Here is a 57013-nt window from a genome sequence, read left to right on the forward strand (position 1 = left end):
ACATGCAGTGCGGCCGGCGACTCGGCCACCCGCACGATGGTGGCGCCGCGGTCGCCCCACACCGCGAGGGCGGTGGTGTGGCCGATCTCCTGCGCCAGCACGGCCAGCAGCGGTGTGGCGACGTGCACCGGATCGGCCTGCTGCAGGCTGATCAGCCCCAGTTGCAAGGCCAGCGGGCCGAGCAGATAGTGTCCGCTGGAGCGGTCCTGCTCGATCAGCCCCAGCCGGCTGAAACTGACCAGGTAGGGATGCGCCTTGGCGGGCGACATCTCGGCCTCGCGCGCGAGGTCCTTCAACGCCATCGGCCGGCCGTGGTGCACCAGGGCGCGCAACAGCTGGCCGCCCACTTCGATGCTCTGGATGCCGCGCTGCGCGCGATCGCCGTTGTCGATGTCTGTCGCCATGAATGCATTCCCTCGTTCGTTCATGTGGAAAGCATTAGACATTAACTGAATCCCGCACTACACTGCGCGGCGTTTGTTCAATGCAAACCTATTCGGTTTAGTCAAATTCCAAAAGGAGACCCCGATGAGCCAGACCAAGACCTTTGCCAGCCAGGCCGACCTGGAAGAGAAGAAGGTCACCTTCAGTCAGATCTCCGAGCACGCCTGGGCCTACACCGCCGAGGGCGACCCGAACACCGGCATCGTCATCGGCGACGACTGCGTCCTGGTGGCCGACACCCAGGCCACCCCGGCAATGGCCGCCGACGTGATCCGCCGCATCCGGGAGGTGACCGACAAGCCCATCCGGTACGTGGTGCTCACGCATTACCATGCGGTGCGCGTGCTGGGCGCCAGCGCCTATGGGGCTCAGCACATCCTGGCCAGCCAGGACACGCGCGACCTGATCGTCGAGCGCGGCGAGCAGGACAAGGCGAGCGAGATCGGCCGCTTCCCGCGGCTGTTCCAGAACGTCGAGTCCGTTCCTGCGGGCCTGACCTGGCCGACCCTGACCTTCACCGGCAAGATGACGCTCTGGCTGGGCAAGCTGGAAGTGCAGTTGCTGCAGCTCGGCCGCGGCCACACCAAGGGCGACACGGTGGTCTGGCTGCCCGAAGAGCGAACCCTGCTGTCGGGTGACCTGGTCGAGTTCGACGCCACGCCCTATGCCGGCGACGCCTACTTCAAGGACTGGCCCAAGACGCTGGACAACCTCGCCGCGCTGCAACCCAAGGCGCTGGTGCCGGGCCGCGGCGCCGCGTTGACCACCCCTGAACAGGTGGCAAAGGGCCTTGCGGGCACGCGCGACTTCATCGCCGACGTGTACGCCAGCGTGCAGAAGGGCGTGGCCGCCGGCAAGGACCTGAACGCTGTCTACAAGGACACCTTCGCCGCGCTCAAGCCCAAGTACGGGCACTGGGTGATCTTCGACCACTGCATGCCCTTCGACGTGACGCGCTGCTATGACGAGGTCACCCAGCATGCCGATCCGCGCATCTGGACCGCCGAGCGCGACGTCGAGATGTGGAAGACGCTGGAAGGCTGACGGCAAAGGAAAAAGCCGGCATGGAGACATGAACGTGAATGCCATCGCTGCATCCGCCGCGTCGCAGATCGACTACCAGAATCTGCGCTACGACTATCGCCACCACCCCGACCAGGACGCGCCCACGCCCGCCCGCCACCCGGTCGTGGTGGTCGGTGCAGGCCCGGTCGGGCTCGCGCTGGCCATCGACCTCGCGCAGCGACAGATCCCCGTCGTGCTGCTGGACAACGACAACAAGCTGTCCAGCGGCTCGCGCGCCATCTGCTTCGCCAAGCGCACGCTGGAGATCTTCGACCGGCTCGGCTGCGGCGAGCGCATGGCAGCCAAGGGGGTGTCGTGGAAGCTGGGCCGCGTGTTCCTTCGGGACGCGCAGATCTACGAGTTCGACCTGTTGCCCGAGGAGGGCCACCAGCGCCCCGCGTTCGTGAACCTGCAGCAGTACTACGTCGAGGGCTTCCTGGCCGAGCGCGCGGCGGAGCTGCCGCTGCTGGACATCCGCTGGAGCAACAAGGTGGTCGGTGTCGAGCAGCACGAGGACCATGCGCTCGTGACCATCGAGACGCCGGACGGCCCCTATCGGTTGAAGGCCGACTGGCTCGCCGCCTGCGACGGCTCGCGCTCCTCGGTGCGCCAGCTGATCGGCCAGGAAAGCACGGGCCGCATCTTCAAGGACCGCTTCCTGATCGCCGACGTGAAGATGAAGGTCGATTTCCCCGCCGAGCGCTGGTTCTGGTTCGATCCCGATTTCCACCGCCACCAGAGCGTGCTGCTGCACATGCAGCCCGATAACGTGTGGCGCGTCGACTTCCAGCTCGGCTGGGACGCCGACCCCGAAGCCGAGAAGAAGCCCGAGAACATCATCCCGCGCGTCAAGGCCCTGCTGGCCGCCTCGCCCTTCAAGAACGCGGAATTCGAGCTCGAGTGGGCCAGCGTCTACACCTTCGCCTGCCTGCGGATGAACACCTTCCGCCACGGCCGCGTGCTGTTTGCCGGCGACTCGGCGCATGGCGTGTCGCCCTTCGGTGCGCGCGGCGCCAACTCGGGCGTACAGGACGCGGACAACCTGGCGTGGAAGCTGGCGGCGGTGCTGCGCGGCGAGGCGCCGGACGCGCTGCTGGACAGCTACGCCCGCGAGCGCGAGTACGCGGCCGACGAGAACATCCGCAACTCCACCCGCTCCACCGACTTCATCACGCCCAAAAGCGAAGTCAGCCGGCTGTTCCGCGACGCCGTCCTGCAGCTGGCCAGCCGGCACGCCTTTGCGCGCACGCTGGTCAACAGCGGGCGGCTGTCGGTGCCGGCCACGCTGCACGGTTCGATGCTCTGCACGCCGGACAGCGACCCCTTCGAAGGCCGCATGGTGCCCGGTGCAGTCGCGGCCGATGCTCCGGTCGCCGCGGCGAACGGCGGCTGGCTGATGCGCTCGATCGGCGCCGATGGACGCTTCACCGCGCTGGTGTTCGGCGAAGGCGCCGCCGCCGAGGCCAGCAGCCGCGCGCTCGCCGAGGCCGAGCTGCCGCTCGGCGTGCTGCGCATCCCGCTCGACGACGCCCATGCCTTGGCTGCGCAGCGCTACGACGCACGTCCCGGTACCACCTACCTTCTGCGTCCCGACCAGCACGTGTGCGCGCGCTGGCGGGCGCCCACGGCCGCCGCCGTCCGCGCCGCTCATGCGCGTGCGCTCGGCAAGGCCTGACATCCGATTCGAGGAGACCCCGACCATGTCGAACGAAGCCCTGATCCTCGCGCCCCACCTGGATGCCCCCGATGATTTCTACGAGGCTCTGCTCGATGCGCACCAGGGCCTGTCGACCGAAGAGAGCCATGCCTTCAATGCCCGCCTGGTGCTGGTGCTGGCCAACCACATCGGTTCGCTGGCGGTGCTGCGCGAGGCCTTCGAGGCGGCGCGCGCCTGAAGACCCTTTCAATCCACAGGAGACAAGACCCATGATCCTCAAGACCCTGGCCGGCCTCGGCCTGGCCGCCCTGACCCTCGTCGCCGCCGCCCAGGATGGCAAGCCCATCGAGTGGGTGGTGGGCTACGCCGCCGGCGGCGGCTCCGATTCGGTGGCGCGCGCCACCGCCGAGACCATGGCCAAGAGCCTTGGCGCGCCCATCCTCATCAACAACAAGCCGGGCGCGGCCACCAACATCGCGGCCGAGTACGCGGTGCGTGCCAGGGACGTGGAGCACACCCTGCTGACCGCCGACTTCGCCACGCTGGCGGCCAATCCCTTCCTCTTTTCCAAGCTGAACTACGACGCCGAGAAGAACCTCAAGCCGATTGGCCTGCTGGCCCGCTTCCCGCTCGTGCTGGTGGTCGGTCCGCAGGTGCCGGCGAGCAACTGGAAGGAGTTCTTGGCCTGGGCCAAGGCGCAGCCGAGCGGCGTCAACTACGGCTCGGCCGGCGTCGGCAGCCCTCACCACCTGGCGGGTGAGCTGCTGCGCGAGAAGGCCGAGCTCAAGCTCACCCACGTCGCGTATCGCGGCGCGGCGCCGGCCATGCAGGACGTGCTGGGCGGGCAGGTGCCTTTCATGCTGGTCGACACCGCCACCGGCAACCAGTTCGTGCAGGCCGGCAAGGTCAAGGCGATCGGCGTCGCGAGCGCCAGCCGCATTGCCTCCCTGCCCAACGTACCCACGCTGATGGAGCAGGGCCTGGCCGGGTACGAGGCTTACGCCTGGCAGGGCCTCACCGTGCCCGCCGGCACGGCCGATGCCACGGTGGCGCGCTACGCCAAGGCGCTGCAGGAGGCGCTGGCCTCGCCCGCGGTCAAGGCGCGCTTCGACGCGCTCGGCGTGGAGGGCCTGCCCGGCTCGCCAGCCGACATGGCGAGCTACGTGAAGGCCGAGCGCGAGCGCTGGGGGCGCCTGATCAAGGCCAACAACATTCGCGTGGATTGAAAGGATTTCTATGAGCACCGACGCATTGCGCTACCAGAGCGGCTTCGGCAACGAATACGCCACCGAGGCCGTGGCCGGCGCCCTGCCGCAGGGCCGCAACAGCCCGCAGCGTGCGCCCCTCGATCTCTATCCCGAGCTGCTCTCGGGGACCGCCTTCACCGCGCCACGCCACGAGAACCGCCGAAGCTGGCTGTATCGGCGCCAGCCCTCGGTGGTCTCGGGGCGCTACGAGGCCTACGCGCAGCCGGGCTGGCAGACCGGCGCCGACCGCAGCCTCGCGCTCGCACCCGAGCCGATGCGCTGGCACCCGATTCCCTTCAGCGGCGCCGAGGCCGATTTCGTCGACGGCATGCACACCCTGGTCGCCAATGGCGACGCCGAGGCGCAGTGCGGCCTGGCCGCGCATGTCTACCTCGCGAGCAAGTCGATGACGCGCCGCGCCTTCGTCAATGCCGACGGCGAGCTGCTGGTCGTGCCGCAGCAGGGCCGGCTGGTGATCACCACCGAGATGGGCGTGCTCGAGGTGAAGCCCGGCGAGATCGCGCTGCTGCCGCGCGGCGTGGTGTTCAAGGTCGCGCTGCCGGATTCGGGCCAGGGTGCCGCGCGCGGCTACGTCTGCGAGAACTACGGCGCCCAGTTCCGCCTGCCCGAGCTGGGCCCGATCGGCTCCAACGGCCTGGCCAACCCGCGCGACTTCCAAGCGCCCGTGGCGGCCTTCGAGACTGAAGCCGGCGGCTACGAGCTGGTCAAGAAGTCGGGCGGCCGTCTGTGGCGCGCGCCCATGAAGCAGTCGCCCTTCAACGTGGTCGCCTGGCACGGCAACCTCGCGCCCGTGAAGTACGACACCGCGAACTTCATGACCATCGGCTCGATCAGCTTCGACCATCCGGACCCGTCGATCTTCACCGTGCTGACCTCGCCCTCCGACACGCCCGGCACCGCCAACTGCGACTTCGTGATCTTCCCACCGCGCTGGCTGGTGATGGAGGACACCTTCCGTCCGCCCTGGTACCACCGCAACCTCATGAGCGAGTTCATGGGCCTGGTCTACGGCGAATACGACGCCAAGCCCGGCGGCTTCAAGCCCGGCGGTGCCAGCCTGCACAACGCCATGGTGCCGCACGGCCCCGACCAGGAGGCCTTCGAAAAAGCCAGCGGCGCCGACCTCAAGCCGCAGAAGCTGGACAACACGCTGGCCTTCATGTTCGAAAGCCGCTACCGCTTCATTCCCACCGCCTGGGCCCTGCAGAGCCCGGCGCTCGACACCGACTATGCCGACTGCTGGGCCGGCCTGCAGGACAAGTTCAAGCCATGACCACACCGAACGCCACCCACGACCCCCAGCTGCGCAGCTGGGTCGCGTCGGCCAACCAGGCCGGCTGCGACTTCCCGATCCAGAACCTGCCTTTCGGCCGCTACCGGCCCGCCGGCAGCGGCGAACCCTTCCGCATCGGCGTCGCGATCGGCGACCAGGTGCTGGACCTGAAGGCCACCGGCCTGGTCCACACCGACGACATGAACGTGCTGATGTCGAAAAGCCCGGCGGAGCGCCAGGCCTTGCGGGCCGCCATCTCCGCCGGCCTCGCCGAAGGCAGCGGCCAGGCGGCGGCGTGGGCCAAGGCGGTCGTGGCCCAGTCGGCGGTCGAGATGACGGTGCCCTGCCGCATCGGCGACTACACCGACTTCTACACCGGCATCCACCACGCCCGCACCGTGGGCAGCCTGTTCCGCCCGGACGCGCCGCTGCTGCCCAACTACCAGTGGGTGCCCATCGGCTACCACGGCCGCGCCTCCTCCATCGGTGTGAGCGGCCAGCGCTTCCGGCGGCCGCAGGGCCAGACCAAGGCGGCCGATGCCGCGGCGCCGAGCTTCGGTCCCTCGAAGCGGCTCGACTACGAGCTTGAACTCGGCTTCTTCGTGGCGCAGGGCAATGCGCTGGGCGAGCCGATCGCCGTCGCCGAGGCCGAGGCGCACCTGTTCGGCGTCACCCTGCTGAACGATTGGTCCGCGCGCGACATCCAGGCCTGGGAGTACCAGCCGCTGGGCCCTTTCCTGTCGAAGAACTTCGCCACCACCCTGTCGCCCTGGATCGTGACCGCGGAGGCGCTCGCCCCCTTCCGCGCGCCCTTCGAGCGCCCGGCCGGCGATCCCCAGCCGCTGCCCTACCTGGATGCGCCAGGGAACCGCGAGCGGGGCGCGCTCGACATCGTGCTGGAGACCTGGCTCCAGACCGCCAGCATGCGCGAAGCCGGCGAGGCGCCCGTGCGTCTCACGCACGGCAACGCCCGCGAGGCCGCCTACTGGACGCCGGCGCAGCTCATCGCACATCACACCGTGAACGGCTGCAACCTGCAGCCCGGCGACCTGCTCGGTTCGGGCACGCTCTCGGGCCCGAAGCCCGCAGAGGCCGGCTCGCTGCTCGAGCTCACCCTGAGCGGCAAGCAGCCGCTCACGCTGCCCAACGGCGAGCGCCGCAGCTTCCTCGAGGACGGCGACACGCTGATCCTGCGCGGCTACTGCGAGCGCGAAGGGGCAGTGCGCATCGGGCTGGGGGAGGTCAGCGGAACGGTCGAGCCGGCGCGCGGCTGAGCTCAGGCCCCGCGCGCCCGGCCTCCGGCGCCAAGGCGGGGCGCCCTCCTACGCGCATCCCCCTGCCCGCTGCCCATACTGGGGCGCTCGGTTTTTGGGGAGCTTCCAGTGAATGTGCTCATCGTCGACGACAACAAGCCCGCAGCCGACCTGCTGCGCGAACTGCTGACGCTGGAGGACCATGAGGTGCAATGCAGCTATTGCGCGCGGGAGGCGATGGACGCCGCCGCTGCCACCGCCTTCGATGCGGCGCTGGTCGACCTGGTCCTGCCCGATTTCTCGGGCGCCGAACTGGCGCGGCGCATGCGCGCCAGCGCGGGCGGCAAGTCCATGCTCCTGGTGGCCGTGTCCGGCTACGGCAAGGAAGATTCCGGCGACGCTGCGGCGCCGGGCCTGTTCGACCATCATCTGCAAAAGCCCATCGACTTCGAGGCGCTCGACCGCATCCTGGCGACCTCCATCGCCCGATAGGGCCCGCTACGAGGCGTTGACGGTGGGCCGCCGCTCGCCGGCGCCGCCGGGCGCCTGCTGCCGCGACCATTGCCGGATGCAGGCCAGCAGCAGCTGCGGATCCGCGGGCTTGACGAAATGGTGGTCGAAGCCCGCCTCCATGGCGGCCTGGCGATCCTCGCTCTGCCCATAGCCGGTCAGCGCGATCAGCAAGGCGCCGGCCAGCAGGGGCTGGGCGCGCATCCGGCGGGCCACCTCGTAGCCGTCCAGCAGCGGCAAGCCGATGTCCAGCACCACGACAACGGCGCGGTGAGTGGTCGCGGCGCTGAGCGCCTGCTCGCCGTCATGGGCCGTGCAGACCGCGTGACCTTCCAGTTCGAGCATCGCGGCAATGCCGGTCGCCGCATCGTGGTTGTCGTCGACGACCAGGATGCGCAGCGCTTCGCGCCAGGGCGCCATCGCGGTCTCCTGCGGCAGCGCCTGCCCCGTGGCCGGCGCCACCCTGCCGACGCGCGGCAGCCGCAGCCGGAACTCGGACCCTCGGTCCGGGCCTTCGCTGAAGGCCTCGATCCGGCCGCCGTGCATCTCGGTCAGCCGCCGCGCCAGCGTCAGCCCGACGCCCAGTCCGCCCTGCGCGCGGTCGAGCCCGCGCTCGCCCTGCTCGAAGAGGTCGAAGATGCGCGGCAGCAGCGCGGCATCGATGCCGATGCCGTGGTCGCGCACCGAGAGCACGGCTTCGTCCTCCTCCAGCCAGCAGAGCAGCTCGATGCCGGTGCCCTCGGGGCTGTACTTGGCGGCGTTGTGCAGCAGATTGGCGATGACCTGCGTGAGCCGGGCCACGTCGCCGAGCAGCCACGCCGGCTGCTGCGGCACCACCACCTTCAAGGCCTGACGGCGGCCGTCGACGAAGGGCTGCACCGTCTCCACGCTCTGGGCGATCACGGCGTTGAGGTCGAGGGTTTCGTGCTTCAGCACGATCTTGCCCTGGCTGATGCGCGCCACGTCCAGCAGCTCCTCGATCAGGCGCGTGAGCTGCTTGAGCTGCCGCTCGGCGATGTCCAGCGCCCACGCGACCTTGGGGTGCGGCGCGGCCACGCGGCGGATCACCTGCACCGCGGTCTGGATGGGCGCCAGCGGGTTGCGCAGCTCGTGCGACATCATGGCCAGGAACTCGTCCTTGCGCCGGTTGGTGCGCTGCAGCTCCTCCTGCGCGGCCTGCCGCTCGAGCATCTCCCGCTGAAGCACGAGGTAGAGGCGCGCGTTCTCGAAGGCGGTCGCGGCCCGCGCGGCCAGCTCCTCGAGCAGGCCCGCATCGGCCGCGCCGCTCTCGCCCACGTCGCTGCAGGCGATGAGCACCGCGCCCAGGACGCGCTCGCCGAAGACCAGCGGCACCGCTTGCGCCCGGCGCAGCGGCGGGAAGGTCTCGCCCGCGGCCGAGAGACCGAAGGCGGCGGGGGTGAGCACGGCCAGCGCCTCGGGGTCGAGCCGGACCGGCTGCCGCGTGTGCGCCGCGTCGTGCAGCGCGCCGCGCACCTGCTCGTGCAGGCGGGCCTCGCGCCCGGTCGACAGCTGCAGCGCCGCGCCGCCGGCCTGCCCGCTGGCGGCCAGCATCTCGCCCGCGCCGAGGTCGGCATCGCACAGCAGCACCACGGCCAGCGTCGCCAGCTCGGGCACCAACAGCCCGGCCAGCGCGTTCATCGCGACGGTGATCTGCAGCGAGCCGCTGAGCATGCGGCTGGCGTGGGCCAGGAAGGCCGAGCGCCGGTCGTTCGCCTCGGCGACGCGGCGCGCCGCCTGCGCCGCCATCACCGCCGCGCGGGCATCGGCCTGGCGGCGGACCTGACGCCGCATCTGGTAGAGCGCGACGAAGACCGCGACCTTGCTGCGCAGGATCTCCGGCACCACCGGCGACAGGATGTAGTCCACCGCGCCCAGCGAGTAGCCGCGCGCTGTCTGCATCTCGTCGGCATAGGAGGTGATGAAGATGATCGGCGTGTGCCTGCAGCGCCGGTGCTGGCGGATCAGCGTGGCGGTCTCGAAGCCGTCGATGCCGGGCATGTTGACGTCCAGCAGGATGACCGCGAACTCGCGCTGCAGGATCTCGCGCAGCGCATCGGCGCCCGAGCGCACCAGCACCAGGTTCTGGCCCAGCTCCTCGAGCACGGTGCGGAACACCAGCAGCTTCTCGGGCAGGTCGTCGACCACCAGGATGTCGGCCTTCTCCGCGTCGGCCGCGCCGTCGGGGTCTGGCTCGGGCTCGTCGGGCGGCAGGGGGAGGTCGTCTACTTGCACAGCCATCCCCGCAGGACCATCAGCAGGTAGGCGGTGTCGACCGGCTTCGACAGATAGTCCCAGGCGCCGGCCTCGATGCATTTCTCGCGGTCGCCCTTCATGGCCTTGGCCGTCACCGCCACCAGCGGCAGCTGCTTGCCGCGCGGCAGCCGGCGCAGCTCGCGCATGGTCTGCATGCCGTCCATCTCCGGCATCATGATGTCCATCAGCACGATGTCGATGGTGTCGTCCTGCTGCACCAGGCGGATCGCATCGCGGCCGTTCTCCGCCGACACGATGAGCATGCCCTGTGCGTCCAGTACCGCCGCGAGCGCGAAGATGTTGCGCATGTCGTCATCGACGATCAGCACCTTCCTGCCCGCCAGCGAGCCGGAGGCCTGGTGCATCGCCTCGACCGAGCGGCGTTCGGCCTCCGACATCCTGGCCATGCCGCGATGCAGGCAGAAGGCGGTGGCGTCGATCAGCGCGTCCAGCGACTCGGTGACCCGCAGCACGGCGCCGCCCGGGCCGCGCTCCCAGCCGGGCAGCGGGCCGTCGGGCCCATAGAGCAGCACCGGCAGCTGCCGCGTGAACGGGGGACGGCCCTCCACGAACTCGGCCACGTCGCGCCGGCCGAGGCCGGCCACGCGGCCATCGGTGGCGAGGGCGTCGATGTCGCTGCGCGCCAGCGCGCCGCGCACCGCATCGGCGCTCTCCGCGATCACGATCTCGACCTGCTCGGCCGGCAAGACCTCGAGATAACGGTCGCGCAGGTCCGAGGGCGGCATCGCGACCAGCAGCTTGCGCTTCGGCGCCTCCACGAAGCGATGCAGGTCGCCCAGGGCGGCATCCACCTCGTCGATCGATTGCAGCGGCTTGGCCAGGAAGCCGATGGCGCCCGAGGCCAGGGCCCGCTCGCGCGAGTCGTCGGTCGAGACCACGCAGATCGGGATGTGCCGCGTCGCCAGGTCGGCCTTCAGGCGTTCCAGGATGCGCCAGCCTTCCATGTCGGGCAGGAAGATGTCCAGGGTGATGAGCATCGGCCGGTGGTCGCGCGCCAGCGCCAGGGCGCCCGCGCCGCTGGCGCTCACCAGGCCCTTGAAGCCGGCGCGGCGCGCCGCCTGCAGCAGCATCCTGGCAAAGCCGAGGTCGTTCTCCACGACCAGCAGCACCTTCTCGCCCGGCAGGATGCTGTCGCGGTCGTCGTCGGCGATGTTGAGCGAGGACAGCAGCTCGGCCGTGGCCTCGGCCTCGGCCGGCGGCGCGGCCACCGGCTCGGCGCCCGGGGACACGCGTCGCGCCGGCTGGCGCGCTTCGGCACCGGATTCGGCGGGCTGGCCCGGCCCGGCCGCGGCCGGGCGGCCCAGGCGGGCGCTGCGCGGCGAGTTGTAGCTTTGCGGCAGGTACAGCGTGAAGGTGCTGCCCTGCGCCGGCGCACTCACCAGCCGGATCTCGCCGCCCAGCAGCCGCGCCAGTTCGCGGCTGATCGCCAGGCCCAGGCCGGTGCCGCCGTACTTGCGGGAGGTCGAGCCGTCCGCCTGCTGGAAGGCTTCGAACACGATCTGCTGCTTGTCGGCGGAGATGCCGATGCCGGTGTCGGTGACCGAGAAGGCCATCACCCGGCCGGCGCGGTTGAGGCTTTCGTTGTCGGCCGACCAGCCGCTGTCCACCGCGGAGACCGCCATGGCCACCGACCCCTGATGCGTGAACTTGAAGGCGTTCGACAGCAGGTTCTTGATGATCTGCTGCAGCCGCTTGACGTCGGTCACGATGGTCTCGGGCAGCGGCCCCGCGGCGCGGATGTCGAAGCCCACGTGCTTGGCCTCGGCCACATGGCGGAAGCTGCGCTCCACCGAGCGCTGCAGGTCGTCGAGCCGGAGCTCGCTGAGCTCCACTGCCACCGTGCCCGACTCGATCTTGGAGAGGTCCAGGATGTCGTTGATCAGCATCAGCAGGTCGTTGCCCGAGAGGTGGATGGTCTTGGCGAACTCCACCTGCCGCGCCGTGAGATTGCCGTCGCTGTTCTTGCACAGCTGGTCCGACAGGATCAGCAGGCTGTTGAGCGGCGTGCGCAGCTCGTGCGACATGTTGGCCAGGAACTCGGACTTGTACTTGGAGGTGAGCGCGAGCTGCTCGGCCTTTTCCTCCAGGGCCTGGCGGGCCTGCTCCACCTCCTGGTTCTTGCGCTCGACCTCCTGGTTCTGGTGCACCAGCAGGCGCGCCTTCTCCTGCAGCGCCTCGTTGGTCTGCTGCAGCTCCTGCTGCCGGCTCTGCAGTTCTTCGGCCAGCGACTGCGACTGGGTCAGCAGGTCCTCGGTGCGCATGTTGGCCGAGATGGTGTTGATCACGATGCCGATGGACTCGGTCAACTGGTCCAGGAAGGCCTGGTGCGAGGGGTTGAAGCGCTCCAGCGAGGCCAGCTCCAGCACGCCGCGCACCTCGCCCTCGAAGATCACCGGCAGCACGATGACGTCCATGGCCGCGCCCTCGGACAGGCCGGTCGCGATGCGGAAGGCCGTGCTCGGCACGTTGGTCAGCAGGATCTTGCTTTTCTCGACCGCGCACTGGCCGACCAGCCCCTGACCCAGCTCGATCTCTTTGCCGTGCGCATGCTGGCCGCCGGAGGCGTAGCTGGCGAAGAGCTTCAGCCGCGGGGTGCTGCCGGTGGTGGTCAGCAGGTAGAACTCGGCCTGCTGCGCGCCCACCACCGGCGCCAGCTCGGACAGGATCAGCTGGCCCACGGTGAGCAGGTCCTTCTGGCCCTGCAGCATGCGGCTGAACTTCGCGAGGTTGGTCTTGAGCCAGTCCTGCTCGGTGTTCTTCTGCGTGGTGTCCTTCAGGTTGCGGATCATCTCGTTGATCGTGTCCTTCAGGGCCGCGACCTCGCCGCGCGCCTCCACCGTGATGGAGCGCGTCAGGTCGCCCTGCGTCACGGCGGTCGCCACCTCCGCGATGGCGCGCACCTGCGTGGTCAGGTTGGCGGCGAGCTGGTTCACGTTCTCGGTCAGGCCCTTCCAGGTGCCGGCGGCGCCGGGCACCTTGGCCTGGCCGCCCAGCTTGCCTTCCACGCCCACCTCGCGCGCCACCGTCGTCACCTGGTCGGCGAAGGTGGCCAGGGTGTCGGTCATGCTGTTGATGGTCTCGGCCAGGGCGGCGATCTCGCCCTTGGCCTCCACCGTCAGCTTCTGCTGCAGGTCGCCGTTGGCCACGGCGGTCACCACCTTGGCGATGCCGCGCACCTGGCCGGTCAGGTTGCCGGCCATGAAGTTGACGTTGTCGGTCAGGTCCTTCCAGGTGCCCGAGACGTCGCGCACCTGGGCCTGGCCGCCCAGCCTGCCCTCGGTGCCCACTTCGCGCGCCACGCGCGTCACTTCGGCGGCAAAGGAGGAGAGCTGGTCCACCATGGTGTTGATGGTGGCCTTGAGCTCCAGGATCTCGCCCTTCACGTCCACCGTGATCTTCTTCGACAGGTTGCCGGCCGCCACCGCCTTGGTCACGTCGGCGATGTTGCGCACCTGGCTGGTGAGGTTCGACGCCATCAGGTTCACCGAGTCGGTGAGGTCCTTCCAGGTGCCGGCCACGCCCTGCACCTCGGCCTGGCCGCCCAGCTTGCCCTCGGTGCCGACCTCGCGCGCCACCCGCGTTACCTCGGCGGCGAAGGAGTTGAGCTGGTCGACCATGGTGTTGACGGTGTTCTTCAGCTCGAGGATCTCGCCCTTCACGTCCACCGTGATCTTCTTGGAGAGGTCGCCCGCCGCCACCGCCTTGGTCACGTCGGCGATGTTGCGCACCTGCGAGGTCAGGTTGCCGGCCATGGAGTTGACCGAGTCGGTCAGGTCCTTCCAGGTGCCAGCCACGCCCTGCACGTCGGCCTGGCCGCCCAGCTTGCCTTCGGTGCCCACCTCGCGCGCCACGCGCGTCACCTCGGCGGCGAAGGAGCGCAGCTGGTCCACCATCGTGTTGATGGTGGCCTTGAGCTCCAGGATCTCGCCTTTCACGTCCACCGTGATCTTCTTGGAGAGGTCGCCCGCCGCCACCGCCTTGGTCACGTCGGCGATGTTGCGCACCTGGCTGGTCAGGTTGCCGGCCATGAAGTTGACCGACTCGGTCAAGTCCTTCCAGGTGCCGGCCACGCCCTGCACGTCGGCCTGGCCGCCCAGCTTGCCCTCGGTGCCCACTTCACGCGCCACCCGCGTCACCTCGGCAGCGAAGGAAGAGAGCTGGTCCACCATGGTGTTGATGGTGTTCTTCAGCTCCGAGATCTCGCCCTTCACGTCCACCGTGATCTTCTTGGAGAGGTCGCCCGCCGCCACCGCGGTCGTCACCTCCGCGATGTTGCGCACCTGCGAGGTCAGGTTGCCGGCCATGAAGTTGACCGACTCGGTCAAATCTTTCCAGGTGCCGGCCACGCCCTGCACGTCGGCCTGGCCGCCCAGCTTGCCCTCGGTGCCCACCTCGCGCGCCACCCGCGTCACCTCGGCGGCGAAGGAGCGCAGCTGGTCCACCATCGTGTTGACGGTGTTCTTCAGTTCGAGGATCTCGCCCTTCACGTCCACCGTGATCTTCTTGGAGAGGTCGCCCGCCGCCACCGCCTTGGTCACGTCGGCGATGTTGCGCACCTGGCTGGTCAGGTTGCCGGCCATGAAGTTGACCGACTCGGTCAAGTCCTTCCAGGTGCCGGCCACGCCCTGCACGTCGGCTTGGCCGCCCAGCTTGCCCTCGGTGCCCACCTCGCGCGCCACCCGCGTCACCTCGGCGGCGAAGGAGTTGAGCTGGTCGACCATGGTGTTGACGGTGTTCTTCAGCTCCAGGATCTCGCCCTTCACGTCCACCGTGATCTTCTTGGAAAGGTCGCCCGCCGCCACCGCCTTGGTCACGTCGGCGATGTTGCGCACCTGCGAGGTCAGGTTGCCGGCCATGGAGTTCACGGAATCGGTCAAGTCCTTCCAGGTGCCCGAGACGCCTTCGACCCGCGCCTGCCCGCCCAGCGAGCCCTCGGTGCCCACCTCGCGCGCCACCCGCGTCACCTCGGAGGCGAAGGAGCGCAGCTGGTCGACCATGGTGTTGATCGTGTTGCGCAGCGTCAGGAACTCGCCCTTCACGTCCACATCGATCTTCTTCGACAGGTCGCCCTTGGCCACGGCGGTGGTCACATCGGCGATGTTGCGCACCTGGTCGGTCAGGTTGCCGGCCATGGAGTTGACGGAGTCCGTCAGGTCCTTCCAGGTGCCGGCCACGCCCTTGACCTTGGCCTGCCCGCCCAGCTTGCCTTCCGTGCCGACCTCGCGCGCCACCCGCGTCACCTCGGCCGAGAAGTCGCCCAGCTGCTCGACCATCTTGTTGATGGTCCTGGCCGTCCGCAGGAACTCGCCTTCCAGCCGGCGCCCGTCGACCTCCAGTGCCATGCTCTTGGACAGGTCGCCCTGGGCCACGGCGCCGATCACGCGGGCGACCTCCGTGGTGGGATGGACCAGGTCGTCGATCAGCGCGTTGACGCACTCGACCGACTCGCCCCAGAAGCCCCGCGTCTCGGGCAGCACGGCGCGCTGCTTGAGCTTGCCCTCCTTGCCCACCACCTGGCGCAGCCGCACCAGCTCGGCGGCCAGCGCCGCGTTCTGCTCGACCACGTCGTTGAAGACGTCGGCCACCTTGCCCGACAGGCCGGTCCAGTGCACGGGCAGGCGGACCTTGGCGTCGCCCTTGCGCAGGCGCGTCAGCGCGTCCAGCAGGATGGCCATCTCCTCCAGCGACCCCGTCGCGATGGATTTGTCCAGCACGTTCATCTCTCGCCTCCGGTTGTTATCGGTATGGGGTCGCTGCGGTGCGGCCGAGCAGGGCTCGCCGGGGCAGTGTATCGACCGCCGTCCCGAAACGGCGTCAGACGAGACGTACAAGATCCCCCCGCCGGCGGCGCGGGAGGCGGCGCGTCAGACGCCGGAGGCGGCCCGCGAGGCCTCGAGGTGCGCCTTGGCCCGCGCTGCCAGCGACTTGGCCTCTTCCGTGCCGGGGACGTAGGGCGCCACCGGCAGCGGGCGCCCGTGCGAGTCGACCGACACGAAGACGATCAGGCACTCGGCGGTCTTCTGCATCTCGCCGCCCTTCATGTCTCCGCTGCGCACCTCGACCGCGATGTTGATGCTGCTGTTGCCGGTGTACGCGAGCTTCGCCTCGACCTCGACCAGGTCGCCGATCATGATCGGGTGATGGAAGCGGATGCTGCCGATGAAGACGGTCACGCAGTAGCGCTTGGACCAGCTGGTCGCGCAGGCGTAGCCGGCCTCGTCGATCCACTTCATGACGGTGCCGCCGTGGACCTTGCCGCCGAAGTTGACTGTGCTGGGTTCGGCGAGGAAGCGCAGGGTGATGGAGCTCATGAGACGGCCTGGAGGTTGGAGATGGGGGGGTGGGGAAAGGCCCGCGGCGATGGATTATGCGGCGCCCGCGGCCGCCTCCTTGCCGCCGAACAGGCCCGCCACCGTGCGCCGCAGCCAGGCGTTGCCGGGGTCGGCGTGGAAGCGCTCGTGCCAGTGCTGCTTGACCGCGTAGGGCGGCAGCGCGAAGGGCGGCTCCAGCAGCTTCACCGGTTCCTGCGTGACCAGCACCTCGCCCAGGATGCGCGGCACGATCACGATCAGCTCGGTGTGGGCCACGATGCGCGCCACGCTCAGGAAGCTGGACAGCGCCACCACCACCTCGCGCTTCAGGCCCAGCCGCGCGATGGTCTTGTCCACGATCGCGTGGCCGGTGCCGGACGACGAGATCACCGCATGCGCCTCGGCCTCGAAGCGCTTGCGGGTGAGCCGCTCGCCGATGCGCGGATGGTTGCGCGCCGCCAGGCAGACGAAGTTCTGCATGAAGAGCGTCTGCTGGTAGAAGCCCGCGTCCAGCTGCGGCATGAAGCCCACCGCCAGGTCCACCTCGCCGTCGGCCAGACGCCGGCCGCTGTCGGTCGAGATGATCTCGGTCTCGATGTGCACGCCCGGCGCGTTGCGTCGCAGGTGGTCGAGCAGGCCCGGCAGCAGTACCACCTCGCTGATGTCCGTCATGCAGATGCGGAAGTTCCGCTGCGCATGGGCCGGGTCGAAGCCGCTGCGGCTGCCGCGCGCCTGCTCGATCTGCGAGAGGGCCTCCCGCACGTGCGGGAGCATGCGCTGGGCATAGGGCGTGGGCTGCATGCCCTGCGCGGTGCGGGCGAACAGCCGGTCGTCGAAATGCGCGCGCAGCTTGTTGAGCATGGTGCTGGCGGCGGCCTGTGCCAGGCCAAGGCGGTCCGCAGCCTTCGAGACGCTGCCGGTCTTGTAGATCTCGTCGAACACGGCGAGCCATTCGAGGTCGAGCTTGGCCACGGGGTTTCCTTTTCGGATTCACCATCATTATCAAAAAACGAGATGCGAAGTATTGCCTGCAGCGCTTGAAGAAATAGTGGTCGCGGCCAACAATCAACGGCGAGGCACCGAACGCCCCGGAGACGACCCCGACCATGAACACCGCCCCCCAGGCCGCGGCCGGCAACGCCGCCGAGCGCCGCGACTACTACGAACGCATCCGCCCGCTGAACCTCACGCCCCTGTGGGAATCGCTGCACGCCCTGGTGCCGCGCGAGCCGCAGACGCCCTGCGTGCCCGCGCTCTGGCGCTACGACGAGATCCGCCCGCTGCTGATGGAATCGGCCGCGCTCATCACCGCCGAGGAAGCGGTGCGGCGCGTGCTGGTGCTGGAGAACCCGGCGATGCCGGGCCGCTCCTCGATCACGCAGTCCCTCTATGCCGGCCTGCAGCTGATCATGCCGGGCGAGGTCGCGCCCTCGCACCGCCACGTGCAGTCGGCGCTGCGCTTCATCGTCGATGGCAAGGGCGCCTACACCACGGTCGGCGGCGAGCGCACCACGATGTTCCCGGGCGACTTCATCATCACGCCCTCCTGGGCCTGGCACGACCATGGCAACGAGGGCATCGAAGGGATGGCGGAGCCGGTGGTCTGGCTCGATGGCCTGGACATCCCCATGCTGCGTTTCTTCGACGCGGGCTTTGCCGAGAACGACGACGCCAGGATGCAGCACGTGGCCAGGCCCGAAGGCAACAGCCTGGCACGCTTCGGCCACAACATGGTGCCGGTGCGCCATGACCACGTGGCGCCCACGTCGCCGATCTTCAACTACCCCTATGCGCGCAGCCGCGAGGCGCTGGCCCAGCTGCAGAAGCAGGAGGCGCCGGATGCCTGGCTCGGGCACAAGCTGCGCTATGTCAATCCGCTGACGGGCGGCGCGCCGATGCCCACCATCGGGACGAATCTGCAGCTGCTGCCCAAGGGCTTTGCCGGCAAGACGCACCGCTCGACCGACGGCACCGTCTACAGCGTCGTCGAAGGCCGCGGCACCGCCGAGATCGGCGGGCAGCGCTTCGACTTCGGTCCGCGCGACACCTTCGTCGTGCCTTCGTGGGCGCCCCTGCGCCTCTCGGCCGCCGAGGACGTCGTGCTGTTCAGCTTCTCCGATCGTCCGGTGCAGCAGGCGATGGGCGTGCTGCGCGAGGCGTTTCTGCAGGACGCCTGACGAAGGCGCTGCCGCCGCAGCGCCGCTTCCTTCTTTTTCTCGAACCAACGTGCCGCCTCGCGGCAGGAGCTTTCCATGTCCTACGTCGTCACGCCGCCGGCCACCGTCGGCCTTCCCATCGTCGGCTCGTCCGGCCTGTTCCCGGTGCGCCGCGTCTACTGCGTGGGCCGCAACTACGCGGCGCATGCGCGCGAGATGGGCTTCGACCCCGACCGCGAACCCCCCTTCTTCTTCTGCAAGCCCAACGATGACGCCTCCGTCGTCCCGGTGCCGGCGGGCGAGACGGTGGGCATCCCCTACCCGGGCCAGACCGCCAACTACCACTACGAGGCCGAGCTGGTGGTGCTGATCGGCCAGGGCGGCCGCGACATCGCGGTGGAAGACGCCGCGAAGCACATCTACGGCTACGCCGTCGGGCTGGACATGACGCGCCGCGACCTGCAGATGAAGATGCGCGAGCAGGGCCGGCCTTGGGAGATCGGCAAGGCCTTCGACTTTTCCGCGCCGATCGGACCGGTGCGCAGGCTCGCGGATGCGGGCGAGATCGCCAGCGGCGCGATCACGCTCGAAGTGAACGGCGAGACGCGCCAGAAGAGCGACATCCGCAACCTCATCTGGTCGGTCAACGAGGTGATCGCCAATCTGTCGACGCTGTTCGCGCTGCAGCCCGGCGACCTGATCTTCACCGGCACCCCCGAGGGCGTCGGCCAGGTGCAGCGCGGGCAGACCCTGCGCGTGCGCATCGACGGCCTCGATCCCATCTCTGTCCGCATCGATTGAAGCCACCATGAACACCCCACGACAAGGCAAGCCCTCGGTGCTGCTGGTCGGCGGCGGCATCGGCGGCCTGGCCGCGGCCCTGGCACTGGCGCGCTTGGGCATGAGCGTCGACCTGCTGGAGCAGAGTGCGGCCATCGGCGAGATCGGGGCCGGGCTCCAGCTGGGGCCCAACGCCTTCGCCGCGCTGGACGCGCTGGGCGTCGGCGAGGCGGTGCGGCGTGGCGCCGTGTTCACCGACCGGCTCGTGATGATGGACGCGGTGGACTGCAGCGAAGTGGCCTCGGTCCCGGTGGGCGAGGCCTTCCGCGCGCGCTTTCGCAACCCCTACGCGGTGAGCCACCGCGCCGACCTGCACGGCGCGATCCACGAGGCGGTGAAGCAGCATCCGCTGATCCGCTTCCACACTTCGGCGCAGGTCCGGCAGCTCGACATCGGCGAACGCAGCGTGACGGCAGTGACGCGCGACGGCCGGCGCTTCCAGGCGGACGCCATCGTCGGCTGCGACGGCGTCAAGTCGGTGGTGCGCGCAAAGCTCATCGGCGATGCGCCGCGGGTCTCGGGCCACGTGGTCTACCGCGCGGTCGTGCCGGCCGCCGACATGCCCGAGGACCTGCGCTGGAACGCGCCCGTGGTCTGGGCCGGCCCCAACTGTCATCTCGTGCACTACCCGCTGCGCCGTGGCGAGCAGTACAACCTGGTCGTGACCTTCCACAGCCGCTACGACGAGGAGTGGGGCGTGACGGAGGGCAGCAAGGAGGAGGTGCTCTCGTACTTCGAGGGCGTGCATGCGCGCCCGCGCCAGCTGCTGGACCGCCCCAGCTCGTGGCGCCGCTGGAGCACCGCCGACCGCGAGCCGGTCGCCAACTGGAGCCACGGCCCGGCCACGCTGCTGGGGGACGCGGCCCATCCGATGATGCAGTACCTCGCCCAGGGCGCCTGCATGGCGCTGGAGGATGCGGTGACGCTGGGCGCCGCCGTCCAGGCCTGCGACTTCGACCTGGCCGCCGCCTTCCGGCTCTATGCATCAGCGCGCGTGGCACGCACCGCGCGGGTCGTGCTGTCGGTGCGCGAGATGGGCCGGCTCTACCATGCCAGGGGCGTGGAGCGGCTGGTGCGCAACAGCCTGTGGACCGGCCGCACGCCTGAGCGCTTCTACGACGCGGTCGAATGGCTGTACGCCTGGGACCCGTCCCGGTGCCTGGAAGATGCGCAGCGCGCGACCGCCTGAGACGAATCGAATTTCAACGACACGGAGACAAGCCTTCATGAAACGAATCCTCCCGCTGATCGCCGGCCTTGCCGTCGCGCTCTTCACGGCCGGCGCGGCGGCGCAGGCCGACTACCCGGCCAAGCCGGTCACGCTCGTCACGGCCTTTCCCGCCGGCAGCGGCCCCGACGCGGTGCTGCGGCTGGTGGCCGACAAGCTCGGCCGCATCTGGAACCAGCGCGTGGTGGTGGACAACAGGCCGGGCGGCGGCGGCTTCATCGCGATCGACCAGGCCAGGCGCGCGGCGCCCGACGGCTATACCCTGCTGCAACTCGACAGCGAGCACATCGCCGCGCTGCCGCACCTGTACAAGTCGCGCAACTTCGTGACGCTGCAGCACTTCGATCCCGTGGCCTCGCTGTTCCGCACGCCCTTCTTCGTCGCGGTGCCGACCGACTCGAAGTGGAAGAACATGAGCGACTTGATCGCCGCGGCCAAGGCCGGCCCGGTGAGCTACGGCTCCTGGGGCGTGGGCAGCCCCGGGCACCTGGGCGCGCAGCAGCTGGAGGCGCTGGCCGGCGTGCAGATGCAGCATGTGCCCTACCGCGAGGTCTCGCAGCTCTACACCAACGTGGGTTCGGGCGAGGTGGCGTGGAGCTTCGCGAGCATCCCCTCCAGCCAGGGCGTCTACAAGGCCGGCAAGCTGCGCTACATCGCGGTCGCCACGGCCAGGCGCGTCCCGCAGATGCCCGATGTGCCCACCATGGCCGAGTCCGGCGGCCCCCCTGGCCTGGAGGTCACGTCCTTCGTTTCCCTGCTTGCGCCGAAGGGCGTGTCGCCGGCGATCCAGTCGAAGATCAATGCCGACGTCGCCAAGGTCATCGCCGACCCCGACATCCGCGCCCGCTTCGACACCTTCGCCTTCGAGCCGCTGGCCTGGTCGCCCGACGAGATCCGGCGCCAGGCCGAGGCCAAGTCCAAGGTCTACGGCGAGCTCGTGCGGCGCGGGAACATCAGCCTGGAGTGACACGCGGTCACAGGCCGGCTTTATCCTCGGGCTCTCCCTTCCTTTCACTTGCTTGCGTCACTTTCATGCACCTGTCCAAGAGAGCTCTTCTGATCGCCGCCTGTGCGCTGCCGCTGGCCGCCGGCGCCCAGGCCACCTGGCCCACCAAGCCCGTGCGCCTGGTCGTCGGATTCCCCGGCGGCTCCACCCCGGACATCGCGGCCCGCACCATCGCCGAGCCGCTGGCCAAGGCGCTGGGCCAGCCGATCGTGGTGGACAACAAGCCCGGCGCCTCGGGCAACATCGCGGCCGACCAGGTGGCCAAGGCGACCGACGATCACACCCTCGGCGTGGTGATCAACGGCAACCTGACCTCGTCGAAGATGCTGTACCCGAGGCTGCCTTACGACCCCGCCAAGGACTTCACCTACCTCTCGCTGCTGACCACCGCGCCGCTGGTGCTGGTGGCGCAGAACAGCCTGCCCTCCGGCGCGGCCTTCTTCGATGCCGGGCGCAAGAGCGGCGACCGGTGGAGCTACGGCTCGGTGGGCGTCGGCTCCGTGGGCCACCTGGGCATGGAGCTGCTCAAGAGCCGCGTGCCGGGCCTGAAGGCGGTGCACGTGCCCTACCAGGGCAACCCGCAGGTCATGACCGACCTGATCGGCAACCAGATCCAGATGGCGCTGATCCCGCCCGGCATCGCCATGCCGCAGGTCAAGGCCGGCAAGGTGAAGGCCATCGGCATCACCAGCGGCCGCAGCGCGCTGGTGCCCGAGCTGGCCCCGCTGGCCGATGCCGGCGTGAAGGACTTCAACCTCGAGGTCTGGACCGCGCTGCTGGGCCCGGCCAATCTCTCGAAGCAGGCGCAGGAGCGCATCACGCGCGAGCTGGCGGTCGTGATGAAGTCGCCCGAGGTGCGGCAGAAGCTCTTCGAGCAGGGCTGGCAAGCGGTGGGCACCTCGCCCGACGGCATGCGCACGCGCGTGAAGGAAGAGGCGGCGATCATGACCAAGATCATTTCGAGCCAGGGCATCAAGCTCCAATGACCGCCACCGTCATCGAGCCGCAACGCGAGCTGCCCGTCTTCGGCGAGTACGACGTCGTCGTGGTCGGCGGCGGCCCGGCCGGCATCGCTGCCGCCGTGAGCGCCGCGCGCCATGGCGCGCGCACCGTGCTGGTGGAACGCTACGGCTTTCTCGGCGGCATGGGCACGGCCGGCGGGGTGACCAACTTCGCCGGGCTCTACGGCAAGCGCGACGGCGAGATGACGCAGCTGGTGCATGGCGTGGCCGACGAGCTGCTGGCGCGCATCGACGCGCTCGGCGGTCTCAACAAGCCGCAGGACGGCATGCAGGGCCGCATCCGCGTGCGCTCCTACGACACCTCGGTCTACAAGTGCGCGGCCGACGCGCTGCTGCTCGACGCCGGCGTCGCGCTGCTGTTCCACGCACTGGCCGCGTCGGTGGCGATGGACGGCGCGCGCGTCGCCGCGCTGATCGTCGAGACCAAGTCGGGCCGCGTGGCCCTGCGCGGCAATGCCTTCATCGATGCCAGCGGCGACGCCGACGTGGCCGCCTTCGCGGGCGTGCCCTTCGCGGTCGGCGACGGCCAGGGCAGCGGGCTCTTCCCCTCCACCATGTTCCGCGTCGGCCACGTGGACGCGCCGCGCGCGCTGGCCGCGGTGGGGGAGTTCAAGGCCATCAACGAACTGATGGCGAAGGCGCTCGAGCGCAGTCCCGGTGCCTACCGCTTTCCACGCGAGGGCGCGATCCTGCGGCCGCAGATCGATCCGCGCGAATGGCGTGCCAACGTCACGCAGATCCGCAACGCCCGTGGCGATGCGATGAACGGCGTCGACGCCCGCGAGCTCAGCGAGGGCGAGATCGAAGGCCGGCGCCAGATCGGCGAGTACTTCCGATTTCTCAAGGCCGAAGTGCCGGGCTTCGAGCAGTCGGCCATCGTGGAGATCGCGCCGCAGGTGGGCATCCGCGAGACGCGTCGCATCGAGGGCCTGTACGCGCTTTCGGGCGAGGACATCCTGTCCTCCGCGCGCTTCGACGACAGCATCGGCATCAACGCCTGGCCGATGGAGATGCACGCCGCGGGCAAGATCGAGTGGGCCTTCCCGCGCGACCCGCAGCGCAGCTACAACCAGCTGCCCTGGCGCATGCTGGTCCCGCACGGCGTCGACAACCTGCTGGTGGCCGGCCGCTGCGCCTCCATGACGCACGAGGGCCAGTCGGCCGCGCGCGCCAGCGGCGGCTGCTTCGTCATGGGGCAGGCGGCGGGCACGGCCGCGGCATCGCTCGGCGCCTCGCGTTTCGCCGAGGCCGACGTGGCGGCGCTGCAGAACAAGCTCGCGGCCGACGGCGTCGATCTCGATCGCTGACAGCCCGGAGACAGCCGGGGGACCGGCTCTTTGCTATCGTCGTCGGCTTCTGTTTTCCGCGAAGCGCCCACGATGACCGATTCCGCCACCGCCGCCCGTCTCGTCGGCGAGCTTGTCGACCTGATGCAACTGCAGCCGCTGGGCGATGACCGCTTCCTTGCGCAGAGCGAGGACATCGGCACGCCGGCGGTCTTCGGCGGCCAGGTGCTGGGCCAGTCGCTGGCGGCGGCCAGCCGTACCGTGGCCGTCGACCGGCCGGTGCATTCGATGCACGCCTACTTCCTGCTGCCCGGCGAGCACGCGCCCATCGAGTACGCGGTCGACCGCGTGCGCGACGGCCGCAGTTTCACCACGCGCCACGTGGTGGCGCGGCAGCGCGAACGCATCATCTTCGAGATGTCGGCCTCCTTCCAGACGGTGGACGAGGGCATCGAGCACCAGCTCGAGATGCCCGCCGAGCCCGGCCCGGAAGGCCTGCCCAGCGAGCTGGAGCAGCGCCGCGCGCTCGGCGACCGGTTGCCCGAGCGCTGGCGCAACGCCGCCCTGGCGCCGCATGGCATCGAGTACCGCCGCGTCGATCCCGACGACCTGTTGACGCCCGCGCCGCGGCCGCCGCAGGCAGCGCTGTGGATGCGCGCGATCGCGCCGCTGCCCGACGATCCGATCGTGCATCGCGCACTGCTGGCCTATGCGTCCGACCATGGCCTGCTGCGCGCGTCGATGCTGCCCCACGGGCTGAGCTTCATGAGCGGCCGGGTGCGCCCCGCCAGCCTCGACCACGCGATGTGGTTCCACCGCGATTTCCGCATGGACGACTGGCTGCTCTACGTGATCGATTCGCCCAGCGCGGGCGGCGCGCGCGGCCTGTGCCGGGGCAGCATCTTCACCCGCGACGGGCGGCTGGTGGCGTCGACCGCGCAGGAGGGGATGATCCGGGTGCTGCCGGAAGGAAGTCCCTGGTCCACGGCGGGCGGCGTTGCGCCGATCTGAGCGCAGGCCTGCGGCGTCTCAGCGGAACGGATTCGCCGTCGCGAACCAGAGGCCGATACCGGTGGCGATGATGAAGGCGCCGTCGGTCACGCCGGCGATCAGGAAGAACAGGGTCTGCAGCTGGTCCTTGAGCTCGGGCTGCCGCGCGGTGCCTTCCAGCAGCCTCGAGCCCACGATGCCGATGCCGATGCAGGAGCCCACGGCGGCAATGCCGATGAGAAGCGCGACGGCGAGGGGGAGGATGTCGAAGCCTTGGGTCATGGTGCTCTTTCGGGGCCTTGGAAGTTCGGCCTGGTGGCTGCCGGAACCCCTGTGGCTCCGGCTCGCCTCCACTGTCGTCGAGCGCTTGCGCGGCGTCGATGACCTCGCAGGTCATGGCGCCTGGCCGCCCCGCGCGCCTCAGCCGGGCAGCAGCCGCTTCAGGTAGTGCCCGGTATAGCTCGCCGGATTGGCGGCCAGCGCCTCCGGCGTGCCCGCGCCCACCACCGTGCCGCCGCCCGCCCCGCCTTCGGGACCCATGTCGATCAGCCAGTCGGCGGTTTTGATGACGTCCAGGTTGTGCTCGATCACCACGATGGTGTTGCCCGCGTCGCGCAGCTGGTGCAGCACCTTCAGCAGCAGTTCGATGTCGGCGAAGTGCAGGCCGGTGGTCGGCTCGTCGAGGATGTAGAGGGTGCGGCCGGTATCGCGCTTGCTGAGCTCGAGCGCCAGCTTGACGCGCTGCGCCTCGCCCCCCGACAGCGTGGTCGCGGCCTGGCCCAGCTTGATGTAGGAGAGGCCCACGTCCAGCAGCGTGCGCAGCTTGCGCTCGATGGTGGGCACGGCCTTCAGGAAATCGTGGGCGGCCTCCACCGTCATGTCCAGGATCTGCGCGATGTTGCGGCCCTTGTATTGCACTTCGAGCGTCTCGCGGTTGTAGCGCTGGCCGTGGCAGACTTCGCAGGGCACGTACACGTCGGGCAGGAAGTGCATCTCGACCTTGACCACGCCATCGCCCTGGCAGGCCTCGCAGCGCCCACCGGCGACGTTGAAGCTGAAGCGCCCGGGGCCGTAGCCGCGCTCGCGCGCGGTGTTGGTCTCGGCCATCAGCTCGCGGATCGGCGTGAACAGGCCGGTGTAGGTGGCCGGGTTGCTGCGCGGCGTGCGGCCGATGGGCGACTGGTCGACGTTGATGACCTTGTCGAAGTATTCGATGCCCTCCACCGCTTCGTGCGCGGCCGGCTCCTCGTGGGCGCGGTAGAGGGTGCGCGCGACCGCGGTGTAGAGCGTGTCATTGACCAGCGTGGACTTGCCCGAGCCGGAGACGCCGGTCACGCAGGTGAAGAGGCCGACGGGAAAAGCCACGCTGACGTTCTTCAGGTTGTTGCCGGTGGCGCCGACCACGCGGATTTCCTGCAGCTGGGTCTGCGTCGCCAGATGGGCGGCCTCCCGCGCCGCGCGCCGCTCCGCGGCCGGGCTCATGGGGAAGCGCGAGGCCTTCTTCGGCTCGGCGGCGTCGGGCTTGGCGACCACCGGCAGCCAAGGCGTGCGGCGCTTGGGCACGATGATCTTCTTCGCGCCCGAGAGGTACTGGCCGGTCAGTGAATCGGGGTGCCCCGCGACCTGCGCGTAGCTGCCCTGCGCCATGACGCGCCCGCCATGCACGCCGGCGCCGGGGCCCATGTCGATCACGTGGTCGGCCGCATGGATCATGTCCTCGTCGTGCTCGACCACGATCACGCTGTTGCCGATGTCGCGCAGATGCTTCAGGGTGCCGATCAGCCGATCGTTGTCGCGCTGGTGCAGGCCGATGCTGGGCTCGTCCAGCACGTACATGACGCCGGTGAGGCCGGAGCCGATCTGCGAGGCCAGGCGGATGCGCTGCGCCTCGCCGCCCGAGAGCGTCTCGGCGCTGCGGTCCAGGCTCAGGTAGTTCAGGCCCACGTCGTTGAGAAACTTGAGCCGCAGGCCGATCTCGCGCACCACCTTGTCGGCGATCTCGGCCTTGGCGCCGCGCAGGTGCAGCTGCTGGAAATAGTCCAGGCTCTCGCGCAAGGTGGCGCGGCTGATCTCGTAGATCGCCATGCGGCGCGTGCCGTTTTCCGACTCGTCGGCGAGGAACACATGGCGCGCCTCGCGCCGCAGGCGCGTGCCGCCGCAGTCGGGGCAGGGCTGCAGGTTGCGAAAGCGCGAGAGGTCCTCGCGCACCATGGCCGAATCGGTTTCGCGGTAGCGCCGCGCCATGTTCGGAATCACGCCCTCGAAGGGATGCTTGCGCACCAGCTTCCTGCCGGCCTGCTGACCGCTTTCCATGGTGTAGGAGAACTTGATCTCCTCCTCGGCCGAGCCGTGCAGCACCGCTTGCTGCACCGAGGCGGGCAGCTCCTCGAAGGGCGTGTCGACGCTGACCTTGTAGTGCTTGGCCACACTCTCCAGCATGCTGAAGTAGTAGCCGTTGCGCCGGTCCCAGCCCTTGATGGCCCCGCTGGCCAGGCTCAGCGAGGGGAAGGCGACCACGCGCTGCGGATCGAAGAACTCGCGGTTGCCCAGGCCGTCGCAGCTCGGGCAGGCACCCACCGGCGAGTTGAACGAGAAGAGGCGCGGCTCGAGCTCGGCCAGCGAGTAGTGGCAGATCGGGCAGGCGAACTTGGCGTTGAAGAGGTGGTCCTTCGTGCGGCCGTCCTCGTGCATCTCCAGCGCGATCGCACGGCCCTCGGCCAGGCGCAGCGCGTTCTCGAAGCTCTCGGCCAGGCGCTGCTGCATGTCGGGGCGGGCGCGCAGGCGGTCGATCACCACGTCGATGTCGTGCTTCTCGGTCTTCTTGAGCTTGGGCAGGTCGTTGTACTCGTAGGTCTGGCCATCGACGCGAAAGCGCACGTAGCCCTGCGCCTGCATCTCGGCGAAGAGCTCGAGGAACTCGCCCTTCTTCTCGCGTGCGACCGGGGCCAGGATCATCAGGCGCGGCTGGTCTGCAATGGCCAGCACGGCATCGACCATCTGCGAGACAGTCTGCGCCTGCAGCGGCAGGTCGTGGTCGGGGCAGTAGGGCGTGCCGGCGCGCGCATACAGCAGGCGCAGGTAGTCGTGGATCTCGGTCACCGTGCCCACGGTGGAGCGGGGGTTGTGGCTGGTCGCCTTCTGCTCGATGCTGATGGCGGGGGACAGGCCCTCGATCATGTCGACGTCGGGCTTGTCCATCAGCTGCAGGAACTGGCGCGCATACGCCGACAGGCTCTCGACGTAACGACGCTGCCCTTCGGCGTAGAGCGTGTCGAAGGCCAGGCTGGACTTGCCCGATCCCGACAGGCCGGTGATCACCACCAGCTTGTTGCGCGGGATGTCGAGGTCGACGTTCTTGAGGTTGTGGGTGCGCGCGCCGCGGATGCTGATGCGTTGCTGCGCGAGCGCGGCGCCGAGGTAGGCGCCGCTGGCGCTATCCATGAGGGTGGAATTCACGGGACGGTCGTTTTTGGACAACCGAGCATGATAAATCCCTCGTGATTTCAGGGCACGCCGGCGGTCTTGGGGCCCCGTTGCAGTGATCCGGCTGGCGCCACCACGGGGGAGGGCGAGCCGATCGAGGTCGCCACCATGTGATCGGCAAGCGACTCGTACAGTGGCCGGCTGATCATGCGCGACACCAGGCTGGCCAGCATGGCCGAGGCCATCAGGCTCAGCACCATGGAATGGCCGTCGACCATCTCCATCACGATGATGAAGGCAGTGAGCGGGGTCTGCGTCACCGCCGCGAGGAAGCCGGCCATGCCCATGGCGATCAGCGCCGGGCCGAGGCCGCCGCCGGCGAGCTGCGAGACGCTGTTGCCGATGCCCGCACCGATGGTCAGCGCCGGCGCGAAGATGCCGCCGGGCACGCCGCACCAGGCGGTCATCCAGGTGGCGATGAACTTGAGCAGGGTTTGGAGCGGCGAGAGGTCTTGATGGCCGGCCAGCATGCCCTTGACGCTCTCGGAGCCGGCGCCGAAGGTGGCGCCGCCCGTGACCAGGCCGATCACCGCGACCAGCATGCCGCCCACGGCAGCGAAGCGCAGCGGCCAGCGTGCACGCGCCGCATTCAGCCGGCCCGGTGCGCCCGTCAGCGAGGCCGCCATCAGCCGCGAGAACAGCCCGCCCGCCACGCCGCTCGCCAGCGTGACGGCGAGCCCCGGTCCCAGCGCCGACCAGCCCACGTGCGGTACCCGGATGACGCCGAAGTAGCTGAGATTGCCGAACACCGACACCGCCACCAGGCCCGCGAGCACGATGGCGGTGATGATCAAGCCGCTGGCGCGGGTCTCCAGCCGTCCGTACAGCTCCTCGATCGCAAATACCACGCCCGCGAGCGGTGCGTTGAAGGCGGCCGCGATGCCCGCGGCGCCGCCGGCGACCAGCAGCGCGCGCGCATCGATGGTGGAGGCCGGGGAAAGCCAGCGCCGCGCATGCTGCATCACGCCGGCAGCGACCTGGACGGAAGGGCCTTCGCGGCCGATCGACAGGCCCGCTGCCAGCCCGGCCACCGCGAGGCCGATCTTCGCGACGGTGAGCCGCAGTGACACCAGCCGGCCGCGGCGCTCGGGCGGCAGCGCCGGGTGCAGCGCAGCCTTGACCTGCGGAATGCCGGAGCCGGCCGCCCCTGGAAACCATCGGCGCGTGGCCCAGACGATGGCGGCCGTGAGAGCCGGCGTCCACAGCAGCAGGCCCCAGGGCTGCGCCTGGTGCAGTCGATGGAACAGGCCGAAGGCCCGGTCGCTGGCGAGCGTGAAGCCGACGACGAACAGGCCGGCAGCCACTGCATAGGCCAGCACGATGGCGCGGTCGAGCCAGAGGCGGCCGCTGGAAAGCTCGGCGCGCAGATTCTCGAGGAAGTCGGGTTCGCGGTTCATCGGGGCGGCTCATTCTCGCAGCAGGGGCGGCAGCATCCGCGAGCAAGACGGCGGCTGGCCTTCATGCGGCACAATGTTCCGTTTTCCCGGCTTCCGTCCATTCATCTTCAGGGGCAACACCTATGGCATCGGTCAACAAAGTCATCCTCGTCGGCAACCTCGGGCGCGACCCCGAAACCCGCACTTTCCCGAGCGGTGACCAGATCTGCAACGTGACCCTGGCCACCACCGACAAGTGGAAGGACAAGCAGAGCGGCGAGATGCGCGAGGCCACCGAGTGGCACCGCCTCGTGTTCAACGGCCGCCTGGCCGAGATCGCCGCGCAGTACCTGCGCAAGGGCTCGCAGATCTACGTCGAGGGCCAGATCCGCACGCGCAAGTACACCGACAAGGACGGCGTCGAGAAGTACGCCACCGACATCCGCGTCGACCAGATGCAGATGCTGGGCAGTCGCCAAGGCCAGGGTGCACCGACCGGCGAGGACGATGGCGGCTATGGCGGCGGTTATTCGCAGGGTGGCGGCGGTGGCGGCGGCGCTGGTGGCTACTCCCGCGCGCCCGCGGCGGCTCCGCGCGCACCAGCCGCGTCGCCGGCAGCGCGCCAGGCGCCGGCGAAGTCCTCGTCAGGCTTCGATGACATGGACGACGACATTCCTTTCTGACCGGATTCTTCGGAGTCGCCTCCAGAAGGCGCAGGGCTGACGGCCCTGCGCCTTTTTTATTTGTCCATTCGGGCTGATCGAGCTCAGGGGTGGCCTGCGGTCGTGCAGCAGTTGCAGGAGCAGCGGCTCCCGCACGCTCAGATCCTGATGAATTGTCGCGGCAATTGTTTCCAGTGGTGACTCTTCAGCACCATACGCACCGCCACAACCCCGATCGACTTCATCGATGACCCCGCTTCTCCGATGCGCATTGATTTGCACGGCCGCCGCCCTGAGCGGCTGCGCGCTCGCACCGGGTGCGAACTTCGGTGGCAACGTTGCCGGGGCATCCGCGAGTCCCGGCAACGCGGCCGCCGACCCAGCGGATCTGCCGCCGCCCGGTGCATTGCAAAGCATCACACCCGAGTTGCTGCGCCGCCAACGCGCGGCCCAGGCGACCGAGGTCAGCTCGGAGGTCAAGCGCCTGTTCGGCGTCGCTCAGCCCTATCGCATCGGAAGCGGCGACGTCCTGAATATCGTCGTGTGGGACCACCCGGACCTGGTGCTCGCACCGGCAGGCTCGCTCACCACGGACGCCGTGACCGGCGCCCACGTGAGCAACGGCTACAACGTGAGCGCGGAGGGTGCGATTCAGTTCCCCTATGTGGGCAGCTTCAAGGTGGCAGGACTCACCGAGCTCGAGGTGCGTGACCGCCTCATGGCTCGGCTCGCCAAGTACTTCAGCGATCCGAAGGTGACGGTCCGCATCCAGTCCTACCGGGCCGGCCGGGTGTATCTGGACGGCGAGGTGCGTGCGCCCGGCTTACAGGCTATCAACGACATCCCGATGACCTTGCCGGAAGCCCTCCATCGCGCCGGTGGCTTTACGGCCGAGGCCGATCGCTCTGCGGTCGCGATCTCGCGCAACGGCATCACCACGCTCGTCGACCTGCCCCGCCTCGCGGCCCTGGGCGTCAATCCGACCCAGATCCTCCTGGAAGCCGGTGACCTGGTGCGGGTGCTCAGCCGCGAGGATGCCAAGGTGTACGTGATGGGCGAGGTCACGCGTCCGGTCGCGCAGCCTCTGCGCAACGGACGCCTCACGCTCAACCAGGCGCTGGGCGAAGCGGGCGGCGTCAGCACCACGAGCGGGAATCCGCAGCAGATCTACGTGGTGCGGGCCGCGGCAGCCGGGAAGCCGGAGATCTTCCACCTCGACGCAAGCGCCCCCGTGGCCTACGCGCTGGCGGAAGGTTTCGAGCTCAAGGCGCGCGACGTCGTCTATGTCGATCCCGTGCCCCTGGTGCGCTGGAACCGCGTCATCAGCCTGATTCTTCCGAGCGCGCAGGTGGTCAACGTGGCCAACAACATCAAATGACCAGGCGCATCCTCGTCCTTTGCTCGGGCAACATCTGTCGCAGCCCGATCGCTGCCGCGCTGCTGGCCTGCCATCTTTCCGACAAGACGATCGCCTCCGCCGGGCTGGCCGCGCCGGTGGGCGCGCCGGCCGACCCGATGGCGATCGCGCTTGCGGCTGAACTCGGCCTGGATCTCTCGGGGCACCGCGCGCGACACGTGACCCTCGCGATGTGCCAGGCGGCCGACCTCATCCTGGTGATGGAGCAATGCCACAAGGCCGAGCTCAGGCGCCGATACCCGCAGGCGTGGGGAAAGGTGTTCCGGCTGGGCGAGGCGGGCGGCTTCGACATCGCCGATCCCTATCGCAAGCCACGCAAGGCCTTCGAGGCTGCGTGCGCCGAAGTCGCCACGGGCGTCGCCGCCTGGACCGGGCGAATTCGCCAGCTGGAACGCAGCCGCGTCCCGTCACGACAGCCGCTCCTCCATAGCGAATGAACACCCCTTTGACCACCACCGCCAACGTGCCCCTTCCGGTGCGGCTCGAAGACGAGATCAGCTTCCTCGACCTGTTCGACATCGTTCTCGACAACCGTTGGCTCATCGCCGCCGTGACGGTGCTGGGCCTCCTTGCCGGGGTGGCCTACGCACTCCTCGCCACGCCCATCTACCGAGCCAGCACCATGGTGCAGGTGGAGGAAAGCAAGGGCGGAGCCGGCACCCTGCTGGGTGACGCCGCCAGCCTGTTCGACATCCGCTCCCCGGCATCGGCCGAAATGCAGATCCTGCGCTCTCGCCTCGTTCTCGGGCAGACGGTGCAGAACCTGGGTCTCGACGTGGAGGTGAAGCCGAGATACCTGCCGGTCTTCGGCCCATGGCTGGCTCGTCATGCCAGCGAGGCCTCCGATCCCGGCTTTCTCATGTTGTCAGGCTACGTGAGTGGCAACGAGTCGCTGCGCGTCGGGCGCTTCGACGTGCCCGAGGCGCTGGAAGGGGAACGCTTTCGCGTACGGCTGACCACCCGCGGCTACGAGCTGCTGTCGCCCGACAACCAGTTGCTGGGCGCGCAAGCCATCGGGCAGCCACTGGCGTTCTCGGTGCATGACGAGCAAGGCGTGTTGCTGGTGACCGCCGCAGCGGGCAAGCCGGGCGCCGAATTCAATCTCACGCGCCAGATCCGCCTGGAGGTCATCGAGCAGCTTCAAAAGGATCTCGTCATCACGGAGGAGGGCAAGCAGTCCGGTGTGATCCGAGCCAGCCTCGAAGGCGAGGATGCGCACGAAATCGCCCGCGTGCTCAATGAGATCGGCGCCCTTTACGTACGGCAGAACGTCGAACGCAAGGTCGCCGAGGCGGACAAGTCGCTCGGCTTCCTGAGCGGCTTCCTGCCTGAACTGCGCAAGCAGCTGGAGGCGTCCGAGACGCAGCTCAGCCACTTCCGCAACCGCAACAGCAGCTTCGACCTGGACACGGAGGGCAAGCTGATCCTCGAGCAGGCCGTCAAGGCGCAGACCAGCATGGTCGAGCTGCAGCAGAAGCGCAAGGAACTGCGCGCGCTCTACACCGCGGAGCATTACAGCGTTCGCACGATCGACGCGCAGATCGCCGCCATCCGGGGCGAGCTCGAGGGGTTGAACAGCCGCATCAAGAAGCTCCCCGACGTAGAGCAGGAACTCCTGGGCCTCACGCGGGACGTGAAGGTCAACAACGAGCTGTACGTCAAGCTGCTCGACAACGCACAGCAGCTGCGCCTGGTGAAGGAGGGCAAGGTCGCGAACGTGCGCGTCGTGGATTCGGCCGCCATGCCAAGGAAGCCGGCAAAGCCCCTGCGAACACTGTGCGTCCTGCTTGCAACCACCTTGGGACTGCTGGCTGGCCTCGCATTGGCCTTCTTGCGCAACAGCCTGCGTCCGGGTCTCAAGGACCCGTCCGAGATCGAGCTGCGTACCGGGTTGCACGTCTTCGCGACAGTGCCGCATTCCGATGCGCAGACGAAGCTCATGCGTGAAGTCGGCAAGTCCGTCGCCAGACGGCCGCTGCTCGCCACGGCAAATCCGCAGGATGCCGCCGTGGAAAGCCTTCGAAGCTTTCGGACGGCGCTGCAGTTCACCATGCTGGATTCGGCCATCAACATCATCCTGATCAGCGGCCCGACGCCGGGTGTCGGCAAGTCCTTTGTCAGCGCCAACGTCGCGGCGGTCCTCGGCGCTGCCAACAAGAAGGTGCTGCTGATCGACGGTGACCTGCGCAAGGGTCGCCTGAACCACTGCATCGGCGTGAACCGCAGGGATGGCCTCAGCGAGGTCATCTGCGGCAGCCTGCAACTGGACAAGGCGCTGCATCGAGAGGTGGCTCCCAACGTGGATTTTCTGTCGACCGGGGTGCTGCCGCCCAATTCAGCGGAGCTGCTGACGAAGCCTTCGGTCCAGGCCCTGTTGCAACAAGTCGCCAGGCACTACGACTGGGTCATTGTCGATAGCCCGCCGGTCCTTGCGGCGTCCGACACGGCCATCCTCGCCCCGATGGCCGGCGCGGTCTTCCTGGTGGCGCGGGCCGAGACGAGCACCCAGGGCGAGCTGCAGGAATCGGCCAAGCGGCTGCTGGGCGCCGGCGTTGCGGTCAATGGCGTGATCTTCAACGACCTCGATGCGGCCAAGCGGCGATACGGTGCTTCGAAGTACGGGGCGTATCGCTATGTCAACTATCAGTACTGATCCGGCCCGCATGTCCATCGGGACTTGGGCCGCACTGTCAGTGAGGGAATGAGGAAATCATGAGGCATCTGCTGGATGAAATGCTCGACGTGGCTTGCGGCGAGCGGCCGATTGCGGGCGAGCGCGCCGTCGCCGAGTTGGCGCGTGCAGTGATCGCGGACAGCGAAGCGATCGCCATCGTCGGCCTCGGTTATGTGGGGCTGCCGCTCGCCGTGGAATTCGGCAAGCTGCGCACGGTGGTCGGGTTCGACATCGACACATCGCGCATCGCCGAGTTGCAGTCCGGCAAAGACGCGACGCTGGAGGTAGACCCCGATGAGTTGCGCGCCGCCGGCAAGCTTCGCTTCAGCAGTTGCCTCAAGGACATTGCGGGATGCAGGGTCTTCATCGTCACTGTTCCGACGCCGGTGGACTCTGCGAACCGGCCCGATCTCGGTGCCTTGATCGCCGCCACCGAGACGGTGGGCCGCGTCATGCCGAATGGCGCGATCGTCGTCTACGAGTCGACCGTCTACCCTGGGGCGACCGAGGAAGTGTGCGTGCCGGTGCTCGAAAGAGTCTCGGGCAAGAAGTTCAACGTCGACTTCTTCTGCGGCTACAGCCCGGAACGAATCAATCCCGGCGACAAGGAGCACCGCCTGCCGACGATCAAGAAGGTGACGAGCGGCAGCACCCCCGAAACGGCGAATGCGGTCGATCAGCTCTATCGGCAGATCGTGAGTGCCGGCACCTACAAGGCGAGCAGCATCAAGGTTGCGGAGGCGGCGAAGGTGATCGAGAACACCCAGCGGGATCTGAACATCGCCCTGATGAACGAGCTCAGCCTCATCTTCCGCAAGCTCGACATCGACACGCTCGAGGTCTTGCAGGCTGCCGGCACCAAATGGAACTTCCTGCCCTTCCGGCCTGGACTCGTGGGTGGGCATTGCATCGGCGTCGATCCGTACTACCTGACGCACAAGGCGGAACAGGTGGGCTATCACCCCCAGGTCATCCTGGCCGGCCGCCGCATCAACGACCACATGGCCGGCCATGTGGCCGACGAAGTCATCAAGCTCATGCTGCGCAAGAACCTGCCGGTTCTGAACAGCAAGGTGCTGGTGCTCGGTCTGAGTTTCAAGGAAAACTGCCCCGATGTGCGCAATACCAAGGTAGTAGACATCGTCCGCACTCTCCAAAGCTACAAACTACAGGTGAGCGTTTTCGATCCGTGGATCGACGTGACCGAGGCGGAGCAAGAGCATGGGCTGCTGTGCCTGAGCGAGATGCCCGCTCCGGGACAGTACGCTGCCGTGGTGCTGGCCGTGAGCCACCACCAGTTCGTCGCGCTGGGTGCAGCCGGTATCAGGGCCCTGGGGCAACCCGGGGCCGTGCTGTTCGACGTGAAGGGTGTCTTTCCGGCAGGCCTTGCCGACGGACGCCTCTGAGGGAAGGCAGACGAATGATGCCCGGATCCTCAGGACCGACGGCGTACGAGCGTCTTCAGGAGCGCCTTGTCGAGCAGCCCCGCACTTGGCTCATCAGCGGTGTGGCCGGTTTTATCGGCAGCAATCTGCTTGAGACCCTGCTCAAGCTCGAGCAGCGTGTGGTGGGGCTGGACAACTTCACCACCGGGCACTGGCGCAACCTGCACGAAGTGCAAGCCTCGGTGCATCCCCGGCAGTGGCACAACTTCAGCTTGCTGGAGGGTGACATCCGCAACGCAGACGACTGTCGGCAGGCATGCGAGGGAGTGGAACATGTCCTGCACCAGGCTGCTTTGGGCAGCGTGCCGCGCAGCCTCGCAGATCCGCTGGCCAGCCACGCTGTCAACGTCACCGGTTTCCTGAACATGCTCGACGCGGCGCGCCTGGCACAAGTCAGGAGCTTCGTCTATGCCGCAAGCAGCAGCACCTACGGCGACCACCCGCAATTGCCCAAGGTGGAAGACGTCATCGGCAAACCTTTGAGTCCCTATGCCGTCACGAAGTATGTGAATGAGCTCTATGCCGAAGTCTTCTACCGCTGCTACGGCTTCAACACCGTGGGCCTGCGCTATTTCAATGTGTTCGGCAAACGGCAGGATCCGAACGGAGCCTATGCCGCCGTGATTCCCAAGTGGACAACGGCGCTTGTGCGTGGCGAGCCGGTGTACATCAATGGCGACGGCGAGACCAGCCGTGACTTCTGCTATGTCGTCAACGCGGTCCAGACGAATCTGCTGGCTGCCACTACGGAAGACGCGGCCGCGAAGAACCAGGTTTACAACGTTGCCGTAGGTGCTCGCACCACCTTGAACGCGCTGTTTGCGCTGTTGTGCAAGAACCTGGGTGCCCACGGGATCTTCCCCTGTGCTCGGCCGGTCTATCGAGATTTCCGCGCGGGCGACGTGCGTCATAGCCTGGCCGATATCGGAAAGGCACGCACCCTGCTGGGCTACGCGCCCACCCACACCGTTGCGCGGGGGCTGCCCGAGGCGGTTCAGTGGTACCTGGCATGCGAATGAAGCCATCACACGTGCATCCTTCGACACGCAGGCCCTCTGTCGACGAATGCCTGCCGAAAGAGGCAGGGCGCTGATATGCGATTGTCGAACCTCGCATGGAACGCCGGCGGCCTGATGCTCCCCTTGGGTGTCGCAGCGCTGACCGTACCCCAACTGCTCGAACGACTGGGCCCGGAACGCTTCGGGTTGCTGGCGCTGGCCTGGGGGCTGATCGGTTACGCGGGTGCGATGGATCTCGGAATCGGTCGGGCATTGACCCAGAGAGTGGCAGGGCTGCGTGGTATCGGAGAACTGCGCAGCATCCCTGACGTGTTGGCCACTGCCGGAAGGATCACGCTGCTTGCGGGTCTTTCGGGCGGGGTCTTGATCGCCGCGGCGGCAGCGCTAGGCGCCGGTGCTTGGGTCCGAACCGACAGCACGTCGATTTGCGAAATCAGGAACGCCATGTTGCTGCTTGCGGTGGCGCTGCCTGCGCAAGCGATGACGGCGACGTATCGGGGCATGAATGAAGCGTTCCTGAACTTCCGGGAGATCAGTCTCCTGCGGGCAGGGTTGGGCGTCATCAACTTCGGCGGACCGTTCCTGGTCTCTCTCCTGACCTCGCAACTCCCATGGCTGGTTTCGACGCTCGTGATCAGCCGTTGGCTGGCGCTGCTCATGTTTCGTCGGCTCGCGATCGGATGCTTGCTGTCCACGGGTGATGGTGTTCAGCGCGGGAGCTATTCGAAACGCGTCGCCGCGTCCCTTCTTTCTTTCGGCGGCTGGGTCACCTTGAGCGGCATCGTGAGCCCCGTGTTGGTTCATGCAGACCGCTTCCTCATTGCTTCTGCAATCTCGGCAGCTGCGGTGTCGATCTATGTCCTGCCCTACGAAGTCGTGGTCCAAAGCCTGATCCTCGCCGGTGCAGTGTCCTCGGTCATGTTTCCCGGATTGAGTCAGCTGATTCAGGAAAGACCCGATCAATGGCAGTCGTATTTCAACAAGTGGCTGCGAAGAATTGCGGGGTCGATGGCCGTCGTGTGTACAGCGCTCTTGTTCATACTTCCGGTGCTATTGCCGCTTTGGGTCAAGGCTGCTCTGCAGCCGGAATCGGTCGTGATCGGCCAAGTGCTGTGTCTGGGCGTGTTTGCTAATGCGATCGGGTCGATGTTCTATGCGCTGCTTCACGCAAAAGGGCGGGCGGACATCACAGCCAAATTACATGTCGTTGAATTACCGATATTTATCTTCGCGTTGGTCTTCCTGATCTCCAACTATGGCGTCCTTGGCGCGGCCTGGGCCTGGGTGGGACGGATGGTAGTGGACGCGATTTTGCTCGCCGTATGTGCGAGGGCTTGCCGTGTTTGAGGCGTTGCTGGCCCTGACAGCCATAGGGTTGTCTGTGGCATCGGGGAAGCGGTTGGGGTTTGGAAATCCATTTCAGATTTATTTCTTTACATGGTTGCCGATTCTTGGTGCGCTTTATGTGTTTCGCAGGACGTTCATCGATATTCCGGTTGAATTTCTGTTTCTGATTTTGACGGCGAAGGCAGCGGCTTTGCTGCTGCTTTTGGTGGTGCGCATGGAGTTTACCAACCGCACGGCCATCAACGGCTATGCATCTATTCGTCCTCGGACAAATCTGATCGATGTGGCTCAGCTGCTGGTATGCCTGGCAATGCCGCTTGCCTATTTAAGAGCAAAGGAGCTGGCTGGCGGTGAGGACATTTTCACCGTCCTCGGCTATATCGCCCTGCGATCTGCAATGACGGAAGGCGGCGGCCAAGTCGGCTTTCTGGCGTATTTTTCCATCTTGTCGTACGTGGTGACCTCGCTCACCATGCTTGCCTACAAGAGGAGTGGCGCGAGCTCGTTTCGACTCCTGTTTTCTTTTTTTGTCAGCCTGTTCTATGTCTATCTAAGCACCGGCAGAACGAGTCTTCTGCTTCTTTTTTCCTTGACGTTGATACCGTTGGTAATGCTCGAGGTTATTCGCCTCAAAGGTCTGGCAATGGCCTTGCTTCTTGTCGCCGCAACTTTTATTTTTGTAGCCGCCATGACTGCAAAAGGCGTCTCCGTCGAGGTCGGTCTTTTTGAAAATGCAGCTTCATTGGTTCAAAGCCTGCGGGCATATACCGTAGCTCCGTTCTTGGCAATGTCAGAGCTTTTCCAGACAGATCGGAAAATGGAATGGGGTGCAAATATGTTCCGTTTTCTCCTCTCCGTGCTGCACACCTTGGGAGTAATCGATAGCGCCCCGCCGGCATTGATTCGAGATTATGTGTTCGTTCCGGATCCAACCAACGTCTATACCGTTTATGACGTTTATTTTCGTGATTTCTCGTACGTGGGAATTTTCATTCCGCCTGCCATTTTGGCGCTTCATTGGTGGTTGTATCGCCGAGCGCGCAAAACGGGTGGTAGATGGATATTCTATTACGCGGCGTCGGTGTACCCGCTTGTGATGCAATTTTTTCAGGATCAATATTTTTCACTTCTTTCCATCTGGATTCAGATCGGATTTTGGTTCTTTGTGTTTCTTGCTCCAGCAGAGGATGTGAGGCTGCGCCATGCTTGACATCGTACTGGTCAATTGGAATTCAGGGCGCCAGCTGCTGGATGCCGTCGTCAGCGTCGTCAACCATCATGCGGGGCTGGTTGGCAAGGTGGTCGTGGTGGATAACAATTCGACAGACGGCTCGCTGGGCATCTTGAAAGCACAGCTGCCGAGTCCCACGCCGTTTCGAATGCAGTTCGTCGAGAATTCCTCGAACCGAGGTTTCGGCGCGGCATGCAATCAAGGGGCGCGGCTGTGCAACAGCGAATATCTGCTATTTCTGAACCCAGACGCCAAGCTATTCGCCGATTCCCTGACGGCGCCACTGGCATTTATCCAACAGCCTCAAAACAGGGATGTCGGCATCTGCGGGGTCCAACTCGTCGACGAGCACCGGAAGGTGGCCCGCAGTTGTGCTCGATTTCCCAGCGCAGCGGCCTTTGCTGCCGAGGCTGTGGGGTTGAGCAAGTTTCGCTGGCTGCGCTCTTTGGGCCACCACATGAGCGAGTGGCGCCATACGACCACACGCCGGGTGGACCATGTGATCGGCGCCTTCTATCTGATGTGGCGTCCCTTGTTCGAATTGTTGAATGGCTTCGATGAGCGGTTCTTCGTTTATCTGGAAGATCTGGACCTATCGCTTCGGGCCAATCGGGCGGGCTGGCGTTGCGTGTACTACGCAGGCGCGCAGGCATTCCACGCTGGCGGAGGCACCTCACGCCAGGTGAAGGCCACACGGCTCTTTTATGCGCTGCGCAGTCGCCTGCTCTACGGGTTCAAGCACTTCTCTGCGCCGCAAGCGTGGACGGTGGTGGGCGTGACCTTGCTGCTGGAGCCGGTTTCGCGCTGCATGTGGTCTGTCCTGCGAGGGAGTCTGGGCGAAGCGCGCGATACCTTGCGCGGGTATGTGCTGCTATGGCGGGCGCTGCCCGGCATCCTCGGATCCGAGAGGCAATGAAGATTCTTCTGCTCACCCGTTACGGACGTCAGGGCGCTTCATCGCGGCTGCGCACTTTGCAATATGTGCCCTGGCTCGAAGCGGCCGGCATGTGCTGCACGGTTCAGGCGCTTTTCTCTGACGACATGCTGCAGGCCAAGTACCGCACCGGGGGCTACCGGCGCGCAGCGGTGCTCTCGGCGTATGCGGTACGGGTGCGAACCCTCATCGAACGCGATTCTTTCGATCTTGTCTGGATTGAGAAGGAGGCCCTGCCATGGCTGCCGGCCTGGATCGAACGCGTGCTGTTGCGTGGCGTCCCCTATGTCCTCGACTACGACGACGCGATTTTTCATAGCTACGACACGCACCGATCGGCATGCGTGCGACGCCTTCTCGGGCGTCGCATCGACCAGTTGATGAAGGGCGCGCGGCTGGTGATCGGCGGCAATGAGTATCTGGCTCGCCGCGCGCGCGAAGCGGGGGCGCCGTGGGTGCAGACAGTGTCCACAGTGATCGATCTGGAACGCTATGCGGCCCGGGTATACCCAGCAAACGACACCCGCCGCCGCCCCAGGATTGTATGGGTGGGATCGCCCTCGACCGTGCGCTATCTGGAAAGCCTCGGCGGGCCACTGGCGGAACTGGCGAGCCGTTGCGCATACACCATGAGGGTCATCGGCAGCACTGTCAATCTCCCTGGGGTGAGCGTGGAGTGCGTGCCCTGGACGGAAGCGACGGAAGCCAATGCCATCGCGGAGTGCGACATCGGCGTCATGCCGTTGGTGGATTCGCCTTGGGAGAAGGGGAAGTGTGGGTACAAACTGATCCAATACATGGCATGCGGTCTGCCGGTGGTCGCATCGCCTGTCGGCATGAACAGCACTCTCGTGCGGGAGGGGGAGAACGGCTACCTCGCGGCATCGCCGCAAGAGTGGACGAGTGCGCTCGGACGAATGATCGAAGATGCCGGCGCTCGCCGGACGATGGGGGTGGCCGGTCGGCGGCGCGTCGAATCCGAGTATTGTCTTCAGCGGACTGCGCCTCTTCTTTGCACCCTGTTATTCAGGGCCGCGGGATATCGGGGAGCACCGGCATGAAGCAAGCGGCAGCGAGGCGGCAGACCACATTTCTTGTGGTGGCCAGCCTGCCCGATTCCCTGCTGGGTTTCCGCGCCCCCCTGATCGCCGCGCTGCAGGCCGAGGGCCTGCAGCTGCACGTCGCGGCGCCCGGCTTGCCGCCGGGGCACGCGCTGCGCTTGCAGCTGGAACGGCGGGGTCTCGTCGTGCACAACATCCCCTTGCAGCGCACGGGCAGCAATCCGCTCGCGGATCTGAGGTCGCTGCTCTCTCTGCTCCTGCTCATGTGGCGCGTCCGGCCACACTGGGTGCTGGGCTATACCGTCAAACCGGTCATCTACGGCTCGCTCGCTGCATGGCTGGCCGGCGTCTCCCACCGCTTTGCGCTCATCACGGGGCTCGGGTACGCCTTCCAGGACGAGCAGCGGCAAGGCCGCCTGCAAGGGCTGGTGCAGAGCCTGTATGCGCTGGCACTCGGTCGCGTGCACAAGGTCTTCTTCCAGAACCCCGATGACGAGGCGCTGTTTCGCCGGCGCGGGATTCTGCGCAGCGAAGTCCCCTCCTGTGTCGTGAATGGCTCGGGGGTGGACATCGCCGCCTTCGATGTCGCTCGCCTGCCGCCGGGTCCGCCGCACTTCCTGTTGATCGCACGGCTGCTCGGCGGCAAGGGCGTTCGGGAATATGCCCAGGCCGCGCGCCGGATCCGTGAGCACCACCCCGAGGTCCGGTTTTCGATGGTGGGCTGGATCGACACCAATCCCGATGCGATCGCCCGGCACGAACTCGATACGTGGGTCACGGACGGAACGCTGAGCTACCTGGGACGGCTGTCGGATGTGCGCCCGGCCATTGTCGCGAGCAGCGTCTATGTGTTGCCCTCCTACGGCGAGGGCACGCCGCGCACCGTCCTCGAAGCCATGGCGATGGGCCGCCCCATCATCACGACCGACGCCCCCGGCTGCAGGGAAACGGTGGTGGACGGCGACAACGGTTTTCTGGTGCCGGTCAGGTCCGTGGATGCCTTGGAGCGGGCCATGCGCAGCTTCATCGAAGACCCGGCCCTGATGTCGCGAATGGGCCGGCGCGCGCGCCGCCTTGCCGAAGAGAAGTACGACGTGCGCAAGGTCAACGCGGTGATGCTGCGCGAGATGGGGATCGCATGAAGCGTCTCGTCGACATCGTGTTGTCGTCGGTCGGCCTGGTCCTCCTCGGCCTGCCCCTCCTGCTGCTGGCAGGGCTGGTGCACCGCAAGCTGGGCAGTCCGGTCTTCTTCTGCCAGTCGCGACCCGGGCTCAACGGCCGTCCTTTCCGGATGATCAAGTTTCGCACCATGACGGATGCGCGCGGCCGCGATGGCTGCTTGCTGCCCGATGCGGATCGCCTCACAGGCTTCGGCCGACTCCTGCGCGCCAGCAGCCTGGACGAATTGCCCGAGCTCTGGAACGTGCTCCGAGGCGACATGAGCCTGGTCGGCCCGCGTCCCTTGCTGGTCGAGTACCTGCCGCTGTATTCCCACCTACAGGCACGGCGCCATGAGGTGCGTCCCGGCATCACAGGCTGGGCGCAGGTCAATGGGCGCAATGGCCTGTCGTGGGACCGGAAGCTGGAGCTCGATGTCTGGTATGTCGACAACCGCTCACCGTGGCTCGACCTCCGCATCCTGTGGCTCACGTTCCGCAAGGTCCTGGCGCGCGACGGCATCAGCGCGCCTGGCGAGGCAACGATGCCGCCTTTTACCGGACCGCAGATGGAGCCCGAACGATGAAAGCCGCGCCACTCTTCGCTGTTTACGGCGCCAGCGGCTGCGGCCGAAGCGTCATGCCCCTGGCGCGTTCGCAACTGCAGCGCCAGGGAGTCCTGCCGACGCGGCTGGTCTTCGTGGACGACCGGCCCGAGGCGGACGCACTGAATGGCCAACGCGTGCAGCGTTACGAGGAGTTCCTCGAGACTTCGGCCAGCACGCGCCATGCCGTGCTGGCCATCGCCGACAGCGCGGTCCGGGAGCGCCTCGCCGACCGCTGCCGTGCGAGCGGCGTGCAGCCCTGGACCCTCATGGCGAACAACGCGATGGTGATGGACGAAGTCACCCTGGGCGAGGGCGCCATCCTCAGCCCCTTCATCACCCTCGGTTCCAACGTACGCATCGGCCGGCACTTCCACGCCAACCTCTACAGCTATGTCGAGCACGACTGCGTGATCGGCGACTTCGTCACCTTCGCACCGGGCGTCAAGTGCAACGGCAATGTCGTCGTCGAGGACCATGCCTATGTCGGCACCGGTGCGGTCATCAAGCAGGGCACGCCGGGGCAGCCTCTGGTCATCGGGCGTGGCGCCGTCATCGGCATGGGCGCCGTGGTCACGCGCCATGTGCCGGCGGGCACGACCGTCGCCGGCAATCCTGCCCGGCCACTCGCCAGGGGCTGATGGTGCTGAACACCTCTTTCTCTCCCTGGCCCAGCTTCACCACACAGGAGGCCGAGGCCGTGGTGCGGGTGCTGATGTCCAACAAGGTCAACTACTGGACCGGCGACGAATGCCGCGCCTTTGAAGACGAATTCGCCGCCTGGACCGGTGCCGCGCATGCCGTGTCGCTGGGCAACGGCTCGCTGGCACTGGATGCGGTGCTGAAGGCGATGAACATCGGCCCGGGTGACGAAGTCATCGTCACGCCGCGCACCTTCATCGCCAGCGTGTCCTGCGTCGTCAACGCGGGTGCAACGCCCGTGTTCGCCGATGTCGAACCCGATAGCGGCAATCTCTCCGCGCGCACCATCGAACAGGTCATCACGCCCCGCACCCGGGCCGTGATCTGCGTGCACCTGGCCGGCTGGCCCTGCGACATGGATCCCCTCATGGCCCTGGCCGCCGGGCACGGCATCAAGGTCATCGAAGACTGCGCCCAGGCCCATGGCGCGCGCTACAAGGGCCGGTCCGTCGGAACGCTGGGCCATGCCGCCGCCTGGTCCTTCTGCCAGGACAAGATCATGTCGACCGGCGGCGAAGGCGGTATGGTCACGACCGACAATCCGGACGTGTGGCGCGCGGTCTGGCAATACAAGGACCACGGCAAGAGCCACGAAGCGGTGTACGAGCGCCAGCATCCGCCGGGCTTTCGCTGGCTGCACGAAAGTTTCGGCACCAACTGGCGCATGCTGGAAATGCAGGCGGTCATCGGGCGCATGCAGCTGCGCAGCATGGCCGACTGGACGGCCAGGCGCACGCGCCATGCCGAGGCGATCTGGGCGGCGTGCGCCGCCCACGCGGCAGTGCGCGTGCCTCGGCTGCCCGCGTCTTGCATCCATGCCCACTACAAGTGCTATGCGTACGTGCAGCCCGACCGGCTTGCGCCCGGCTGGGATCGCGACCGCATCGTCGAGGCCATCCAGGCGCAGGGCGTTCCCTGCTATCAAGGCTCGTGCTCCGAGGTCTATCTCGAGAAGGCCTTCGACGGCACCGGCTGGCGGCCGGCCGAGCGCTTGCCGGTGGCCCGCGAGCTCGGGGAGACCAGCCTGATGTTCCTGGTGCACCCGACCCTGACCTCGTCGGAAATCGCGAAGACCTGCGCGGCGATCGGGCAGGTACTGCACAAGGCGAGTGCCTGACCATGCGCATCGTGATGCTTCGCTCCGCCTTCTGGATGTGCTGGCTGGCCATCCTGGGGCTGGCGCTCATGCCTCCCGTGCCGCAAATGCCCACCACGGGCTGGGACAAGAGCAACCACATGCTCGGCTTCGCCGTGCTGATGCTGCTCGGCCGCTGGGCCTATCCGGGCCGCATGCTGTTCATCGTGTTCGGCCTGCTGGCCTATGGCGCCACGATCGAGCTGCTGCAATCGCTCACGCCTTCGCGCTCCGCCGAGTGGGGAGATCTGCTGGCGGACGCGATCGGCCTTTTCGTCGGGTGGGCTGGCGGTCAGACCATGAACTGGCTTCTTGCGCAGCGGGCGGTGCGGGGGTCGAACCATGAATGAGCGCTCCAAATTCCTGGTGCGGGCCGCGGCGCCTTTGCTCGCGCTGCCCCGCTCCGCCAAGCGTTTTGTGGCGCTCACGGTGGACGCCTGTCTCTGCGTCTTCACGGTCTGGCTCGCGCTGTCGCTGCGCCTGGACAGCTGGGTGGTCCTGTCCAGCCGCGATGTGTGGACCGTGGGGGTCTCGTTGTCGCTGGCTCTGCCGCTGTTCGTGAAGTTCGGCCTGTACCGCGCCATCTTCCGTTACAGCGGATGGCCGGCCGTGTCTGCCATCGCGAAGGCGGTGTCGATCTACGCCGCGGCCTATGGCCTGGTGTTCGCTGCCATCGGCGTGTCGGGCGTGCCGCGCACGGTCGGCCTGCTCCAGCCGCTGCTGCTGCTGGTGGCGGTGAGTGCCTCCCGCCTCCTCGCCCGAGGCTGGCTGGGAGGCATCTATCAGAAGCTTCTGACCCGCGCGGAAGTTCCCCGCGTGCTGATCTACGGCGCGGGCGATGCAGGCCGAAAGCTGGCGCAGGCCCTGTCTGCCAGCAGCGAGCTGCGGCTGCTGGGCTTTCTCGATGACGACAAGCGTCTCCAAGGCGGCCTGATCCACGGTCTGCCGGTCCACGATCCCGCAACGCTGAAAGCGCAGGCCGCCGCACTGCATGTCAGCGACATCTTTCTGGCCATCCCTTCGGCTTCTCGCCAGCGGCGCCACGAGATCCTGGAGCGGGTGCGGCAGGCCAGGGTGTCGGTGCGCACGCTGCCGGGCCTGATGGAGCTCGCGCAGGGCAAGGTCCAGGTCAGCGACCTGCGCGAACTCGACGTCGAAGACCTGCTGGGGCGCAATGCCGTCCCGCCGCATGCCTTCCTGCTGGGCAAGAACATCCGGGGCAAGGTGGTGCTGGTGACGGGCGCGGGCGGCTCCATCGGCAGCGAGCTGTGCCGGCAGATCGTCGCGGGCCATGCCGCCACGCTGCTGCTCGTGGAGCGCTCCGAATTCGCGCTGTACACCATCCATCGCGAACTGCTGCAAGCGTTGGAAGGCCGGGGTGCCGGCGCGCCGAGGATCGTGCCCCTGCTCGCATCGGTCGCGGATGCGCGTCGCATGCGCGAGATCATGGCGGCGTGGCATCCGCACACGGTCTACCACGCCGCGGCCTACAAGCACGTGCCGCTGGTGGAGCACAACCCGGCCGAGGGGGTTCGCAACAACGTGTTCGGCACCCTGATCACGGCCGGGGCCGCGGCCGCGCACGGCGTTCGCGACTTCGTGCTCATCAGCACCGACAAGGCCGTCCGGCCCACCAACATCATGGGCTGCAGCAAACGGCTGGCCGAGATGGGACTTCAGGCCATGGCGGAGCAGGCGGCACGACGGGCCAACGGCACGCGCTTCTCGATGGTGCGCTTCGGCAATGTGCTGGACTCTTCCGGCTCGGTGGTTCCCCTGTTCCGCCAGCAGATCCGCAACGGCGGCCCCATCACGCTGACGCACCTCGACATCACCCGCTACTTCATGACCATTCCCGAAGCGGCGCAGCTGGTCATCCAGGCCGGCGCCATGGCCAACGGCGGCGAGGTGTTCGTGCTGGACATGGGCGAGCCGATCAGGATCGCGGATCTCGCCCGCCGCATGGTCGAGCTCTCGGGAATGACGGTGCGAGACGCCGACCATCCGGACGGGGACATCGAGATCCGGGTGGTCGGCCTGCGCCCCGGGGAAAAGCTCTATGAAGAGCTGCTGATCGGCGACGACCCCTTGCCAACGGCGCACGCCCGCATCCTGAAGGCACGCGACGAGTTCCTGCCGTGGGGCCAGCTGTCGCCGCAATTGGAGCGCCTGAAGGCCGCGCTCGAAATCAACGACGCGCCCTCGATCCGCCAACAGCTGCAGCAGATGGTGCTCGGCTACCGGCCACGCGGGGAGGTGGTGGACTGGGTTCATCTCGAGCAACGCGCCGATCTCGCCGTCGCGTGTCTCTGAGCCGAGCCAGGGTCGCGCCGCTCAGGCGAGCATCCTGTCCACGATGAAGTGCCAGTGCACCGGGTCGACCGGCGTGATCGAAAGCCGGTTGCCCCGGCGCAGCACCACCATGTCCGCCAGCTCCGGCGTCGCGCGCATCTCGGGCAGGCCCAGCAGCCTGGTCTTGCGAAGCGCCTGCACGTCCAGCAGCAGCCAGCGCGGGTGCTCAGGCTTCGAGGCCGGATCGTAGTACGGGGATTCCGGATCGAACTGCGTCGGATCGGGGCGCGTGCCGGAGGCCACGCGCGCGATGCCCACGATGCCCGGCTGCGGGCAACTCGAGTGGTAGAACAGCACGCCGTCGTCCACCTGCATCTGCTTGGCCATGTAGTTGCGCGCCTGCCAGCCGCGCACGCCGGTCCACGGCACCGTCGCGCCGGGCGCGGCCAGGGCGTCGTCGATCGAGCAGTCGTCGGGTTCGGATTTCATCAACCAGTACTGAGGCATGGCGGCAGCTTCGGTGGGTCGCGATAGCGCGACTTTTATCAGAACCGGGAATGGCCCGTGCCAGCACGACCATCGCGATCGCGCCATGATGCCGCGACCATGGCGCCATTCTCCATCCTCGACCTCTCCCCGATCACCGAAGGCAGCGACGCCGCGCAGTCCTTCCGCAACTCCCTCGGGCTTGCCCGGCTCGGAGAGAAGCTGGGCTACCGGCGCTACTGGATGGCCGAACACCACGGCATGCCGGGCATCGCGAGCGCGGCCACGGCCGTCCTGCTGGCCTACATCGGTGCCGGCACCTCGACCATCCGCATCGGCGCCGGTGGCGTGATGCTCCCCAACCATTCGCCGCTGGTGATCGCCGAGCAGTTCGGCACGCTGGAGTCGCTTTATCCCGGCCGCATCGACCTCGGCCTCGGACGGGCGCCGGGCTCCGACCAGCGCACCGCGCGCGCCTTGCGGCGCGACCTGCAATCCGATGCCGACCAGTTTCCGCAGGACGTGGTCGAGCTGATGGACTTCATGTCCAAGGCGCCCCAGCAGGCGGTCCGCGCCGTGCCGGGCATGGGTCTGGAGGTGCCGGTGTGGATCCTCGGATCGAGCACCTTCGGCGCGCAGCTCGCCGCGCACCTGGGCCTGCCCTATGCCTTCGCCTCGCATTTCGCGCCGCAGCAGCTGATGCAGGCGATCCGCCTCTACCGCGAGACCTTCAAGCCGTCGAAACAGCTCGCCAAGCCCTATGTGATGCTGGGCTTCAACGTGTTCGCGGCGGAGACCGACGAGGAAGCGGAGTTCCGTTCGAGCTCCTGGCAGCAGGCCTTCGTGAACCTTCGCAGCGGCCGGCCGGGCCGGCTGCCGCCGCCGGTGGAGAACTACCGTGCGCACATCGGGCCGGCGGAGAACGCATTGCTCGACTCGGTGCTGTCCTGCGCGGCGGTGGGATCGAAGGACACCGTGCGCGCAGGGGTGGAGGCTTTCATCGAGCGCACGGGCGCCGACGAGCTGATGATCACCTCGCAGGTGTTCGACCACGAGGCGCGCCTGAAGTCGTACGAGATCCTGGCCGAGCTGCGGGACTGACCCGCGTTCGTCCGGGCAGACGGAGCGAGTCCGGGGGCGAGCTCAGCTCACCGCGGCTGCGCGCTTGGAAGCGGCGGTCTTGCGTGGCGCCTTCGGCGCTGCAACGCGCGCTGCCTTCGCAATGGGTTTCTTCTTCGCCGTCACCTTGGGTGCCCGCTTCTTCGCCGGGGCCTCCGGCACTGCGGCAGCCACCGGCGCGGCAGCGGGCGCAGCCTGCGCGACGTTCCCCACGATCAGGTCGAACAGCTTCCTGTGCTCCGCCACCACATAGTCGCCCAGGTCCGCGACGTCCGGCACCGCGCGCCGGCAGGCCGTGAGGCCGAACTCGAGCGCGCCGTTGTAGCTCTGCACCGTCATGTTCAGCGCGAGTCCGTGTCCGGGGATCGAGACCGGGAAATAGGCCGCCACCTTGGCCCCCGCGAAGTAGAGCGCGAAGGAGGGGCCGGGTACGTTGGAGATCGCCACGTTGGCCGCCGGCGGCAGCTTGTCGGCGAGTCCCGAGCGGCCGTAGAGGGAAGCCAGCCCCGACATCAGCGAAGGCACGCCCAGCGAGGGGAAGTCCGTCGGTATCGCGGCCTTCACGTTGCCGGTGAGCTTCTTGCCCTCGCTGGAGGATTCGTGGATGGCCGCGAGCCGCTCCAGCGGATCGGCGATGTCGGTGGCCAGGCTCACCAGCATGACCGACACCTGGTTGTTGAAGTCGGTGTTGCCCTCGCTGCGCAGCGACACCGGCACGCCCGCGATCAGCGGCTTGGCCGGCCTGCAGCCGTAGTCGGCCAGATAGCGCTTGAGCGCGCCGGCGCAGATGGCCAGCACGATGTCGTTCAGGCTGGTGCCGGATGCCTTGGACATCTGCTTCACCTCGGCCAGCGGCACGCTGCGTGCGGCGAAGGAGCGCTGGTTGGTGATCGAGACATTGAGCGGCGTGCGCGGGGCGGTCCGCAGCGACTTGGGCAGCTCGAAGGTGCGTTGGCCCGTGCCTTCGGACACCGGCATCAGCACGTTCGTGATGGCCTTGGCCGTGGCCGGGATCGACCGGATCAGCTTCACGTACTGCTGCACCGCATTGCTCAGCGCTGCGGTGGCCAGTTCGGCCATGCCCAGCTGGGACGAGTCGGCGCGGCGCGTCACCCGCGGCGCCTTCACTGGCGCCGGCGTCTCGGAGATGTCGAACAGCGCCTTGGCCACCGCCACCCCGGCCTGGCCGTCGATCGCGGCATGGTGCATCTTGCTGTAGAGCGCGACCTGGCCGCTTTGCAGGCCCTCGATGATGTACATCTCCCACAGCGGGCGGCTGCGGTCCAGCAGCGTGGAGTGCAGCCGGCCGACCAGGCGTTCCAGCTGTGCCATGGTGCCGGGGCGCGGCATGATGACGTGGCGGATGTGATGATCCAGGTCCAGGTCGCCGTCGTCCACCCACACCGGGTTGGCGAGATCGAAGGGCATCATCGCCAGCTTGCGCACGAATACCGAGGCCAGGTGCAGGCGCCCGCTGAGGTACTTCTTGGCGTCTTCGGCGAAGTCGCCCTCATAGCCGAGCGGCAGGTCGACCAGCTGCAGGCTGCCCACATGCATCGGCGACTCGGGCGTTTCGAGATGCAGGAACGAGGCGTCCATGCCGCTGAGGTGATCCATACGTGCTCCTTGGTCCGGGTGGCGTTGGAGTGTGAACCTCGGCACCTCTTCTTCAAAGGCCGCGCCTTTCGGTGATTACCCGGATGCGGGCGCCGACCCGGCCGGTTTGGGACAATCGCCGCCCATGGACAAGCAGCGCATCGTGGTGGGCCTGAGCGGCGGGGTGGACTCCGCGGTCACGGCGCACCTGCTCAAGCAGCAGGGCCACGAGGTGGTCGGCATCTTCATGAAGAACTGGGAGGATGACGACGACAGCGAATACTGCTCCTCGAATATCGATTTCATCGACGCCGCGAGCGTGGCCGACGTGCTGGGCATCGAGATCGAACATGTCAACTTCGCGGCCGACTACAAGGACCGCGTTTTCGCCGAGTTCCTGCGCGAGTACCAGGCCGGCCGCACGCCCAACCCCGACGTGCTGTGCAATGCCGAGATCAAGTTCAAGGCCTTCCTCGACCACGCCATGCGCCTGGGCGCCGAGAAGATCGCGACCGGCCACTACGCTCGCGTGCGCTTCAACGCTGCGAGCGGCCGTCACGAACTGCTCAAGGGCCTCGACCCCGCCAAGGACCAGAGCTATTTCCTGCACCGCCTGAACCAGCAGCAGCTGGCGAAGACGCTGTTCCCCGTAGGCGAGCTGCACAAGACCGAGGTGCGCCGCATCGCCGACGAGATCGGCCTGCCCAATGCGAAGAAGAAGGATTCGACGGGCATCTGCTTCATCGGGGAGCGGCCGTTTCGCGAGTTCCTCAACCGCTATATCTCGAAGGAGCCGGGCCCGATCCGCGACGAGCGCGGCCGGCGTATCGGCGAGCACCAGGGCCTGAGCTTCTACACCCTGGGCCAGCGCCAGGGCCTGGGCATCGGCGGCGTGAAGCCCAATGGCGCGCAGCGCGGCGCCGGCGACCATGCCCCCTGGTTCGTGGCGCGCAAGGACTTGGAGAGCAACACCCTCTGGGTGGTGCAGGGCCACGATCATCCCTGGCTGCTGTCGCCGGCCCTGGAGGCCGACGATGCCAGCTGGGTGGCGGGCGAGGCACCCTGCCCGGGCGCCTATGCGGCGAAGTCGCGCTATCGCCAGGCGGATGCCGCCTGCGCGCTGACCGAAGGCGCCGATGGCGCGTTCCGGCTGGCCTTCGACGAGCCCCAATGGGCTGTGACGCCGGGGCAGTCGGCGGTGCTCTACGACGGCGAGCTTTGCCTGGGCGGCGGGGTCATCTCGCGGGCCGCCTGAACCCCTTCGGCTTCGGCCGCGGTGCGGGCACTTCCGAGCGCCCGTGCGGGTGAATCAGGCCGCGTCCTCGCCTGCCACCGAGGCATGGACGTGAATGAGGTCCAGCGGGTGCCGATGGCCGGCGAGGTAGTCGTCCACGCACTGCATCAGCAGCGGGCTGCGATGCCGTTCGCGGCTCGCGCGCAGCTCGTCAGCCGTCATCCACAAGGTGCGCACGATGCCGTGGTCGAGCGCACGCCCAGGCTCCAGGGGGCCCAGCGTGCCGGAGAAGGCGAAACGCATGTAGGTCGTGTCCTCGCCCCGGGCGCCGCGCTGGCGCGCCATGTAGATGCCCACCAGCGCAGTCGGGGTGAAATGGTGCGCGGTTTCTTCCAGCGTCTCGCGCGCGCAGCCTTCGGCCGGGGACTCGCCGGGGTCGAGATGGCCGGCGGGCGAATTCAGCCGCAGGCCTGCGCTCGTCTCTTCCTCGATCACCAGGAAGCGGCCGGCCTGCTCGATCACCGCGGCGACGGTGACATTGGGCTTCCAGCGATGCGCCATCAGCGCAGCACGTAGCCCGAGAAACGCCAGACGCGGTCTTCGCCCAGCTGGAAGGTCACCAACTCGCGCACGGTGGCGTTCGCCTTGTTGGCGAAGCGCGTTTCGTATTCGACGCTCACGTACTGGCCGGCCAGGTCCTGGTCGCTCTCGCCGATCACCTGCCGGTTGATCGATACCCAGGTGCGCTGCTGCGCAGCGCCCAGCGGGGTGCGCGCCTTGGAGACCTGGCTGACGAAGTCGCTGCGGCTCACACGCTTGCGTGCGGCCGGCGTGGCGCCATCCCAGAGTTCGCCGGTCTTGTTCTGGTCGATCATCTGTATCGCCTGCAAACCACCGCGCACCATGTCGCTCGGCTCGACATCCTGCGCGAATGCAAGCTGCAGCCAGCCGCCCAGCAGCACGGCCGCCAGCAGGCTTTGGATCATCTGTTTCATCGTGACGCCACTCCTTAATTGATCATTCTGCCGCGCCTGCCGAGGGATAGGGCAGTCCGGCCCCTTCATCGGCGAGGAACTCGAGCCGGTAGCCCAGGCCGTACACCGATGCCAGCACCACGCCGTTCTCGGGGCGCAGCTCCAGCCGGGTGCGCAGCCGCGACACATGCGTGTCGAGCGAGCGCGAACCGGCCTCGAGCTCCTGGCCCCAGACGGCTTGCATCAGGTGCTCGCGCGACAGTAGCCGGCCCAGGTTGCGGAACAGGAGGAGTGCCAGGTCGTACTCGCGCTGCTTGAGCCGCACGGGCTGGCCGTTCAGGCGAATCGTGCTGCTGAGGGGGGAAAAGTGATAGGGGCCGAACGTCAGTTCTCTCTCGAACCGGCTCGGGTAGGCACGGCGCAGCAGGGCCTGCACGCGCGCCTGGAGCTCGGCGCTGCCCAAGGGCTTGACCATGAAGTCGTCCGCGCCGGCCAGCAGCGCCGAGGTCATTCTGGCCTTGTCTTCGGGGTCGGCCGTGAGAAGCAGAGGGAGGCGGTTGCCGAAGCTCTCGCGCAGCCGCCGGACCACCTCGATCCCTTCGACATCCGGCAGCCGCCAGTCGAGTACCAGCAGGTCGTAGGGCTGGGCGCGCAGTCCGCGCAACAAGGACTTGCCATCGGCAAAGCCATGGCACTCGTGGCCGATGACCGCCATCACACGCTGAATCGACTCGATCTCGCGCGGCTCGTCGTCGAGCATTGCAATTCGCATGGCATCTCCCTGAAGATTCTTGCTCTTGGTCCACGCCGCCGGCCATCTGGGCGCCGGTCGCGCGCGGAGTGCGACTGTACAGGAAGAGGGAGCGGGTGTGGAAGGGGTCCGATGCGTGCCCGGCGGCGCCACGTGTCGCATCAGCGGGACAGGGCGGGACGCCTCCAAACCCTGGAGACAGTGCCGGCGGCCTGCGGTTGTCATCTTCATGTAAGCTCGGCGCGAATTCCAACGCTGCCCCGAGGAGAACCCCATGCTGATAGGCGTGCCGGCCGAAACCGTGCCCGGCGAAACCCGAGTGGCCGTCACATCCGAGACGGCCAAGAAGCTGGTCGCGCAGGGGCACGCCGTGCGCGTGCAGTCCGGCGCCGGCCTCACTGCCGCGATCACCGATGCCGCCTTCCAGGCCGCGGGTGCCGAGATCACCGATGCCGCCGGCGCCTTCGCCTGCGAGCTCGTGCTCAAGGTGCGCGCCCCTTCGCAGGCCGAGATCGCGCTCATGAAACCCGCCACCGTCGTCGTGGGCATGCTCAACCCCTTCGATGGCGAAGGCCTGCAACGGCTCGCGGCCGCCGGCCTCACCAGCTTTGCCCTCGAGGCCGCCCCGCGCACCACCCGCGCCCAGAGCATGGACGTGCTTTCTTCCCAGGCCAACATCGCCGGCTACAAGGCCGTCATGATCGCCGCGGACAAGTACCAGCGCTTCTTCCCCATGCTCATGACGGCAGCCGGCACCGTCAAGGCCGCGCGCGTCGTCATCCTCGGCGTCGGCGTGGCCGGCCTGCAGGCCATCGCTACCGCCAAGCGCCTGGGTGCCGTCATCGAGGCCTCGGACGTGCGCCCCTCCGTCAAGGAGCAGGTCGAGTCCCTGGGCGCCAAGTTCATCGACGTGCCCTACGAGACCCAGGAAGAAAGGGAAGCCGCCGAAGGCGTCGGCGGCTATGCCCGCCCCATGCCCCAGAGCTGGCTCGATCGCCAGCAGGCCGAGGTCGCCAAGCGCGTCGCGGCGGCCGACGTCGTCATCAGCACCGCCCTGATCCCGGGGCGTGCCGCGCCGACGCTCGTCACCGAGGACATGGTCCGCTCGATGAAGCCGGGCTCGGTCATCGTCGACATCGCGGCCGGCCGGGGCCCCGATGGCGTGGGCGGCAACTGCCCGCTGTCCGAAGCCGACAAGACAGTGGTCAAGCACGGCGTCACCCTCGTGGGCGAGACCAACCTCGCTGCGCTCGTGGCGGCGGACGCCTCCTCGCTCTATGCGCGCAACGTGCTCGACTTCCTCAAGCTCGTGCTGCCCAAGGAGGGCGGCTTCAAGATCGACATGGACGACGACATCGTCGCGGCCTGCCTGATGAGCCGCGACGGCCAGGTCACCCGCAAGTAAGAACGCGCCTGAACGAGGAAACAGCCCCATGGACCCCGTCTCCCACACCGTCATCAACCTCATCATCTTCGTGCTGGCCATCTACGTGGGCTACCACGTGGTCTGGACCGTCACCCCTGCGCTGCACACGCCCCTGATGGCGGTGACCAACGCCATCTCCGCCATCGTCATCGTCGGGGCCATGCTGGCCGCCGCGCTCACCAGCACCTGGCTGGGCAAGAGCATGGGCGTGCTCGCCGTGGCCCTGGCCGCGGTCAACGTCTTCGGCGGCTTCCTGGTCACCCGGCGCATGCTGGAGATGTTCCGGAAGAAGGAGAAGAAGGCACCGGCAGCTGCGGCAGCGGCCAAGGCGGAGGGCCATTGACCATGTCGATGAACGTCGTCACCCTGCTGTACCTCATCGCCAGCGTCTGCTTCATCCAGTCCCTCAAGGGCCTCTCCCACCCCACCACCTCCATCCGCGGCAATCTCTTCGGCATGGTCGGCATGGCGATTGCCATCCTGACCACCGCCGCGCTGATCGTGCAGCTCGCCGGCGGCAAGGCCCAGGGCATGGCCTGGGTGCTGCTGGGCCTGGTGGTGGGCGGCGGCTACGGCGCCTACCGCGCAAAGACGGTCGAGATGACCCAAATGCCGGAACTCGTCGCCTTCTTCCACAGCATGATCGGCCTGGCGGCCGTGTTCATCGCGGTGGCGGCGGTGGTCGAGCCCTGGGCCTTCGGCATCACGCCGCTGCCGGCGGCGGCGGTGATCGGCGCCAGCACGCCCGAGGGCACGTACCTGGTCGACGGCTTCGCGCGCTACGCGATTCCCGCGGGCAACCGGCTGGAGCTGTTCCTGGGGGCGGCCATCGGCGCCATCACCTTCAGCGGCTCGGTCATCGCCTTCGGCAAGCTCTCGGGCAAGTACAAGTTCCGCCTGTTCCAGGGCGCGCCCGTGCAGTTCAAGGGCCAGCACATGCTCAACCTGGTGCTGGGCCTGCTGACCATCGGCCTCGGGCTGGTGTACATGGCCACCGAGAGCTGGGCCGCCTTCTTCCTGATGCTGGTGCTGGCCTTCGTGATGGGCGTCTTGATCATCATCCCGATCGGCGGGGCGGACATGCCGGTGGTGGTGTCGATGCTCAACAGCTACTCGGGTTGGGCGGCCGCGGGCATCGGCTTCAGCCTGAACAACGCGATGCTGATCGTGGCGGGTTCGCTGGTGGGCTCCTCGGGCGCGATCCTGAGCTACATCATGTGCAAGGCGATGAACCGGTCATTCTTCAACGTGATCCTGGGCGGCTTCGGCGGCGAGACGGCCACCGCGAGCGCCGGCGCCAAGGAGCAGCGGCCGGTGAAAAGCGGCAGCGCCGACGATGCGGCCTACATGCTGAGCAATGCCGACACCGTGATCATCGTGCCGGGCTACGGCCTGGCGGTGGCGCGGGCGCAGCACGCGGTCAACGAGCTGGCCGAGAAGCTCACGCACAAGGGCGTGACGGTGAAGTACGCGATCCACCCGGTGGCCGGGCGCATGCCGGGGCACATGAACGTGCTGCTGGCCGAAGCCGAGGTGCCCTACGACCAGGTGTTCGAGATGGAAGACATCAACGGCGAGTTCGCGCAGGCCGACGTGGCAATCATCCTGGGCGCCAACGACGTGGTGAACCCCGCGGCTTTGCAGAAGGGCACGCCGATCTACGGGATGCCGATCCTGGAGGCCTACAAGGCCAAGACGGTGATCGTGAACAAGCGCAGCATGGCCGCGGGCTACGCGGGGCTGGACAACGAGCTGTTCTACATGGACAAGACCATGATGGTGTTCGGGGACGCCAAGAAGGTGGTGGAGGACATGGCGAAGGCGATCGAGTAAGAGAAAGAAAGCCGCCCGCCGCCCGCCGCCCGGTGCCGTCGAGGTCGGGCGGCTTTTTCGCGAGCAGGAAGCAGAATTTCGTTTGAGGAGACAGATCCATGACTGACCGCCCGTGGCTCAGCAGTTACCCGCAAGGCGTGCCGGCCGACATCGATGCTTCGCGCTACGCCTCGCTGGTCCAGCTCATGGAGGAGAGCTTTTCCAAGTTCGCCGGCCGCACCGCCTACAGCTTCATGGGGAAGGACCTGAGCTACGGCGAGGTCGACAAGCAGAGCCGCGCCTTCGCCGGCTTCCTGCAGGGCCTGGGCCTGACCAAGGGCGACCGCGTGGCGGTCATGATGCCCAACTGCCTGCAGTATCCGATCGCGGTCTGCGGCATCCTGCGTGCCGGGCTGATCCTGGTGAACGTGAATCCGCTGTACACGCCGCGCGAGCTGGAGCACCAGCTCA

General features: G+C 67.6%; 49 protein-coding genes (2 of these 49 running past the window's edge). 36 read left to right on the forward strand and 13 right to left on the reverse strand.

Annotated elements, in window-relative coordinates; all coding sequences use genetic code 11:
* A protein-coding gene (locus tag J2739_RS02975; protein ID WP_309898359.1) for an IclR family transcriptional regulator crosses the window boundary here: on the reverse strand, positions 1–404 show its beginning. 427 nt of this gene lie to the left of the window's left edge; the window shows 404 of its 831 coding nt (coding positions 1–404); its start codon is at positions 402–404; its stop codon lies off the left edge, out of view.
* A 124-nt stretch (positions 405–528) separates the two neighbouring features.
* Between J2739_RS02975 and J2739_RS02980 the strand changes: the two genes are divergently transcribed.
* The 7 genes from J2739_RS02980 (at position 529) to J2739_RS03010 (ending at position 7452) form a co-directional block, all read left to right on the forward strand.
* On the forward strand, positions 529–1488 hold the full coding sequence (locus tag J2739_RS02980) for an MBL fold metallo-hydrolase (protein ID WP_309898360.1): 960 nt from the start codon (positions 529–531) through the stop codon (positions 1486–1488).
* 28 nt (positions 1489–1516) lie between these two features.
* Positions 1517–3184 carry an FAD-dependent oxidoreductase gene (locus tag J2739_RS02985; protein WP_405053810.1) on the forward strand — a complete coding sequence of 556 codons (1668 nt, stop codon included), beginning with the start codon at positions 1517–1519 and terminating at the stop codon, positions 3182–3184.
* A gap of 25 nt (positions 3185–3209) precedes the next feature.
* Positions 3210–3404: a DUF2783 domain-containing protein gene (locus J2739_RS02990; RefSeq protein ID WP_309898362.1), complete on the forward strand. Its 195-nt coding sequence runs from the start codon at positions 3210–3212 to the stop codon at positions 3402–3404.
* Between the two features lie 31 nt (positions 3405–3435).
* Complete coding sequence (locus J2739_RS02995) at positions 3436–4392, forward strand: Bug family tripartite tricarboxylate transporter substrate binding protein (protein WP_309898364.1); 957 nt, start codon at positions 3436–3438, stop codon at positions 4390–4392.
* Positions 4393–4402: 10 nt separating this feature from the next.
* Positions 4403–5707, forward strand: coding sequence for a homogentisate 1,2-dioxygenase (gene hmgA / locus J2739_RS03000; RefSeq protein WP_309898366.1), 1305 nt, complete (start codon positions 4403–4405; stop codon positions 5705–5707).
* Complete coding sequence (gene fahA, locus J2739_RS03005) at positions 5704–6981, forward strand: fumarylacetoacetase (RefSeq protein ID WP_309898368.1); 1278 nt, start codon at positions 5704–5706, stop codon at positions 6979–6981. Before hmgA ends, fahA begins: the two co-directional genes overlap by 4 nt.
* A 108-nt stretch (positions 6982–7089) precedes the next feature.
* Positions 7090–7452, forward strand: coding sequence for a response regulator (locus tag J2739_RS03010; protein ID WP_309898370.1), 363 nt, complete (start codon positions 7090–7092; stop codon positions 7450–7452).
* Positions 7453–7458: 6 nt separating this feature from the next.
* Here J2739_RS03010 and J2739_RS03015 read toward each other — a convergent pair whose 3' ends face one another.
* The 4 genes from J2739_RS03015 to J2739_RS03030 all read right to left on the reverse strand — a co-directional run bounded on the left by J2739_RS03015 (position 7459) and on the right by J2739_RS03030 (position 17048).
* On the reverse strand, positions 7459–9729 hold the full coding sequence (locus tag J2739_RS03015) for a response regulator (protein ID WP_309898372.1): 2271 nt from the start codon (positions 9727–9729) through the stop codon (positions 7459–7461).
* On the reverse strand, positions 9714–15485 hold the full coding sequence (locus J2739_RS03020) for a HAMP domain-containing protein (RefSeq protein WP_309898373.1): 5772 nt from the start codon (positions 15483–15485) through the stop codon (positions 9714–9716). The genes J2739_RS03015 and J2739_RS03020 overlap by 16 nt, the downstream gene beginning before the upstream one ends.
* A 144-nt stretch (positions 15486–15629) precedes the next feature.
* The gene (locus J2739_RS03025) at positions 15630–16076 is read right to left on the reverse strand and encodes an acyl-CoA thioesterase (protein ID WP_309898375.1); all 447 of its coding nucleotides are present in this window, start codon (positions 16074–16076) and stop codon (positions 15630–15632) included.
* A gap of 54 nt (positions 16077–16130) precedes the next feature.
* Positions 16131–17048, reverse strand: coding sequence for a LysR family transcriptional regulator (locus tag J2739_RS03030; RefSeq protein WP_309898377.1), 918 nt, complete (start codon positions 17046–17048; stop codon positions 16131–16133).
* A gap of 134 nt (positions 17049–17182) precedes the next feature.
* Between J2739_RS03030 and gtdA the strand changes: the two genes are divergently transcribed.
* From gtdA to J2739_RS03065, 7 genes are all read left to right on the forward strand, one after another.
* Positions 17183–18253 (forward strand): gentisate 1,2-dioxygenase, encoded by a 1071-nt coding sequence (gtdA, locus tag J2739_RS03035; protein WP_309898379.1) that lies wholly within the window; start codon positions 17183–17185, stop codon positions 18251–18253.
* A 75-nt stretch (positions 18254–18328) separates the two neighbouring features.
* A complete protein-coding gene (locus J2739_RS03040; RefSeq protein ID WP_309898381.1) occupies positions 18329–19033 on the forward strand; it encodes a fumarylacetoacetate hydrolase family protein in 705 nt (234 codons plus the stop codon).
* 7 nt (positions 19034–19040) lie between these two features.
* A complete protein-coding gene (locus J2739_RS03045) occupies positions 19041–20261 on the forward strand; it encodes a 3-hydroxybenzoate 6-monooxygenase (RefSeq protein ID WP_309898382.1) in 1221 nt (406 codons plus the stop codon).
* A 37-nt stretch (positions 20262–20298) separates the two neighbouring features.
* A complete protein-coding gene (locus J2739_RS03050; RefSeq protein WP_309898384.1) occupies positions 20299–21267 on the forward strand; it encodes a Bug family tripartite tricarboxylate transporter substrate binding protein in 969 nt (322 codons plus the stop codon).
* 65 nt (positions 21268–21332) lie between these two features.
* Positions 21333–22292 carry a Bug family tripartite tricarboxylate transporter substrate binding protein gene (locus J2739_RS03055; RefSeq protein ID WP_309898386.1) on the forward strand — a complete coding sequence of 320 codons (960 nt, stop codon included), beginning with the start codon at positions 21333–21335 and terminating at the stop codon, positions 22290–22292.
* Entirely contained in the window at positions 22289–23635 is a 1347-nt protein-coding gene (locus J2739_RS03060) for an FAD-dependent oxidoreductase (protein WP_309898388.1), read from the forward strand. Before J2739_RS03055 ends, J2739_RS03060 begins: the two co-directional genes overlap by 4 nt.
* Before the next feature lie 72 nt (positions 23636–23707).
* Positions 23708–24625: an acyl-CoA thioesterase gene (locus J2739_RS03065; RefSeq protein WP_309898390.1), complete on the forward strand. Its 918-nt coding sequence runs from the start codon at positions 23708–23710 to the stop codon at positions 24623–24625.
* A gap of 18 nt (positions 24626–24643) precedes the next feature.
* Here the strand turns inward: J2739_RS03065 and atpE are convergent, their stop codons facing one another.
* The 3 genes from atpE to J2739_RS03080 form a co-directional block, all read right to left on the reverse strand.
* A complete protein-coding gene (atpE, locus tag J2739_RS03070) occupies positions 24644–24886 on the reverse strand; it encodes a F0F1 ATP synthase subunit C (RefSeq protein ID WP_068684783.1) in 243 nt (80 codons plus the stop codon).
* Positions 24887–25024: 138 nt separating this feature from the next.
* Positions 25025–28045 carry an excinuclease ABC subunit UvrA gene (gene uvrA / locus J2739_RS03075; RefSeq protein ID WP_309898705.1) on the reverse strand — a complete coding sequence of 1007 codons (3021 nt, stop codon included), beginning with the start codon at positions 28043–28045 and terminating at the stop codon, positions 25025–25027.
* A gap of 62 nt (positions 28046–28107) precedes the next feature.
* Positions 28108–29484, reverse strand: coding sequence for a chloride channel protein (locus J2739_RS03080; protein WP_309898392.1), 1377 nt, complete (start codon positions 29482–29484; stop codon positions 28108–28110).
* A gap of 122 nt (positions 29485–29606) precedes the next feature.
* On the opposite strand from J2739_RS03080, the gene ssb reads away from it, so the two are divergent.
* From ssb to J2739_RS03160, 16 genes are all read left to right on the forward strand, one after another.
* The gene (ssb, locus tag J2739_RS03085; RefSeq protein WP_309898394.1) at positions 29607–30146 is read left to right on the forward strand and encodes a single-stranded DNA-binding protein; all 540 of its coding nucleotides are present in this window, start codon (positions 29607–29609) and stop codon (positions 30144–30146) included.
* 226 nt (positions 30147–30372) lie between these two features.
* A complete protein-coding gene (locus tag J2739_RS03090; protein ID WP_309898396.1) occupies positions 30373–31503 on the forward strand; it encodes a polysaccharide biosynthesis/export family protein in 1131 nt (376 codons plus the stop codon).
* Positions 31500–31979, forward strand: coding sequence for a low molecular weight protein-tyrosine-phosphatase (locus J2739_RS03095; RefSeq protein ID WP_309898398.1), 480 nt, complete (start codon positions 31500–31502; stop codon positions 31977–31979). The genes J2739_RS03090 and J2739_RS03095 overlap by 4 nt, the downstream gene beginning before the upstream one ends.
* Positions 31976–34195, forward strand: coding sequence for a polysaccharide biosynthesis tyrosine autokinase (locus J2739_RS03100; RefSeq protein ID WP_309898400.1), 2220 nt, complete (start codon positions 31976–31978; stop codon positions 34193–34195). Before J2739_RS03095 ends, J2739_RS03100 begins: the two co-directional genes overlap by 4 nt.
* Positions 34196–34344: 149 nt before the next feature.
* Positions 34345–35622: a nucleotide sugar dehydrogenase gene (locus J2739_RS03105; protein WP_309898402.1), complete on the forward strand. Its 1278-nt coding sequence runs from the start codon at positions 34345–34347 to the stop codon at positions 35620–35622.
* A 14-nt stretch (positions 35623–35636) separates the two neighbouring features.
* Positions 35637–36680 carry an NAD-dependent epimerase/dehydratase family protein gene (locus tag J2739_RS03110; RefSeq protein WP_405053811.1) on the forward strand — a complete coding sequence of 348 codons (1044 nt, stop codon included), beginning with the start codon at positions 35637–35639 and terminating at the stop codon, positions 36678–36680.
* A 75-nt stretch (positions 36681–36755) separates the two neighbouring features.
* Positions 36756–38027: an oligosaccharide flippase family protein gene (locus tag J2739_RS03115; RefSeq protein ID WP_309898404.1), complete on the forward strand. Its 1272-nt coding sequence runs from the start codon at positions 36756–36758 to the stop codon at positions 38025–38027.
* The gene (locus J2739_RS03120) at positions 38020–39237 is read left to right on the forward strand and encodes an O-antigen polymerase (protein ID WP_309898406.1); all 1218 of its coding nucleotides are present in this window, start codon (positions 38020–38022) and stop codon (positions 39235–39237) included. Before J2739_RS03115 ends, J2739_RS03120 begins: the two co-directional genes overlap by 8 nt.
* A complete protein-coding gene (locus J2739_RS03125; RefSeq protein ID WP_309898408.1) occupies positions 39230–40174 on the forward strand; it encodes a glycosyltransferase family 2 protein in 945 nt (314 codons plus the stop codon). Before J2739_RS03120 ends, J2739_RS03125 begins: the two co-directional genes overlap by 8 nt.
* A complete protein-coding gene (locus tag J2739_RS03130) occupies positions 40171–41253 on the forward strand; it encodes a glycosyltransferase family 4 protein (protein WP_309898410.1) in 1083 nt (360 codons plus the stop codon). Before J2739_RS03125 ends, J2739_RS03130 begins: the two co-directional genes overlap by 4 nt.
* Positions 41250–42395, forward strand: coding sequence for a glycosyltransferase family 4 protein (locus tag J2739_RS03135; protein WP_309898412.1), 1146 nt, complete (start codon positions 41250–41252; stop codon positions 42393–42395). Before J2739_RS03130 ends, J2739_RS03135 begins: the two co-directional genes overlap by 4 nt.
* Complete coding sequence (locus tag J2739_RS03140) at positions 42392–42997, forward strand: sugar transferase (RefSeq protein WP_309898414.1); 606 nt, start codon at positions 42392–42394, stop codon at positions 42995–42997. Before J2739_RS03135 ends, J2739_RS03140 begins: the two co-directional genes overlap by 4 nt.
* On the forward strand, positions 42994–43656 hold the full coding sequence (locus J2739_RS03145) for an acetyltransferase (protein WP_309898416.1): 663 nt from the start codon (positions 42994–42996) through the stop codon (positions 43654–43656). The genes J2739_RS03140 and J2739_RS03145 overlap by 4 nt, the downstream gene beginning before the upstream one ends.
* A gap of 2 nt (positions 43657–43658) precedes the next feature.
* Positions 43659–44834: a DegT/DnrJ/EryC1/StrS family aminotransferase gene (locus J2739_RS03150; protein WP_309898418.1), complete on the forward strand. Its 1176-nt coding sequence runs from the start codon at positions 43659–43661 to the stop codon at positions 44832–44834.
* Positions 44835–44836: 2 nt separating this feature from the next.
* Complete coding sequence (locus J2739_RS03155) at positions 44837–45202, forward strand: VanZ family protein (protein ID WP_309898420.1); 366 nt, start codon at positions 44837–44839, stop codon at positions 45200–45202.
* Complete coding sequence (locus tag J2739_RS03160) at positions 45195–47165, forward strand: polysaccharide biosynthesis protein (RefSeq protein ID WP_309898422.1); 1971 nt, start codon at positions 45195–45197, stop codon at positions 47163–47165. The genes J2739_RS03155 and J2739_RS03160 overlap by 8 nt, the downstream gene beginning before the upstream one ends.
* Before the next feature lie 21 nt (positions 47166–47186).
* Here the strand turns inward: J2739_RS03160 and J2739_RS03165 are convergent, their stop codons facing one another.
* Positions 47187–47651: an EVE domain-containing protein gene (locus J2739_RS03165; protein WP_309898424.1), complete on the reverse strand. Its 465-nt coding sequence runs from the start codon at positions 47649–47651 to the stop codon at positions 47187–47189.
* Positions 47652–47750: 99 nt separating this feature from the next.
* Here J2739_RS03165 and J2739_RS03170 point away from each other — a divergent pair, with 99 nt between their 5' ends.
* Positions 47751–48731 (forward strand): LLM class flavin-dependent oxidoreductase, encoded by a 981-nt coding sequence (locus tag J2739_RS03170; protein WP_309898426.1) that lies wholly within the window; start codon positions 47751–47753, stop codon positions 48729–48731.
* Positions 48732–48773: 42 nt separating this feature from the next.
* Here J2739_RS03170 and J2739_RS03175 read toward each other — a convergent pair whose 3' ends face one another.
* Positions 48774–50366 (reverse strand): WS/DGAT/MGAT family O-acyltransferase, encoded by a 1593-nt coding sequence (locus J2739_RS03175; RefSeq protein WP_309898428.1) that lies wholly within the window; start codon positions 50364–50366, stop codon positions 48774–48776.
* 124 nt (positions 50367–50490) lie between these two features.
* On the opposite strand from J2739_RS03175, the gene mnmA reads away from it, so the two are divergent.
* Positions 50491–51600: a tRNA 2-thiouridine(34) synthase MnmA gene (mnmA, locus tag J2739_RS03180; RefSeq protein ID WP_309898430.1), complete on the forward strand. Its 1110-nt coding sequence runs from the start codon at positions 50491–50493 to the stop codon at positions 51598–51600.
* Between the two features lie 54 nt (positions 51601–51654).
* Here the strand turns inward: mnmA and J2739_RS03185 are convergent, their stop codons facing one another.
* From J2739_RS03185 to J2739_RS03195, 3 genes are read right to left on the reverse strand one after another with little or no spacing between them, the layout of a single operon-like run.
* Complete coding sequence (locus tag J2739_RS03185; RefSeq protein ID WP_309898432.1) at positions 51655–52140, reverse strand: NUDIX hydrolase; 486 nt, start codon at positions 52138–52140, stop codon at positions 51655–51657.
* Positions 52140–52574, reverse strand: coding sequence for a DUF4019 domain-containing protein (locus tag J2739_RS03190; protein ID WP_309898434.1), 435 nt, complete (start codon positions 52572–52574; stop codon positions 52140–52142). The genes J2739_RS03185 and J2739_RS03190 overlap by 1 nt, the downstream gene beginning before the upstream one ends.
* 22 nt (positions 52575–52596) lie before the next feature.
* Complete coding sequence (locus tag J2739_RS03195; protein WP_309898435.1) at positions 52597–53325, reverse strand: response regulator transcription factor; 729 nt, start codon at positions 53323–53325, stop codon at positions 52597–52599.
* A 253-nt stretch (positions 53326–53578) separates the two neighbouring features.
* On the opposite strand from J2739_RS03195, the gene J2739_RS03200 reads away from it, so the two are divergent.
* From J2739_RS03200 to J2739_RS03215, 4 genes are all read left to right on the forward strand, one after another.
* Positions 53579–54709, forward strand: a complete 1131-nt coding sequence (locus tag J2739_RS03200; protein WP_309898437.1) for a Re/Si-specific NAD(P)(+) transhydrogenase subunit alpha — start codon at positions 53579–53581, stop codon at positions 54707–54709.
* 28 nt (positions 54710–54737) lie between these two features.
* Positions 54738–55073: an NAD(P) transhydrogenase subunit alpha part 2 gene (locus tag J2739_RS03205; protein WP_309898439.1), complete on the forward strand. Its 336-nt coding sequence runs from the start codon at positions 54738–54740 to the stop codon at positions 55071–55073.
* Between the two features lie 2 nt (positions 55074–55075).
* Positions 55076–56563: an NAD(P)(+) transhydrogenase (Re/Si-specific) subunit beta gene (locus J2739_RS03210; protein ID WP_309898441.1), complete on the forward strand. Its 1488-nt coding sequence runs from the start codon at positions 55076–55078 to the stop codon at positions 56561–56563.
* 98 nt (positions 56564–56661) lie between these two features.
* Positions 56662–57013, forward strand: partial view of a long-chain-fatty-acid--CoA ligase gene (locus J2739_RS03215; RefSeq protein ID WP_309898443.1) — the 5' portion only. The gene runs 1328 nt beyond the window's last position; the window shows 352 of its 1680 coding nt (coding positions 1–352); it begins with the start codon at positions 56662–56664; the stop codon falls past the right edge of the window.

This window comes from Variovorax soli (genome assembly GCF_031454625.1).
GTDB lineage: Bacteria > Pseudomonadota > Gammaproteobacteria > Burkholderiales > Burkholderiaceae_C > Variovorax > Variovorax soli_A.

Coding starts and splice junctions, on each gene's coding strand:
- J2739_RS02980 (WP_309898360.1), top strand. CDS start 529: ATGAGCCAGACCAAGACCTTTGCCAGCCAGGCCGACCTGGAAGAGAAG.
- J2739_RS02985 (WP_405053810.1), top strand. CDS start 1,517: ATGAACGTGAATGCCATCGCTGCATCCGCCGCGTCGCAGATCGACTAC.
- J2739_RS02990 (WP_309898362.1), top strand. CDS start 3,210: ATGTCGAACGAAGCCCTGATCCTCGCGCCCCACCTGGATGCCCCCGAT.
- J2739_RS02995 (WP_309898364.1), top strand. CDS start 3,436: ATGATCCTCAAGACCCTGGCCGGCCTCGGCCTGGCCGCCCTGACCCTC.
- hmgA (WP_309898366.1), top strand. CDS start 4,403: ATGAGCACCGACGCATTGCGCTACCAGAGCGGCTTCGGCAACGAATAC.
- fahA (WP_309898368.1), top strand. CDS start 5,704: ATGACCACACCGAACGCCACCCACGACCCCCAGCTGCGCAGCTGGGTC.
- J2739_RS03015 (WP_309898372.1), bottom strand. CDS start 9,729: ATGGCTGTGCAAGTAGACGACCTCCCCCTGCCGCCCGACGAGCCCGAG.
- J2739_RS03020 (WP_309898373.1), bottom strand. CDS start 15,485: ATGAACGTGCTGGACAAATCCATCGCGACGGGGTCGCTGGAGGAGATG.
- J2739_RS03025 (WP_309898375.1), bottom strand. CDS start 16,076: ATGAGCTCCATCACCCTGCGCTTCCTCGCCGAACCCAGCACAGTCAAC.
- gtdA (WP_309898379.1), top strand. CDS start 17,183: ATGAACACCGCCCCCCAGGCCGCGGCCGGCAACGCCGCCGAGCGCCGC.
- J2739_RS03040 (WP_309898381.1), top strand. CDS start 18,329: ATGTCCTACGTCGTCACGCCGCCGGCCACCGTCGGCCTTCCCATCGTC.
- J2739_RS03045 (WP_309898382.1), top strand. CDS start 19,041: ATGAACACCCCACGACAAGGCAAGCCCTCGGTGCTGCTGGTCGGCGGC.
- J2739_RS03050 (WP_309898384.1), top strand. CDS start 20,299: ATGAAACGAATCCTCCCGCTGATCGCCGGCCTTGCCGTCGCGCTCTTC.
- J2739_RS03055 (WP_309898386.1), top strand. CDS start 21,333: ATGCACCTGTCCAAGAGAGCTCTTCTGATCGCCGCCTGTGCGCTGCCG.
- J2739_RS03060 (WP_309898388.1), top strand. CDS start 22,289: ATGACCGCCACCGTCATCGAGCCGCAACGCGAGCTGCCCGTCTTCGGC.
- J2739_RS03065 (WP_309898390.1), top strand. CDS start 23,708: ATGACCGATTCCGCCACCGCCGCCCGTCTCGTCGGCGAGCTTGTCGAC.
- atpE (WP_068684783.1), bottom strand. CDS start 24,886: ATGACCCAAGGCTTCGACATCCTCCCCCTCGCCGTCGCGCTTCTCATC.
- uvrA (WP_309898705.1), bottom strand. CDS start 28,045: ATGGATAGCGCCAGCGGCGCCTACCTCGGCGCCGCGCTCGCGCAGCAA.
- J2739_RS03080 (WP_309898392.1), bottom strand. CDS start 29,484: ATGAACCGCGAACCCGACTTCCTCGAGAATCTGCGCGCCGAGCTTTCC.
- ssb (WP_309898394.1), top strand. CDS start 29,607: ATGGCATCGGTCAACAAAGTCATCCTCGTCGGCAACCTCGGGCGCGAC.
- J2739_RS03090 (WP_309898396.1), top strand. CDS start 30,373: ATGACCCCGCTTCTCCGATGCGCATTGATTTGCACGGCCGCCGCCCTG.
- J2739_RS03095 (WP_309898398.1), top strand. CDS start 31,500: ATGACCAGGCGCATCCTCGTCCTTTGCTCGGGCAACATCTGTCGCAGC.
- J2739_RS03100 (WP_309898400.1), top strand. CDS start 31,976: ATGAACACCCCTTTGACCACCACCGCCAACGTGCCCCTTCCGGTGCGG.
- J2739_RS03110 (WP_405053811.1), top strand. CDS start 35,637: ATGATGCCCGGATCCTCAGGACCGACGGCGTACGAGCGTCTTCAGGAG.
- J2739_RS03115 (WP_309898404.1), top strand. CDS start 36,756: ATGCGATTGTCGAACCTCGCATGGAACGCCGGCGGCCTGATGCTCCCC.
- J2739_RS03125 (WP_309898408.1), top strand. CDS start 39,230: ATGCTTGACATCGTACTGGTCAATTGGAATTCAGGGCGCCAGCTGCTG.
- J2739_RS03130 (WP_309898410.1), top strand. CDS start 40,171: ATGAAGATTCTTCTGCTCACCCGTTACGGACGTCAGGGCGCTTCATCG.
- J2739_RS03135 (WP_309898412.1), top strand. CDS start 41,250: ATGAAGCAAGCGGCAGCGAGGCGGCAGACCACATTTCTTGTGGTGGCC.
- J2739_RS03140 (WP_309898414.1), top strand. CDS start 42,392: ATGAAGCGTCTCGTCGACATCGTGTTGTCGTCGGTCGGCCTGGTCCTC.
- J2739_RS03145 (WP_309898416.1), top strand. CDS start 42,994: ATGAAAGCCGCGCCACTCTTCGCTGTTTACGGCGCCAGCGGCTGCGGC.
- J2739_RS03155 (WP_309898420.1), top strand. CDS start 44,837: ATGCGCATCGTGATGCTTCGCTCCGCCTTCTGGATGTGCTGGCTGGCC.
- J2739_RS03160 (WP_309898422.1), top strand. CDS start 45,195: ATGAATGAGCGCTCCAAATTCCTGGTGCGGGCCGCGGCGCCTTTGCTC.
- J2739_RS03165 (WP_309898424.1), bottom strand. CDS start 47,651: ATGCCTCAGTACTGGTTGATGAAATCCGAACCCGACGACTGCTCGATC.
- J2739_RS03170 (WP_309898426.1), top strand. CDS start 47,751: ATGGCGCCATTCTCCATCCTCGACCTCTCCCCGATCACCGAAGGCAGC.
- J2739_RS03175 (WP_309898428.1), bottom strand. CDS start 50,366: ATGGATCACCTCAGCGGCATGGACGCCTCGTTCCTGCATCTCGAAACG.
- mnmA (WP_309898430.1), top strand. CDS start 50,491: ATGGACAAGCAGCGCATCGTGGTGGGCCTGAGCGGCGGGGTGGACTCC.
- J2739_RS03185 (WP_309898432.1), bottom strand. CDS start 52,140: ATGGCGCATCGCTGGAAGCCCAATGTCACCGTCGCCGCGGTGATCGAG.
- J2739_RS03190 (WP_309898434.1), bottom strand. CDS start 52,574: ATGAAACAGATGATCCAAAGCCTGCTGGCGGCCGTGCTGCTGGGCGGC.
- J2739_RS03195 (WP_309898435.1), bottom strand. CDS start 53,325: ATGCGAATTGCAATGCTCGACGACGAGCCGCGCGAGATCGAGTCGATT.
- J2739_RS03200 (WP_309898437.1), top strand. CDS start 53,579: ATGCTGATAGGCGTGCCGGCCGAAACCGTGCCCGGCGAAACCCGAGTG.
- J2739_RS03205 (WP_309898439.1), top strand. CDS start 54,738: ATGGACCCCGTCTCCCACACCGTCATCAACCTCATCATCTTCGTGCTG.
- J2739_RS03210 (WP_309898441.1), top strand. CDS start 55,076: ATGTCGATGAACGTCGTCACCCTGCTGTACCTCATCGCCAGCGTCTGC.